This window comes from Falsiruegeria litorea R37, from assembly GCF_900172225.1.
GTDB lineage: Bacteria > Pseudomonadota > Alphaproteobacteria > Rhodobacterales > Rhodobacteraceae > Falsiruegeria > Falsiruegeria litorea.
In genome coordinates this window covers 2,045,472-2,102,942 of record NZ_FWFO01000001.1, presented here as the reverse complement: position 1 = coordinate 2,102,942, position 57,471 = coordinate 2,045,472, and the positions used below count along the sequence as shown (strand labels likewise).

General features: G+C 58.4%; 54 protein-coding genes, 1 tRNA gene and 1 other RNA gene (2 of these 56 running past the window's edge). 28 read left to right on the top strand and 28 right to left on the bottom strand.

The annotated features are described in order from the left end of the window. The 7 genes from pstC to TRL7639_RS10235 form a co-directional block, all read right to left on the bottom strand. A protein-coding gene (gene pstC / locus TRL7639_RS10265; RefSeq protein ID WP_085796370.1) for a phosphate ABC transporter permease subunit PstC crosses the window boundary here: on the bottom strand, positions 1-982 show its 5' portion. It extends 491 nt beyond the left edge of the window; only the first 982 of its 1,473 coding nucleotides appear in the window; it begins with the start codon at positions 980-982; the stop codon falls past the left edge of the window. Positions 983-1,069: 87 nt separating this feature from the next. Beyond that, a complete protein-coding gene (locus TRL7639_RS10260) occupies positions 1,070-2,110 on the bottom strand; it encodes a substrate-binding domain-containing protein (RefSeq protein ID WP_085795580.1) in 1,041 nt (346 codons plus the stop codon). A gap of 155 nt (positions 2,111-2,265) precedes the next feature. Next, the gene (locus TRL7639_RS10255) at positions 2,266-3,105 is read right to left on the bottom strand and encodes an isocitrate lyase/PEP mutase family protein (RefSeq protein WP_085795579.1); all 840 of its coding nucleotides are present in this window, start codon (positions 3,103-3,105) and stop codon (positions 2,266-2,268) included. A 66-nt stretch (positions 3,106-3,171) separates the two neighbouring features. Further along, positions 3,172-4,218: a sensor histidine kinase gene (locus TRL7639_RS10250; protein WP_085796369.1), complete on the bottom strand. Its 1,047-nt coding sequence runs from the start codon at positions 4,216-4,218 to the stop codon at positions 3,172-3,174. An 85-nt stretch (positions 4,219-4,303) separates the two neighbouring features. Then, complete coding sequence (locus TRL7639_RS10245) at positions 4,304-4,828, bottom strand: gamma carbonic anhydrase family protein (RefSeq protein ID WP_085795578.1); 525 nt, start codon at positions 4,826-4,828, stop codon at positions 4,304-4,306. Then, entirely contained in the window at positions 4,825-5,466 is a 642-nt protein-coding gene (gene gmk, locus TRL7639_RS10240) for a guanylate kinase (protein WP_085796368.1), read from the bottom strand. Before gmk ends, TRL7639_RS10245 begins: the two co-directional genes overlap by 4 nt. Before the next feature lie 19 nt (positions 5,467-5,485). After that, positions 5,486-6,376 carry a YicC/YloC family endoribonuclease gene (locus tag TRL7639_RS10235; protein ID WP_085795577.1) on the bottom strand — a complete coding sequence of 297 codons (891 nt, stop codon included), beginning with the start codon at positions 6,374-6,376 and terminating at the stop codon, positions 5,486-5,488. 272 nt (positions 6,377-6,648) lie between these two features. On the opposite strand from TRL7639_RS10235, the gene TRL7639_RS10230 reads away from it, so the two are divergent. Beyond that, positions 6,649-7,326 (top strand): PAS domain-containing protein, encoded by a 678-nt coding sequence (locus TRL7639_RS10230; protein ID WP_085795576.1) that lies wholly within the window; start codon positions 6,649-6,651, stop codon positions 7,324-7,326. A gap of 492 nt (positions 7,327-7,818) precedes the next feature. Here the strand turns inward: TRL7639_RS10230 and TRL7639_RS10225 are convergent, their stop codons facing one another. Then, positions 7,819-9,189 (bottom strand): class II 3-deoxy-7-phosphoheptulonate synthase, encoded by a 1,371-nt coding sequence (locus TRL7639_RS10225; protein ID WP_085795575.1) that lies wholly within the window; start codon positions 9,187-9,189, stop codon positions 7,819-7,821. 171 nt (positions 9,190-9,360) lie between these two features. Here TRL7639_RS10225 and TRL7639_RS10220 point away from each other — a divergent pair, with 171 nt between their 5' ends. After that, the gene (locus tag TRL7639_RS10220) at positions 9,361-10,365 is read left to right on the top strand and encodes a GlxA family transcriptional regulator (RefSeq protein ID WP_085795574.1); all 1,005 of its coding nucleotides are present in this window, start codon (positions 9,361-9,363) and stop codon (positions 10,363-10,365) included. Next, positions 10,293-10,874, top strand: a complete 582-nt coding sequence (locus tag TRL7639_RS10215) for a GNAT family N-acetyltransferase (protein WP_268875834.1) — start codon at positions 10,293-10,295, stop codon at positions 10,872-10,874. Before TRL7639_RS10220 ends, TRL7639_RS10215 begins: the two co-directional genes overlap by 73 nt. Here the strand turns inward: TRL7639_RS10215 and TRL7639_RS10210 are convergent. Both TRL7639_RS10210 and TRL7639_RS10205 read right to left on the bottom strand, forming a co-directional pair. Further along, positions 10,861-11,274 (bottom strand): hypothetical protein, encoded by a 414-nt coding sequence (locus TRL7639_RS10210; protein ID WP_085795572.1) that lies wholly within the window; start codon positions 11,272-11,274, stop codon positions 10,861-10,863. The genes TRL7639_RS10215 and TRL7639_RS10210 overlap by 14 nt on opposite strands. A 31-nt stretch (positions 11,275-11,305) precedes the next feature. After that, a complete protein-coding gene (locus TRL7639_RS10205) occupies positions 11,306-12,403 on the bottom strand; it encodes a PQQ-dependent sugar dehydrogenase (protein WP_085796367.1) in 1,098 nt (365 codons plus the stop codon). A gap of 169 nt (positions 12,404-12,572) precedes the next feature. On the opposite strand from TRL7639_RS10205, the gene TRL7639_RS10200 reads away from it, so the two are divergent. The 5 genes from TRL7639_RS10200 (at position 12,573) to TRL7639_RS10180 (ending at position 17,826) form a co-directional block, all read left to right on the top strand. After that, entirely contained in the window at positions 12,573-13,769 is a 1,197-nt protein-coding gene (locus TRL7639_RS10200; protein WP_085795571.1) for an ABC transporter substrate-binding protein, read from the top strand. 137 nt (positions 13,770-13,906) lie between these two features. Then, positions 13,907-14,695, top strand: coding sequence for an ABC transporter ATP-binding protein (locus TRL7639_RS10195; protein ID WP_085796366.1), 789 nt, complete (start codon positions 13,907-13,909; stop codon positions 14,693-14,695). A gap of 102 nt (positions 14,696-14,797) precedes the next feature. Beyond that, positions 14,798-15,511, top strand: a complete 714-nt coding sequence (locus tag TRL7639_RS10190) for an ABC transporter ATP-binding protein (RefSeq protein WP_085795570.1) — start codon at positions 14,798-14,800, stop codon at positions 15,509-15,511. A 3-nt stretch (positions 15,512-15,514) separates the two neighbouring features. Then, on the top strand, positions 15,515-16,525 hold the full coding sequence (locus TRL7639_RS10185; protein WP_085795569.1) for a branched-chain amino acid ABC transporter permease: 1,011 nt from the start codon (positions 15,515-15,517) through the stop codon (positions 16,523-16,525). Then, positions 16,522-17,826: a branched-chain amino acid ABC transporter permease gene (locus TRL7639_RS10180; RefSeq protein ID WP_085795568.1), complete on the top strand. Its 1,305-nt coding sequence runs from the start codon at positions 16,522-16,524 to the stop codon at positions 17,824-17,826. Before TRL7639_RS10185 ends, TRL7639_RS10180 begins: the two co-directional genes overlap by 4 nt. A 316-nt stretch (positions 17,827-18,142) precedes the next feature. On the opposite strand, the gene TRL7639_RS10175 is transcribed toward TRL7639_RS10180, so the two are convergent. Beyond that, entirely contained in the window at positions 18,143-19,684 is a 1,542-nt protein-coding gene (locus tag TRL7639_RS10175; protein ID WP_085795567.1) for a helicase HerA-like domain-containing protein, read from the bottom strand. A 447-nt stretch (positions 19,685-20,131) separates the two neighbouring features. Between TRL7639_RS10175 and TRL7639_RS10170 the strand changes: the two genes are divergently transcribed. Next, a complete protein-coding gene (locus TRL7639_RS10170) occupies positions 20,132-20,755 on the top strand; it encodes an invasion associated locus B family protein (RefSeq protein WP_085796365.1) in 624 nt (207 codons plus the stop codon). Between the two features lie 51 nt (positions 20,756-20,806). Here the strand turns inward: TRL7639_RS10170 and TRL7639_RS10165 are convergent, their stop codons facing one another. From TRL7639_RS10165 to TRL7639_RS10150, 4 genes are read right to left on the bottom strand one after another with little or no spacing between them, the layout of a single operon-like run. Further along, a complete protein-coding gene (locus TRL7639_RS10165; protein WP_085795566.1) occupies positions 20,807-22,015 on the bottom strand; it encodes a beta-ketoacyl-[acyl-carrier-protein] synthase family protein in 1,209 nt (402 codons plus the stop codon). A gap of 21 nt (positions 22,016-22,036) precedes the next feature. Beyond that, the gene (locus TRL7639_RS10160; protein WP_085795565.1) at positions 22,037-22,294 is read right to left on the bottom strand and encodes an acyl carrier protein; all 258 of its coding nucleotides are present in this window, start codon (positions 22,292-22,294) and stop codon (positions 22,037-22,039) included. A gap of 34 nt (positions 22,295-22,328) precedes the next feature. Continuing rightward, positions 22,329-23,420, bottom strand: coding sequence for a UDP-3-O-(3-hydroxymyristoyl)glucosamine N-acyltransferase (gene lpxD / locus TRL7639_RS10155; protein WP_085795564.1), 1,092 nt, complete (start codon positions 23,418-23,420; stop codon positions 22,329-22,331). A 37-nt stretch (positions 23,421-23,457) separates the two neighbouring features. Continuing rightward, on the bottom strand, positions 23,458-25,056 hold the full coding sequence (locus TRL7639_RS10150; protein ID WP_085795563.1) for a L,D-transpeptidase family protein: 1,599 nt from the start codon (positions 25,054-25,056) through the stop codon (positions 23,458-23,460). Between the two features lie 358 nt (positions 25,057-25,414). Between TRL7639_RS10150 and mepK the strand changes: the two genes are divergently transcribed. From mepK to TRL7639_RS10095, 11 genes are all read left to right on the top strand, one after another. Then, positions 25,415-25,984, top strand: a complete 570-nt coding sequence (gene mepK, locus TRL7639_RS10145; protein WP_085795562.1) for a peptidoglycan L,D-endopeptidase MepK — start codon at positions 25,415-25,417, stop codon at positions 25,982-25,984. Between the two features lie 201 nt (positions 25,985-26,185). Beyond that, on the top strand, positions 26,186-26,863 hold the full coding sequence (locus tag TRL7639_RS10140; protein WP_165759791.1) for a TetR/AcrR family transcriptional regulator: 678 nt from the start codon (positions 26,186-26,188) through the stop codon (positions 26,861-26,863). Next, positions 26,860-27,888, top strand: a complete 1,029-nt coding sequence (locus TRL7639_RS10135) for an alcohol dehydrogenase catalytic domain-containing protein (RefSeq protein ID WP_085795560.1) — start codon at positions 26,860-26,862, stop codon at positions 27,886-27,888. The genes TRL7639_RS10140 and TRL7639_RS10135 overlap by 4 nt, the downstream gene beginning before the upstream one ends. A gap of 81 nt (positions 27,889-27,969) precedes the next feature. Next, on the top strand, positions 27,970-28,845 hold the full coding sequence (locus TRL7639_RS10130; RefSeq protein WP_085795559.1) for a branched-chain amino acid ABC transporter permease: 876 nt from the start codon (positions 27,970-27,972) through the stop codon (positions 28,843-28,845). Positions 28,846-28,849: 4 nt separating this feature from the next. Then, the gene (locus TRL7639_RS10125; RefSeq protein WP_085795558.1) at positions 28,850-29,947 is read left to right on the top strand and encodes a branched-chain amino acid ABC transporter permease; all 1,098 of its coding nucleotides are present in this window, start codon (positions 28,850-28,852) and stop codon (positions 29,945-29,947) included. Next, the gene (locus tag TRL7639_RS10120) at positions 29,944-30,708 is read left to right on the top strand and encodes an ABC transporter ATP-binding protein (RefSeq protein WP_085795557.1); all 765 of its coding nucleotides are present in this window, start codon (positions 29,944-29,946) and stop codon (positions 30,706-30,708) included. The genes TRL7639_RS10125 and TRL7639_RS10120 overlap by 4 nt, the downstream gene beginning before the upstream one ends. Beyond that, positions 30,705-31,478 (top strand): ABC transporter ATP-binding protein, encoded by a 774-nt coding sequence (locus TRL7639_RS10115; protein WP_085795556.1) that lies wholly within the window; start codon positions 30,705-30,707, stop codon positions 31,476-31,478. The genes TRL7639_RS10120 and TRL7639_RS10115 overlap by 4 nt, the downstream gene beginning before the upstream one ends. A 5-nt stretch (positions 31,479-31,483) precedes the next feature. Beyond that, complete coding sequence (locus TRL7639_RS10110) at positions 31,484-33,367, top strand: AMP-dependent synthetase/ligase (RefSeq protein ID WP_085796364.1); 1,884 nt, start codon at positions 31,484-31,486, stop codon at positions 33,365-33,367. Between the two features lie 31 nt (positions 33,368-33,398). Next, positions 33,399-34,559: an ABC transporter substrate-binding protein gene (locus TRL7639_RS10105; RefSeq protein WP_085795555.1), complete on the top strand. Its 1,161-nt coding sequence runs from the start codon at positions 33,399-33,401 to the stop codon at positions 34,557-34,559. 71 nt (positions 34,560-34,630) lie between these two features. Further along, complete coding sequence (locus TRL7639_RS10100) at positions 34,631-36,724, top strand: molybdopterin oxidoreductase family protein (RefSeq protein WP_085795554.1); 2,094 nt, start codon at positions 34,631-34,633, stop codon at positions 36,722-36,724. A gap of 241 nt (positions 36,725-36,965) precedes the next feature. Then, entirely contained in the window at positions 36,966-37,442 is a 477-nt protein-coding gene (locus TRL7639_RS10095; RefSeq protein ID WP_133057636.1) for a hypothetical protein, read from the top strand. Positions 37,443-37,478: 36 nt separating this feature from the next. Here TRL7639_RS10095 and TRL7639_RS10090 read toward each other — a convergent pair. From TRL7639_RS10090 to TRL7639_RS10030, 13 genes are all read right to left on the bottom strand, one after another. Then, a tRNA-Ser gene (locus tag TRL7639_RS10090) sits at positions 37,479-37,568 on the bottom strand. A 53-nt stretch (positions 37,569-37,621) separates the two neighbouring features. Further along, positions 37,622-38,359, bottom strand: a complete 738-nt coding sequence (locus TRL7639_RS10085) for an alanyl-tRNA editing protein (RefSeq protein ID WP_370808945.1) — start codon at positions 38,357-38,359, stop codon at positions 37,622-37,624. Continuing rightward, positions 38,337-40,754 (bottom strand): DUF3772 domain-containing protein, encoded by a 2,418-nt coding sequence (locus TRL7639_RS10080; RefSeq protein ID WP_110647121.1) that lies wholly within the window; start codon positions 40,752-40,754, stop codon positions 38,337-38,339. The genes TRL7639_RS10085 and TRL7639_RS10080 overlap by 23 nt, the downstream gene beginning before the upstream one ends. Before the next feature lies 1 nt (position 40,755). Further along, the gene (locus tag TRL7639_RS10075) at positions 40,756-41,790 is read right to left on the bottom strand and encodes a cysteine synthase A (protein WP_085795552.1); all 1,035 of its coding nucleotides are present in this window, start codon (positions 41,788-41,790) and stop codon (positions 40,756-40,758) included. 83 nt (positions 41,791-41,873) lie between these two features. Continuing rightward, positions 41,874-42,995, bottom strand: coding sequence for an NUDIX domain-containing protein (locus TRL7639_RS10070; protein WP_085795551.1), 1,122 nt, complete (start codon positions 42,993-42,995; stop codon positions 41,874-41,876). 25 nt (positions 42,996-43,020) lie between these two features. After that, the gene (locus tag TRL7639_RS10065; RefSeq protein WP_085795550.1) at positions 43,021-43,461 is read right to left on the bottom strand and encodes a TrgA family protein; all 441 of its coding nucleotides are present in this window, start codon (positions 43,459-43,461) and stop codon (positions 43,021-43,023) included. 26 nt (positions 43,462-43,487) lie between these two features. Next, a complete protein-coding gene (locus TRL7639_RS10060) occupies positions 43,488-44,696 on the bottom strand; it encodes a class I SAM-dependent methyltransferase (RefSeq protein WP_085795549.1) in 1,209 nt (402 codons plus the stop codon). A gap of 200 nt (positions 44,697-44,896) precedes the next feature. Beyond that, the gene (locus TRL7639_RS10055) at positions 44,897-46,126 is read right to left on the bottom strand and encodes an aminotransferase class V-fold PLP-dependent enzyme (protein WP_085796361.1); all 1,230 of its coding nucleotides are present in this window, start codon (positions 46,124-46,126) and stop codon (positions 44,897-44,899) included. A 266-nt stretch (positions 46,127-46,392) separates the two neighbouring features. Beyond that, on the bottom strand, positions 46,393-47,973 hold the full coding sequence (locus tag TRL7639_RS10050; protein ID WP_085795548.1) for a BCCT family transporter: 1,581 nt from the start codon (positions 47,971-47,973) through the stop codon (positions 46,393-46,395). A 252-nt stretch (positions 47,974-48,225) separates the two neighbouring features. Then, the gene (gene acuI, locus TRL7639_RS10045) at positions 48,226-49,221 is read right to left on the bottom strand and encodes an acryloyl-CoA reductase (RefSeq protein ID WP_085795547.1); all 996 of its coding nucleotides are present in this window, start codon (positions 49,219-49,221) and stop codon (positions 48,226-48,228) included. 88 nt (positions 49,222-49,309) lie between these two features. After that, positions 49,310-50,404 carry a dimethylsulfoniopropionate demethylase gene (locus tag TRL7639_RS10040; RefSeq protein WP_085795546.1) on the bottom strand — a complete coding sequence of 365 codons (1,095 nt, stop codon included), beginning with the start codon at positions 50,402-50,404 and terminating at the stop codon, positions 49,310-49,312. 66 nt (positions 50,405-50,470) lie between these two features. After that, complete coding sequence (locus tag TRL7639_RS10035) at positions 50,471-51,175, bottom strand: DUF1326 domain-containing protein (protein ID WP_085795545.1); 705 nt, start codon at positions 51,173-51,175, stop codon at positions 50,471-50,473. Positions 51,176-51,178: 3 nt separating this feature from the next. Then, complete coding sequence (locus TRL7639_RS10030; protein ID WP_235820297.1) at positions 51,179-51,970, bottom strand: DUF2182 domain-containing protein; 792 nt, start codon at positions 51,968-51,970, stop codon at positions 51,179-51,181. 77 nt (positions 51,971-52,047) lie between these two features. Here TRL7639_RS10030 and TRL7639_RS10025 point away from each other — a divergent pair, with 77 nt between their 5' ends. The 8 genes from TRL7639_RS10025 to TRL7639_RS09990 form a co-directional block, all read left to right on the top strand. Further along, the gene (locus TRL7639_RS10025) at positions 52,048-52,785 is read left to right on the top strand and encodes a FadR/GntR family transcriptional regulator (RefSeq protein ID WP_085795544.1); all 738 of its coding nucleotides are present in this window, start codon (positions 52,048-52,050) and stop codon (positions 52,783-52,785) included. A 64-nt stretch (positions 52,786-52,849) separates the two neighbouring features. Continuing rightward, positions 52,850-53,497 carry a TenA family protein gene (locus TRL7639_RS10020; protein ID WP_085795543.1) on the top strand — a complete coding sequence of 216 codons (648 nt, stop codon included), beginning with the start codon at positions 52,850-52,852 and terminating at the stop codon, positions 53,495-53,497. Between the two features lie 52 nt (positions 53,498-53,549). Further along, positions 53,550-53,912, top strand: a complete 363-nt coding sequence (locus tag TRL7639_RS10015) for a DUF4345 family protein (RefSeq protein ID WP_085795542.1) — start codon at positions 53,550-53,552, stop codon at positions 53,910-53,912. Between the two features lie 37 nt (positions 53,913-53,949). Then, positions 53,950-54,326: a transfer-messenger RNA gene (gene ssrA, locus TRL7639_RS10010) on the top strand. Between the two features lie 103 nt (positions 54,327-54,429). Then, positions 54,430-54,861, top strand: coding sequence for an ester cyclase (locus tag TRL7639_RS10005; RefSeq protein ID WP_085795541.1), 432 nt, complete (start codon positions 54,430-54,432; stop codon positions 54,859-54,861). A gap of 155 nt (positions 54,862-55,016) precedes the next feature. Beyond that, positions 55,017-55,832, top strand: a complete 816-nt coding sequence (locus TRL7639_RS10000; RefSeq protein WP_085795540.1) for a chromate resistance protein ChrB domain-containing protein — start codon at positions 55,017-55,019, stop codon at positions 55,830-55,832. Then, positions 55,829-57,076, top strand: coding sequence for a chromate efflux transporter (chrA, locus tag TRL7639_RS09995; RefSeq protein ID WP_085795539.1), 1,248 nt, complete (start codon positions 55,829-55,831; stop codon positions 57,074-57,076). Before TRL7639_RS10000 ends, chrA begins: the two co-directional genes overlap by 4 nt. A 77-nt stretch (positions 57,077-57,153) precedes the next feature. Continuing rightward, positions 57,154-57,471, top strand: partial view of an SspB family protein gene (locus TRL7639_RS09990; RefSeq protein WP_085795538.1) — the 5' portion only. The gene runs 153 nt beyond the window's last position; the window shows 318 of its 471 coding nt (coding positions 1-318); it begins with the start codon at positions 57,154-57,156; the stop codon falls past the right edge of the window.

Genomic DNA, 57,471 nt, shown 5'->3' with positions numbered 1-57,471 from the left:
AGACCGACACCAGCATCGGCCCGATGGTCAGCAGAGCAAAGAGGCCGTAGACGATTGTCGGGATACCGGCCAGGATCTCCAGCATCGGCTTGGCAATGCCGCGCAAGCGCGGGCTGGCGTATTCCGACAGGTAGACAGCGGCAAACAGGCCGATGGGCACAGCAACCAAGAGCGCGATGATTGAGATATAGATCGTGCCCCACAGAAGCGGCAGGATACCCAGAGCCGAAGAACCGCCACGACCCGAAAAGCTTGGCGCCCATTCGAGCAGAGTGAAAAAGTCGATCGCCGGATAGAGCTTGAAGAATTCAACCGTGTTGAAGATCAGCGATAGGACAATGCCGATGGTGGTCAGGATCGCGACCGATGCAGCGGCGACCAGCAATGCAAGAATGCCCTGCTCGACCACGTTGCGGGCGCGGTAGTCTTTGTTGGTTTGCATGATGGCGACGACCATGGCCGCCAAGGACACACCAATCACCAGCAGCGTCATGATCAACTGCCCGGTGTTGCTCATCGCGCGATAGGCTTGTGCCGCGTTCAGGATCGGCTGCGTCAGGGTTGCCGTGATGACCTGGCCCGCATCTTTCAGACGCGCGGTCATATCCTCGACATTGGCCAGTGTGTTTTGCGCCGCGACCTCATCCAGGGCACCAATTGCCACTGCATTGTCGAGCCCCCGCGCGGTGCGGGTCACCTCGGCCATCACCAAGCCGATGTTCGAGCCCTCTTTGATCTCGCTTGCGGGGATCAAATCCGAGATGCTGCTCTGGATCACCATCGGCTGTGCGATCAGCCAGATCGCCATCAGGCCAAAGGCTGGCACGACAACCTTCATCAGCACGTTCCAGCCATAGTAGTTCGGCAAGGAATGCAACACGCGGCTGTCGCCCGAGGCAGACGCCAAGGCGCGCTGCCGCCCAAAGACAAAGCCGACGACCGCGATCGCCAGCACAATTATACAAAGCCAGAAAACGGGCATCTGTCCCCCTGAAGTCTTTTGCGCAAGACCTGACATGACAAGGGGGCGACGGAAATCGCCGCCCCCCTCTTTTTCAATTGAATTGGCTTAGCTGCCGCCGTTCATCACGGCTTCGTTCGAAACAGCTTCCTGAGTGTCGGCCAGTGCAGGGTCCGAAACCAGGCCGTATTCGGCCAGCGGGCCGTCGCCGCCTGCGATTTCGTCCGAGATGAAGAACTCAGCATATTCTTTCAGGCCGGGGATCACGCCGATGTGCGCTTTCTTCACGTAGAAGAACAGCGGACGCGACACCGGATATTCACCGGTCGAGATGGTCTCGGTCGAGGGCGCGACACCGGCCATGGTTGCCACTTTCAGCTTGTCGGTGTTGTTCTCATAGAACGCCAGGCCAAACACGCCGATGCCGTTTGCGTTGGCGTCGATCGAGGCCAGGGTCTCGGTGTAGTCACCGTCGATGTCCACGGCGCGACCGTCCGACATCACTGCCAGGCAGGCGTCTTCGGCGTCGTCTTCGGACATGCCAGCCGCCATCATGGCTTCGAATGCGCCGGTGGCTTCACAGCCAGCTGCGACAACTTTTTCTTCGAAAACTTCACGGGTGCCGTGCTTGGTGCCGGGGATGAAGGCCAGGATGTCTTCGGCGGGCAGATCGGCGTTGAAATCCGACCATTTCTTGTGCGGGTTGTCGACCAGCTTGCCGTCAACCATCACCTTGGGGGCCAGAGCGTTGAAGATGTCCGACTGGGTGAAAGCGGTGTACTCGGGGCCGTTCAGCTGCGAGGCAAACACGATGCCGTCATAACCGATGCGAACTTCGATGATGTCGGTCACGCCGTTTTCGGCACAGGCTTTGATCTCTTTTTCGCGGATTTTGCGCGATGCGTTTGCAACGTCGGTGTGCTCGGTGCCAACACCCTGGCAGAAACGCTTCAGGCCAGCCGAAGAGCCGCCCGATTCAACAACGGGTGTCGGGAAGTCAAAGTTTTCGCCAAAAGCTTCGGCCACGATCGAGGCGTAGGGCAGAACGGTTGACGAACCGGCAACTTGAACCTGGTCACGTGCGGCAGCGGTGGTTGCCGAAACAGCGGCGATGGTCAGGGCAGAAGCCGTCATTTTTACAAAGGACATCTCAGTCTCCTTGAGAGAGTATGTGGTTTGATCACCCCCATGATGATCTTGCGGCGAGTCCTAGGCCGCTTTGTTGAGGCTTTTGTGACAGGTATGTAACAGCTGTATGACAATGAACGGTTTGTGACAGTTTTTTTCTGCAATGCAGAAATGCGTCAGGCGCGGTCATCCTGCTGAGCAGACGACATCAAGGCGGCGATATCCTTGCCGGGCATGGCGGCGTCCGCATAAGAAAACGTCCCGTTTTCAATAACTTCTCGTCCCGCCCGCTCAATTGCGCCCAATGCAGCGCGGGCAAAAGAGCCGCCAACGCTCACCCGTCGCACACCCGCCTCGGCCAGTTGTGCAATTGTAAACATTGGGGGTCTCAGCCCCATGACAACGTTAACCGGCTTGTCGACTTCGTTACAAACGGATCGGATCGCATCCAGATTCGGCAATCCAGGGGCATAAAGGACATCTGCACCGGCCTCGGCGAAGGCCTGCAAACGCTGAATGGTGTCACCCAGATCTTTATGGTTCCACAAATGGTTTTCGGCCCGCGCCGTAAGAAGGAATGGCAAATCCCGGGCCGCCTCGGCTGCAGCACGCACCCTCTCAACCGCCAGTTCGAAATCAAAGATTGGAGAGTTCGCATCCCCGGTTGCATCTTCTATGGACCCGCCAACAAGACCCGCTGCCGCCGCCAAGCGTATGGTTTCGGCGCAGGCCTCAGGGTCTCGGCCAAATCCATCTTCCAGATCGGCGGTCACCGGCAGGTCTGTCGCTTTGACGATCTCGCGCGCGTTTTCCAGGATTTCAACGCGGCTCAACCCGCAGACGCCGTCCTGACGCCCCCTGGCAAAGGCATATCCCGCACTTGTAGTGGCAAGCGCAGAAAATCCGATAGCCGACAGCAGCCGTGCCGTTCCGCCATCCCAGGCATTGGCCACGACAAATGCGCCGGGCCCGTCATGCAGGTCGCAAAACCGCTGATATCTTTCTTGGATGTCCATCGTATTGCCCTCACTCAAGCTCGATTTCCAAAAGAGTGAGGCAATGAGAACAAATAGGCAACAACGTTATCGAGGCAAAATGACGGTGAACGTTGTCCCCTGCCCCAATTCGCTTTCCACGCGCATCCGTCCCCGGTGGCGGTTGATGATGTGTTTGACGATGGCGAGTCCCAATCCGGTTCCACCCAATTCCCGCGAACGATGGCTGTCGGCGCGATAAAACCGCTCTGTCAGGCGCGGCAAGTGCACGGGATCAATACCCGGTCCGTGGTCGATCACCTGAATCCGCGCCGAAGGTCCACGAACGGCCACGTCACGCTCTCTCTCTGTCAGTTTGATGTCGACGCGCCGACCACTGCCGCCGTATTTGATCGCGTTTTCGATCAAGTTGGTGAAGACCTGACGCATTTGGTCCGCGTCGCCCATTACGGCAACAGGTGTCTCAGGTGCATCCAGGTTCAACACAACACCAGCGTCATTGGCCAAGGGCCGCAAGGAATGAATGGTCGAGGTGATCTGAGCCGTCAGGTCCAGTTCTTCTTTGGGGCGCACGCGCTCTTCGCTTTCAACCCGGTTGAGCGACAGCAGATCGCCCACCAGACGGTTCATGCGGCTGGCCTCACCATCCATGATCTCTAGAAAACGGTCGCGCGCGGCGGTGTCATCACGGGCGGGTCCACGCAAGGTCTCGATAAACCCCATCAGCGCGGTGAGTGGCGTGCGCAGTTCGTGGCTGACATTGGCGACAAAATCGCGGCGCATCTGATTTGCCTGTTCCAAATGGGTGACGTCCGTGAAACTGACGACCACGGCACCGCCCTGCACCGCCCCGATTCCGCGCACATAACGACAGTGAACAACAAAGGTCGTGTCTTGGGCACCGTCATTGGACAGAAATCGCGTTTCAGCCGGGTCTTTGGTGGACAGGCTTTTTTCGATCGCCTCGATGATCTGCGGCTGACGCAGCAGCGTCGCAAAGTGCCGCCCGACGATATTCTGCCCAAACATGGCGCGCGCCACACCATTCGCGCCAATCAAACGTTCGGATTGGTCCACCAGTACAGCCGGCAGAGGGATCGCTTCTACAAAGTCAGGGATCAATTCATCGGACATGACAAAACTCATAACGTATTTAGGTCTTGCGGCACATTTTGCAGTTCAACTGTAACAACTATGCAGCAATTGCGCTGATACCCCCTCAACCTACAGGCTTCATGGTGTCGCGGAACCGCCGCATGTTCTCCTGATAGTGCAATGCGCTCAGGGTGATGCGCTGTGCGTTCGTCTCATCAATCTCGCGAACCACCTTGCCCGGCGCGCCCATGACCAGAGAATTGTCCGGGATTTCCTTGTTCTCGGTGATGAGCGCCCCGGCCCCGATCAGACAATTCTTGCCGATCTTGGCCCCGTTCAGGATGGTCGCGCCCATGCCGATCAGGGTGTTGTCGCCAATCGTGCAGCCATGCAGCATAACCTTGTGCCCGATGGTGCAGTTTTTGCCTATGGTCAGCGGGTATCCGGCGTCGATGTGCATGACGCAGTTTTCCTGCACGTTGGACCCTTCGCCCACGCGGATTTCCTCGTGATCGGCGCGAATGGTGCAGCCGAACCAAACGCTTGATCCGGCCTCGAGAACGACTTTGCCGATCAGGTTGGCGTCGGGGGCAACCCAGGTGTCTTCGTGGATTTCGGGCGCGTTATCTCCCAGGGCATAGATGGTCATGACTGCTCCTCGAATTCGGTTTGCAGGGTGCGCACGTGCCGCTGCAGCGCGGGCTGTTGGATGCGGCGCATGCGCTCTGCTTCGATAATGGTTTTCAGTTTGGCTTCGGTGTCGTCCAGATCGTCATTGATCAGGACATAGTCGTAATAGCCCCAGTGGCTGATCTCGTCCCAGCTTTTAAGCATCCGTTTGCTGATCACGTCGTCGCTGTCCTGCGCCCGGGTTTCCAGACGGCGGCGCAGCTCGCGGATCGACGGCGGCAGGATGAAAATCGACAACGCGTGTTTACCCAGATCCGAGTTGCGGATCTGGATTTCGCCCTGCCAATCGACATCGAACAGCACGTCCTGCCCTGACACGATGGTGTCGCGCACCGGACCCGCCGGCGAGCCATAGAAATTGCCGAACACATGGGCGTGCTCCAGCATCTCGCCATCCATGACCTGCTGTTTGAATTCGTCCTCGGTCTGAAAGAAGTATTCGCGGCCATGCTCTTCGCCGGGGCGCGGTTGCCGGGTGGTGGCCGAGACCGAGAATTTCAGGGTCTCGTCCCAGGCCATCAGACGGCGGGCCAAAGTGGATTTTCCCGCGCCCGAGGGCGAGGACAGAATGATCAAAAGGCCCCGGCGGTCTTGCATGGTTTGCTCTTTCGTTTCGTTATTCGACATTTTGAACCTGTTCGCGCATCTGGTCGATCACGGCTTTCAGCTCCAGCCCCACGGCGGTCAGCTCGGTGTTTTGCGATTTCGAACACAGCGTGTTGGCTTCGCGGTTGAATTCTTGCATCAGGAAATCCAGCTTACGGCCCACGGCCCCGTCCTGCGCCAGCAGATCACGCGCGGCGGCGACATGGGCTTTGAGGCGGTCGATCTCTTCGGTGACGTCCGATTTTACGGCGATCAGGGCCAGTTCCTGTGCAACACGGTCGGCATCAGCCCCGTCGGTGTTGTCCAGCACCCGAGCCAGATTGGTCTTGAGAGCCTCGGCCACCTGCGCCGTACGCGCCTCGGCCAGGTCCGCGGCCTGGGCAGTCAAGGTTTCGACCGTGTCCAGCTGAGCGGACAGGATAGCGTGCAGCGCCTGGCCTTCGGTGCTGCGCATTTGCAGAAATGCCGCGATCAGATCGGCAAACTCGGTCTTCATTTGCGCAACAAGCGGTGCAGGGTCATCATCGCCGGCGCTGACCTCGAGCATGCCGCGCAAAGCAAGCAGATCGGATGCTTTGGAGGGGGCCAGTGTCACGCCGCGTTGCATAGCACGATCTTCGATCTCGGACAGAGCGGCCAAAGCGGCATCCAAGGTTGCCGAGTTCAATTGCAATCCGCCTGTGTCCTCAGCACGGCTGACCCGCAGCGACACCGTCACGCTTCCACGCGCGACCGATTTGGGCAGACTGGCGCGCAGCGCGGCCTCGAGCCCTTCGAGCCAATCGGGAACCCGGATGCGCAGATCCAACCCCTTGGAATTCACGCTGCGTAGCTCCCAGGCCCAGCTGTGCGGGCCGCTTTCTCCGCGTGCGGATGCAAAGCCTGTCATCGATCTGATCATCTGTGTCCTACCTTGGATCGGTCCCATTGGGTGGTGGCACCTAATGCCATAGCGGGTGTCAGGGCAAGCCCCGCCAAGGCGGCGCGGTGGGTCCAACGCCGCAAAATATGGGCGACGCCGCGCCTGTTAAGAACAACTTTAGCAATGTTAACCATTCGTTAAAGATTTGCTCCAAAATTGACTCAACCCATGCCAAATTAACTTCTGGGTAACCTGTTGTGCTTCGGTCAAGATTTTGGACATCGGCGCGCAACATGAAAAGGAACTAAGGCATGCGGCGTTTTTTGGGTGACACGTTGAGTGACAAATTGGAGAAGGTGGTTTCGATGGACCGGTTTCGCAGTGGACGCAGCCTGTCTCCTCTCCGTCAGGCGGAAGCTTATTGGTCCGCCTTGCGTACCGATGAGGATGTTCCCTTGCGGTCGGCCATCGACCCGCGCGGTTTGGAAAACATCCTTCCATATGCATTCATTCTGGAACGCATTGCGCCGGGTATCGCCCGTTTTCGCCTGGCCGGTCAGCACCTGACAGAACTTACGGGAATGGAAGTGCGCGGCATGCCCCTGACCGCTATGTTCACCGGCGCGGCCCGCGCCGAAGTTGGTGCCGTTCTTGAACATATGTTCGACACCCCTGCCGTGGCCGAACTGGACCTGATCGCCGAACGTCGCTTTGCACTTAGCCCGCTAGAGGCACGGATGGTCCTTCTGCCGCTCAAAAGCGATTTTGGCGACACCAGCCGGGCATTGGGTGTTGTTGTCGCCGAAGGGGAACTGAGCAAGCGGACCTCGCACAGCTTTGATGTCGCGCGCTCGCGGTTGCGCAACCTGTGTGGCGAGCAGACAATCCCCCCCGTCGTCGAGCAGGAAACACAGGGCTTTGCCGAGGAAGAATCCGAATTCCAGGCCGCGCCACACCTGCGTTTAGTTGCCTCTCGCGATGAGATGTGAGGGTAAAGTGGGCAATACGCCCATTGAGTGACGTTATGCATCGCCAAACTGGAAAGCTGATATCAAGCACTCCGTGGACTGGATGAAACCCTGACCGGTGATAGTGGAAACGATACATGAGCGGGAAATGAGAACGACACGGATCTCTTGATCGGTCGTAAAGGGGGATGACCAGTTCCATTTGGAGGCTGGCAACATGGTGACGGTGCAAGCTCACTGCGCGTCGATAAGGTCGAGGATCTGAACCCTGATGGCGCGACCAACCTGTCTCTTGGGGTCTTCAGCACCGACGATACAGGCGAAGAGTTCAGGTATGATCTCGAACGGGATGTTGCCGACAAGAGCCGTCTAAGCGATCAGATGAGCGCACTCTACGCTTACAGCGGAACTTAAGGTTTCGCGCCCTAAAGCGCATAAGCTTACGCTATGTTTTTGCCAACGAAAAAGGGCGGAGCCTAGGCCCCGCCCTGCATGTCATTCGCTCTGCTGGATTTAGCCTGCAGCGCGGGCTTCGCGATCCAGACGGAGTTTCGACAGCTCTTCGGCCACCAGGAACGCCAATTCCAGCGACTGGCTGGCGTTCAGGCGCGGATCGCAAGCCGTGTGATAGCGGTCGCTCAAATCCTCGTCTGTCACGGCGCGGACGCCACCGGTGCATTCGGTTACGTCCTGGCCGGTCATCTCGAAATGCACGCCACCGGGTATGGTGCCTTCGGCGGAATGCACACCAAAGAAGTCGCGCACCTCGCGCAGAACCGAGTCGAACGGGCGCGTTTTGTAACCGGTCGAAGATTTGATCGTGTTGCCGTGCATCGGATCACAGACCCAGGTCACATTGGCCCCTTCCTCTTTCACGGCTTTGATCAGACGCGGCAGATGCTCGCCCACGTTGCCTGCCCCAAAGCGTGCGATCAGGGTCAAACGCCCCTCTTCGTTTTCGGGGTTCAGCTTGGCCATCAGCACCTTGAGGTCTTCGGCTGTGGTGGTCGGGCCGCATTTCAGACCGATGGGGTTCAGAACACCACTGCAGAATTCGACGTGTGCACCGTCTGGCTGACGGGTGCGGTCGCCGATCCAGATCATGTGGCCAGAACCTGCCAGCCAATTGCCGGATGTCGAATCAAGACGGGTCAATGCCTCTTCATATTCCAGCAGCAGGCTTTCATGGCTGGTGTAGAACTCAACCGTCGAGAACTCGTGCATGGTGTCCGAATTGATGCCGGCAGCTGCCATGAAATCGATGCTGTCCTGGATGCGGTTGGCGATCTCGGAATACTTTTGCACTTCCTGATCATCGGTAAAGCCCAGGGTCCAGGAATGCACACGCTTCATGTCGGCAAAACCACCGGTCGAAAAAGCCCGGAGCAGGTTCAGCGTTGCGGCAGCCTGTGTATAGGCCTGCAGCATCTTCTTGGGATCGGGAATGCGCGCCTCGGGCGTGAAGGCCAGCTCGTTGATGATGTCACCACGGTAGCTGGGCAGCTCGACGCCATCCACCACCTCGGTCGGGGCCGAACGCGGTTTGGCGAATTGGCCCGCCATGCGGCCCACTTTGACCACCGGCACTTTGGCGCCATAGGTTAGCACCATCGCCATCTGCAGCATCACTTTGAACGTGTCGCGAATCCCGTCCGCGCTGAATTGCTCAAAGCTTTCGGCGCAATCGCCGCCCTGCAGCAGAAAAGCCTCGCCGCGCGCGGCAGCACCCAGTTGTTGCTTGAGGGTCCGGGCCTCTCCTGCAAACACCAGCGGCGGATAGTTCGAAAGCTGTGACTCGACTGCGGCCAGGGCCGCGGCATCGGTATAGTCGGGCATCTGAACCCGCGGTTTGGTGCGCCAGTTCTGTTTTTGCCACTCACTCATAGCTCTAATCTCCGCTAAGGTATTCTCAGGGGGCCTCTATACAAAATGCGGGGATGAGAGGCCATATGCGATTTGCGGCTCTTGACGAGAGAATTAAGCTCTGAGCATGGTGCTTAATGCGTCGCAATACACATCCACCCACCGACGCCCGCGAATAAGGAATGCTGAGCCATGCAAGAGCAACGCCAAGTTGTCGAAGTGGACACCGATCAGACCAAGCCAAAACGGTTCGTCTTTGTCCTTTTGGACAAGTTTTCGATGCTGTCCTTCGCCTCGGCGCTCGACAGTCTTAGGATCGCAAACCGAATGTCGAACAAAGAGCTATACAGCTGGATCTTGTTGGGCGAAGGCGGTGATGTGGTCAGCTGTTCTGCGGGGACCACGTTCAAGCTGGACGATGATCTGATCGAGTTGGCGCGCGACGACGTTATTCTGCTGTGCGGCGGCGTCGATGTGCAAATCTCCACGACCAAGAAGGTGTTGAACTGGCTGCGCCGCGAGGCCCGCAAGGGGCTCAAGATCGCGGGGCTGTGCACCGGGGCCTATACGATGGCAAAGGCCGGTCTGTTGGATGGCAAGAAAGCAACGATCCATTGGGAGAACGCCGACAGCTTTGCCGAAGAGTTCGACGAGGTCGAGCTGACGAAATCGGTCTTCCTGCTTGAGGGCAACCGGATGACCACTGCGGGTGGCACCTCGTCCATCGACTTGATGCTCAAGGTGATTGCCGAAAATCACGGCGAAGAGCTGGCAAATGCCGTTGCGGATCAGATGATCTATTCCTCGATCCGGACCGACCAGGACACGCAACGCCTGTCGACGCCAACGCGAATCGGTGTGCGTCACCCAAAGCTGAGCCAGGTCATCCAGATGATGGAAAAGAACATCGAGGAACCGATCAGCCCCTCGATCCTGGCCAAGGATGTGGGCATGTCCACCCGGCAGCTGGAACGCCTGTTCCGCCGCTACCTGAACCGCTCTCCCAAGCGCTATTACATGGAACTGCGCCTGCAAAAGGCACGCAACCTGCTAATGCAGACTGATATGAGCGTGATCAATGTGGCACTGGCTTGCGGCTTTGCCTCGCCTTCGCATTTTTCGAAATGCTACCGCGCGCACTACAACACCACGCCCTACCGCGAACGCGGGGCGCAGGCCTCGCGCCTGTCGGTGTGATCGAAACACCCAGACTGTTACTAAGGCCTGCGCGGGCTGAAGATTTGGGAGATATCCACAAGGTGTTTTCCGATCCCCAAGCCATGCGCTATTGGGATCGGCCGCCATATGAGGACATCACCGTCACGGCAAAGCTGTTGTCGGGCCTGATGAACCAAGACCCCGAAACCAGTTTCGACCTGGTAGTCGAGCTGGATGGTGTCTGTATCGGTAAGGCTGGTATGTGGCGAACGCCCGAGATCGGCTACATCCTACACCCAGATCATTGGGGCAAAGGGTTGGCGTTCGAGGCCTTGTCGGCCTTTCTGCCGCGCGCATTTGAGCGATTTGATCGCGAGCTTGTCTTCAAGGCCGAATGTGACCCACGCAATCTTGCCTCTGGTGCGCTACTTAGAAAGCTCGGGTTTCGCAGGACGCGCCAGGAAAAAGCCAACTTTGGTTATGGTGACGTCGAGTGGTGCGATACTGATTATTATGAGTTTATACGGCCCGAACTCAGAATTTGCTGAAGATCTTTTCCGAGTTGGTGTTCAGATTGAACTTGAGCACGATCAGGTCATCGTCCGTCTGATGCAGGAACGCGTAGAAATAGACATAGCTGGTGCGGTCGTTCCAATAGGTCCGCATTTCCTGGCTGAAACCATTGCCCAGATCGACCTTTTTGATCAGGGCCGTCCCGGTGAAATCAAATGGCATCGCATTCAACAACTGGCCATTGACCCCTCGCATCTGTTCCGGCGTGTATTCATCCTTGCCCCCCATGTTGGAGATCAGCGGGATAAAGTCGCGGCTCATGATCTTGTCGTCGATAAAGCGCACATAGGCGTCATAGCTGTCGAACCGGCTGTCTTCGGCCCAGGCGAACACGGGACACAGAAGCAGGGCCAGCACAAAGGAAATTCGTTTCATATCAATACCCCCTCGACAATGATGGGTTATGTTAGCGTGCGGGCGTCATCCGGTAAACGGCGCCCTGCCCGACCGAGATGTACCAGATCGCGCCATCCGGGGCCTCGACAATGTCGCGAACGCGCTCGGTCTGAGGCCCTTTGATCTGTTCGACCTCGCGCACGTTGCCACCGTCCAGGCGCGAGATGTAGTCGAATTTCAGTGAACCCACAAAAAGATCGCCGCGCCATGCGGGCCAGAGCTTGCCGGAATAAACCATCAGTCCCGATGGCGCGATCGACGGATCCCAATAATGTTTGGGCTGCTCCATGCCGGGTTTTGACGTCCCTTCGCCGATCTTGCCGCCGGAATAGTGGACACCATAGGAAATCACCGGCCAGCCATAGTTTGCGCCTTTGCGCACAAGGTTGACCTCATCCCCGCCTTTTGCGCCGTGTTCGGATGTCCATAGCTGTCCCCTCGCGTCCAAACCGGCCCCTTGCGGATTGCGGTGGCCATAGGACCAGATCTCGGGGCGGATGCCCGCCTGGCCCACAAACGGATTGTCGCGCGGCACGGTCCCATTACGGTTGACCCGCACAATGGTTCCATTGTGGTTCGATCTGTCTTGCGCCGATGGCCGATCACCCCGATCCCCGATGGTGACAAACAGCGTCCCATCGCGCCCCTCGACCACGCGGCTGCCAAAGTGTCGCCCGCCCGAGCCGCCTGTTGCGGCCTCAAAGATCGTGCGTACATTGGTCAGCCTGCGACCGTTGGCATCCAGCTTGGCCACCGCCAGAGCGGTGCCCGCGCCGCCCCGCTGCCGTTTGGAATAGGTCAGAAATATCTCGCGCGTGCGTGCGAAATCGCGCGCGATGGTGACGTCCAGCAACCCACCCTGTCCGCGCGCGAAAACCTTGGGCACGCCCGAGAGTTTGGTGGTTTGTCCGTCCTGCACCAACAGCAGATCACCGTCACGCTCGGTGACAAGAAAGCCGCCCGTTGGCAGAACCCCGATGGCCCAAGGTGTGTCCAGCCCGCCAATCATCTGGGTCAGCTGCACGGCACCCGCCCGCGTGTTCAACGTCTGTGCCAGCAAGGGCTGTGCCAAACCCATGATCAGCAGAATCGCGCCCCTTATCCACATACCCGGCACCTCCGTTTTGGCGAACTCACCTCTCAATTTGGTGCAAAAAATACCCAAACCAAACAGGATCGCCACGCAAAAACGCGTTATCGTTAGGACTTTTCTTTTTTGCAGAGCTTGCCTAGGGTCGATCACAGAACGATCACGTTCCAACTAGGGAGTTAACCATATGAAAAAGCTGCTCACCGCAACTGCGGCAACGGCGCTGATGGCAACCACTGCAATGGCAGGCGGTCACGCCAAAGAAGTCAAACTGGGTATCATCTTCGGCTTTACCGGCCCGATTGAATCGCTGACCCCGCCGATGGCGGCGGCTGCCGAACTGGCGATGAAAGAAGCCACCGACAGCGGCCTGCTGCTGGACGCGGCCAAGGTCACCCCGATCCGGGCTGACTCGACCTGCATCGACTCGGGCGCAGCGACCGCGGCAGCCGAGCGTCTGATCACATCCGATGGCGTGAACGGCATCGTGGGCGGCGACTGCTCGGGCGTCACCGGTGCGATCCTGTCGAACGTTGCCCTGCCCAACGGCATGGTCATGATCTCGCCGTCGGCCACATCGCCTGCACTGTCGACCGCCGAAGACAACGGCCTGTTCTTCCGCACCGCGCCGTCGGATGCCCGTCAGGGCGTCGTGATGACCGAAGTTCTGATGGAACAGGGCGTCAAAGAGGTCGCGCTGACCTACACCAACAACGACTACGGCAAGGGTCTGGCAGACAGCTTCCAAGGCGCATTTGAAGCCGCGGGCGGCACCGTGACCATCTCGGCCGCACACGAAGACGGCAAAGCCGACTATTCGGCCGAAGTTGGCGCACTGGCAGCCGCGGGTGGCGAAAAGCTGGTGATCGCGGGCTACGTCGACCAGGGTGGTTCGGGCGTGATGCGCGCCGCACTCGACTCGGGCGCGTTTGACAGCTTCCACTTCCCCGATGGCATGTATGGCGCCAAGCTGGAAGAGAACTTTGGCTCAGAGATCGATGGCTCGACCGGTCAGCTGCCGGGCACCGACAGCCCTGGCGCAGGCACCATGGTCGAAATGGGCGAGGCCAACGGTTTTGACGGCACATCGTCGTTTGTGGGTGAATCCTATGACGCCGCAGCCCTGATCATGCTGGCCATGCAGGCTGCAAACTCCAGCGCACCGGGCGATTATGCCGGCAAGGTAATGGATGTTGCCAACGCACCGGGCGAAAAGATCTATCCGGGTGAGCTGGCCAAGGCGCTGCAGATCCTGAAGGACGGCGGCGAAGTCGACTATGTCGGCGCGACAGCTGTTGAGCTGATCGGCGGCGGCGAGTCGGCGGGCAACTATCGCCAGTACGAAATCAAGGACGGCAAAATCACCACTGTCAAATTCCGCTGATGCGGCAATGACTTGATAGAATTGACCAGCCCGGACCTTGTGTCCGGGCTGTTTCAATGACAGAAGGCCGCACCTCAAAATCGGATGAGGCCAACAAAAAAGGGGTCCGCGCCAAAAAACAGCGGACGGGGGAAAACATGATCGTCGTCGAAGACGTGCATAAGCACTTTGGCGGATTCCGGGCGGTGGATGGTGCATCGCTTGAAATCGCCGAGGGTTCCATCACTGGGCTGATCGGCCCGAACGGAGCCGGAAAGACCACACTGTTCAACGTAATCGCAGGTGTCCTGCCGCCCACAAGCGGCAAGGTGACCATGGCGGGTGAGGACATCACCGGCCTGCCGCCGCATGAGCTGTTTCACAAGGGGCTGCTGCGGACGTTTCAGATCGCGCATGAGTTCAGCTCGATGTCGTGCCGCGAGAACCTGATGATGGTTCCGGGCGCGCAATCGGGCGAGCAGCTGTGGAACACCTGGTTCGGCCGCAAACGCATCGCAAATGAAGAGCGCGCATTGCGCGCCAAGGCCGATGAGGTGCTGGAGTTCCTGACCATCGAACATCTGGCTGACCACAAGGCGGGTCAGGTTTCGGGCGGTCAGAAGAAGCTGCTGGAACTGGGCCGGACCATGATGGTCGACGCCAAGATCGTCTTTCTCGACGAGGTTGGGGCCGGCGTGAACCGCACGCTCCTGATGACCATCGGCGACACCATCCTGCGCCTGAACAAGGAACGCGGATACACTTTCGTCGTCATCGAACACGACATGGATTTCATCGGCAAGATCTGTGGCCCCGTTATCTGTATGGCCGAGGGCAAGGTTCTGGCCGAGGGCTCGCTGGGCGAAATCAAGGCCAACGAGCAGGTGATCGAGGCCTATCTGGGCACCGGTCTGAAGAACAAGGATCAGTTGGAGCAGGCGCAATGATAGGGACTGTGAACGACTGGCCTGGTGCCAAGGGGCAAGGCTGGGGGCGCTGCCCCCAGACCCCCGGGAGATTTCTGGCAAGAGGAAAAGGGGGCTTGGATCATGTCTGAACCCTTTCTGATTGGCGACACGATGACCGGCGGCTACGGCAAGGGGCCGGACATCCTGCATGAGTGCACCATCGCGGTGAACCCCGGCGAGATCGCTGTCATCGTCGGCCCCAACGGGGCTGGTAAGTCGACGGCAATGAAGGCCGTCTTTGGCATGCTCGACGTCCGTCAGGGCGCGGTGCGTCTGGATGGCGAAGACATCACCAAGCTCAGCCCGCAGGACCGCGTGGTCAAGGGCATGGGCTTTGTGCCGCAGACCTCAAACATCTTCACTTCGATGACGGTCGAAGAGAACCTTGAGATGGGCGCCTTCATCCGCACCGACGATATCCGGGACACGATGGAGCAGGTCTATACCCTGTTCCCGATCCTGCGCGACAAGCGCCATCAGGCAGCCGGAGAGCTGTCGGGCGGTCAGCGTCAGCAGGTGGCCGTGGGGCGCGCGCTGATGACCCAACCCAAAGTTCTGATGCTGGACGAACCCACCGCGGGTGTCTCGCCCATCGTCATGGACGAATTGTTCGACCGCATCATCGAGGTCAGCCGCACTGGCATTCCGATCCTGATGGTCGAACAGAACGCCCGCCAGGCGCTGGAAATCGCTGACAAGGGATACGTCCTGGTCCAGGGCCGCAACGCCTATACCGGCACCGGGAAAGAGCTGCTGGCCGATCCCGAAGTCCGCAAATCATTCCTGGGGGGCTAACTGATGGATTTCCTCAACGCCCTCGTGGCGCTTTCCAACTTTGTGCTGGTCCCAGCGATCGCCTATGGCAGCCAATTGGCCCTGGGTGCGCTTGGGGTCACGCTGATCTATGGCATCTTGCGGTTCTCGAACTTTGCCCATGGGGACACCATGGCGTTTGGCGCGATGATCACCGTTCTGGTGACCTGGTGGATGCAAAGCATCGGGATCAGCTTTGGTCCGCTGCCGACCGCCCTGCTCGCCCTGCCGTTTGGCATCTTGGGCACCATGTTGTTGGTGCTGTTCACTGACCGCGTGGTGTACAAGTTCTATCGTGAGCAAAAGGCCAAACCGGTGATCCTGGTGATCGTGTCGATGGGCGTCATGTTCATCATGAACGGTCTGGTGCGCTTCGTCATCGGCCCCGGAGATCAACGCTTTGCCGACGGCGAACGCTTCATCATCTCGGCGCGGGATTTCAAAACCATGACCGGGCTGAAGGAAGGGTTGGCGATCAAGACCACACAAGGGATCACCGTTGTGGTCGCGATAATCTGCGTGATCGCGCTGTTCTGGTTCCTCAACCGCACCCGCACGGGTAAATCGATGCGGGCCTATTCGGACAACGAGGATCTGGCGCTTTTGTCGGGCATCAACCCCGAGCGTGTGGTCATGTACACATGGCTGATCGTGGCTGCTTTGGCAGCGACGGCCGGTGTGCTCTATGGTCTCGACAAATCATTCAAGCCGTTTGTCTATTTCCAGCTGCTGCTGCCCATCTTTGCTTCGGCCATCGTCGGTGGTCTGGGCAACCCGCTGGGGGCGATTGCGGGTGGCTTTGTCATCGCCTTTTCAGAAGTGACGATCACCTATGCCTGGAAGAAGGTGGCGAAATACATGCTGCCTGAAAGCCTGGAACCCTCGGGCCTCGCCCAACTGCTCAGCACAGATTACAAGTTCGCGGTCAGTTTCGTGATCCTGCTTATCGTGCTGCTCTTCAAGCCAACCGGTCTGTTCAAGGGGAAAGCGGTATGAACGAGACGCTTAAAAATACCGGCCTCTTTGCGATTGTCGGCGGTCTGATCATCGCGACGGGTTTCATGCAAAGCTGGAACTCGGCGATCCTGATCATCAACATGGGTCTGATCTCGGCCATCATGGCCATTGGTGTGAACCTGCAATGGGGCTTTGCCGGCCTCTTCAACGTGGGTGTCATGGGTTTTGTGGCGCTAGGCGGTCTGGCCGTGGTGCTGATCGCTGGGGATTACAGCCCCGAGGCCTGGAGTGCCGGCGGTTTCGGCATCGTTCTGGCCCTTTTGCTTGGGGCGGCCACGGTGACGGCGGCAGTCATGATCTCAAAGAAGATGGCCAAAGGTCGCGCCCGGACACTTGCCATGCTGGCGGTTCTGATCGGCGGCTTTGTCGTCTATCGCGCGGTCTTTGATCCGAATGTCGCAGCGGTCGAGGCGATCAATCCTGCCGCTGCGGGCAACATCGGCGGCCTTGGCTTGCCGGTTCTGCTGGCTTGGCCTGCGGGCGGTCTGTTGGCGGCAGGCGCCGCTTGGCTGATTGGCAAGACGGCCCTTGGTCTGCGTTCGGACTATCTGGCGATTGCGACGCTGGGGATCGCCGAGATCATCATCGCCGTGCTCAAGAACGAGGATTGGTTGGCGCGCGGCGTGAAAAACGTCATCGGTCTGCCCCGCCCGGTTCCTTATGAGATCGATCTGCAGAATGATCCCGCCTTTGTGGAACGGGCTGCAGGCATGGGGCTGGACCCGGTGATGGCATCGACGCTCTACGTCAAGCTTGGATACTCGGTTCTGTTCATGATGGTCCTGCTGGTTCTGCTCTGGATGGCGCAGATGGCGCTCAAAAGTCCCTGGGGTCGCATGATGCGCGCGATCCGCGACAATGAGGTCGCGGCCGAGGCCATGGGTAAGGACGTCACCCGCCGTCACCTGCAGATCTTTGTTTTGGGCTCTGCAGTCTGCGGCATTGCAGGTGCGATGATGACCACGCTGGACGGTCAGTTGACGCCGGGCACATACAACCCGCTGCGGTTCACCTTCCTTGTCTGGGTCATGGTGATCGTTGGCGGGTCTGGTAACAACTTTGGCGCCGTCTTGGGCGCGATGCTGATCTGGTTCCTTTGGGTGCAGGTCGAACCGCTTGGCATCTGGGTGATGGAGTTGGTGACTTCCGGAATGGCCGAGGACAGCGCCTTGCGCGACCACCTTCTGGACAGTGCCGCGCACATGCGATTGCTGACCATGGGGGTCATTCTTCTTTTGGTGCTCAGGTTCAGCCCACGTGGATTGATCCCCGAGAAATGATCGGATTGAAGTGAACAAGAAACGCCGCCCTTAGAGGCGGCGTTTCGCATTTTGGATTTGCAGAAATGCTCTTTTGATCTCAGAAACACTCCCGTGCCCGAGCAGACCTGATTGCGTCAGCCCCGCCAACGGCCTTGGGCCGAGCGCCGGGCTATGCCCGGCGCGGTCTCGCTTGGGCCAATTGTTTCGCCACAAACACCGACCGCCGAGCGAAGCGAGGCCCGGCCCAACGGGAGGATGTTTTTCGTCAGAAAAATTGACGACGGGCGGGAGGGCTCCCGTTTCTTGCAATCCGCTCGTGTTGTCGGATCACGGGTCATCGACCCTTAAAGAAACTCCCAAGAATGCCACGCACGATGCGGCGGCCGGTTGTACCTTTTAGCTCTTTGATCACGGCCTCCCCCATAGCGCTGGCGAAGGTGTCTTTCTTGCGGGTGTAGCGTGAGGATGACCGGCTGACGCGTGATCCAGAATACCGACGGGCGGCAGAGTATTCGCGTTGCATCATCGGTTGATCTTCTTCCTCGGCCTCGGCGGCTTCGGCCGCTTTCGCGGCCTGCTCGGCGCGTTTGGACAGAATTTCGAACGCCGAGTTTCGATCCAGGAGGGTGTCATACTTTCCCCCAAGATCCGAAGCCGCCAGATGCGCCTTGCGATCGGCCTTGGTGATCGGCCCCAATTGCGAAGATGGTGGCCGGATCAGAGTGCGCTCGACGATCCCCGGCACGCCCTTCTTCTGCAACATCGAGGTCACGGCCTCGCCCACGCCAACCTCGCGAATGGCTTCTTCGGTGTCGAACGTGGGGTTTTCGCGATAGGTTTCTGCCGCAAGCCGCAGGTTCTTGCGGTCCTTGGCGGTGAAGGCCCGCAAGGCGTGTTGGATTCGGTTGCCGAGCTGGCCCAGGATATCTTCGGGCACATCAGCTGGGTTTTGCGTGATGAAATAAACGCCGACGCCCTTGGACCGGATCAGACGCGCCACCTGTTCAACCTTATCGACGAGCACTTTGGGCGCATCATCAAACAGCAGATGCGCCTCGTCAAAGAAGAACACCAGCTTGGGTTTGTCTGGATCACCCACTTCGGGCAGTTCCTCGAACAGCTCGCTGAGCAGCCAGAGCAGGAAAGTCGCATAAAGACCTGGCGCCGCCATCAGCTTGTCCGAGGCCAGAATGTTCACCATCCCGCGCCCTTGGTCATCTGTGCGCATCAGATCCTTCAGTTCCAGCGCGGGTTCACCAAACAGCTTGGACGCGCCCTGGTTTTCGATCACCAGAAGACGGCGCTGGATTGCCCCGATCGAGGCGGTTGAAACGTTACCATACCGAAGCGACAGCTGCGCGCGGTTTTCTCCAATCCAGACCAACAGCGCCTGCAGATCCTTGAGGTCCAACAACGGCAAGCCGTCTTCATCTGCCAGCCGGAAGGCAATATTCAGGATACCTTCTTGCGCCTCGCTCAACTCAAGCAAACGTGACAGAAGCAGCGGCCCCATCTCGGTCACAGTGGTGCGCACCGGATGGCCCTGTTCCCCAAACAGATCCCAAAAGGTCACCGGACTGGCGCGATAGGCAAAATCAGTAAAGCCGATGGTCGCTGCCCGCTGGGTAAACGGATTGTGAAGCTTGTGCTCGGGCGTACCGGACTTGGCCAACCCCGACAAATCGCCTTTGACGTCGGCCAGAAACACCGGCACACCGGCCTCCGAGAAGCCCTCGGCCAGGATCTGCAACGTCACGGTTTTCCCGGTCCCAGTGGCCCCGGCAATCAACCCGTGCCGATTGGCGTACTTCAACGACAGCCCCTGCGGGTCGCCATAATTTTCGCCACCGCCACCCAAAAAAACCTTGCCGTCCATTAAGTTATGCCTCGTTTTACATCGTTTCGCTGCAAGCATACAAAGTTAACCTTTGCCTGCCATAGTTCTTTCTTGTCTGGGGCTCGTAACTTTCTTTGGGGTCTTGGACACCTTCCTCCCTGTTAGACTGGCCGTGCCTTCGGGCACGGCATTTTTTGATGGCCTGGCCGGGAATCCGCCTGCATTGCGGGTCTGCTCAAAAAAATCTGGTCTTAACTGTTGACCGATGCGGTCCCAATTCGTAACGTCTGGCCAATAACTAAGTCGGCCAGTCCGACGGGGAGCAAAATGTGAAAAGGAGACCCTTATGTGGTCTCCTTTTTTCATGTTTGCGCAGCTTTGCGCAGGTTCGGCATTCAATGCAAAATATCCGTTCGTTTGGCACTGACAGCCAAAGCAAGGCGTGATAGATCGTCCCCAAGGCAGTACTGAATGTATGAGGCGATCATGTTCAAATCCATTTTCGGCCTGAGCTCTGTTACCGCGCTGTTGATTGCAACCGCTGCGACCGCTCAGGACACCACAACAGAAGAAACCAAACCTGAAACAGAGCAGACCGGGGCCGTTGAAGGGTCAGAGGCCCTGGATCTAGGTCAGCCCGTGTCCGACGGACCCAAACTGGGCGAACGTTATTCCAAGGAAAAGTTCGGCGATTGGGATCTGGCCTGCATCAAGACCGACGAAGAACAAGACCCTTGTTCGCTGTTGCAAGTGATGACTGACCCACAAAACAACCCGATGGCTGAGATTTCACTGTTCCGACTGGCCGGCAATCAGGCCGCGGTGGCAGGGGCAACCATTGTGGTTCCTCTGGAAACGCTCCTTCCGGCGCAGTTGACTGTTGCGATCGATGGTGCACCCGGCAAACGCTACAACTACTCGTTCTGCAACCCGATCGGGTGTGTGGCTCAGATCGGCCTGACGCAGACAGACATCGATGCGATGAAAAAAGGCGCCAAGGCGACCGTGTCTCTGGTACCTGCACCGGCACCAGATCAGACCATCAGCCTGGACCTGTCTTTGACTGGGTTTACGGCCGGCTTCGACGTTGTGGATGTTGTCACCAACTGATTGCCGAAGAGATCAAGTCGCGAACGCCGCCCCAATGGGCGGCGTTTTTTGTTAGACCTTGCGCAACGCCAGAACTGCATTCAAACCGCCAAATGCAAAAGCATTGGACAAGGCCACTTCAACCTTGGCCTCGCGCGCCTCGTTCGGGACAACGTCCAGAGCACATTCCGGATCGGGCTCTTCGTAACCGATGGTGGGCGCAACCACCCCGTCGCGCAGCGCCATGATGCAGGCCAAAAGCTCGACCGCGCCTGTCCCGCCAATCAAGTGACCATGCATGGACTTGGTCGAGCTGATCATCAGGTTGTCGGCATGTTTGCCAAAGACATCCGCCACAGCGGCGCATTCGGTTTTGTCGTTGGCCGCGGTCCCGGTGCCATGGGCATTGACATAGGCCACGTCCGCGGGATTCAGACGCGCATCCGCCAAAGCGCCAGAGATTGCACGTGCTGCGCCCTGTTTTGATGGCATCACGATGTCAGATGCATCCGACGACATGGCCGACCCGATCACTTCGCACAGAATCTCCGCACCACGCGCCTTGGCGTGCTCGTATTCTTCAAAGACAAAGATCCCGGCCCCTTCACCCTGCACCATGCCGTTGCGGTTGGCACTGAACGGGCGGCAGGCATCCTTGGACATCACCCGCAGCCCTTCCCAGGCTTTGACCCCACCGAAACACAGCATCGATTCCGAGCCACCCGTGACCATGACCGGCGCCATGCCACTGCGGACCATGGCCAGGGCCTGCGCCATAGCATGGTTTGACGAGGCACAGGCTGTGGAGACGGTGAAAGACGGGCCTTTGAGGTTATATTCCATCGACAGATGGCTTGCGGCGGCATTGTTCATCAGCTTGGGCACCACAAACGGATGCACCCGGTTCTTGCCGTCTTCATAAACCGAGCGATAGTTGTCGTCCCATGTGCTCACGCCACCGCCAGCAGTTCCAAGAACAACACCCGAGCGGGCGGCCAGTTCGCCATTGAAGGTCAAACCCGATTGGGTAATCGCCTCTTTAGCAGCGGCCAGCGTGAACTGAGTAAACCTGTCATACAAGGACATTTGCTGGCGGTTAAAGCGGCCTTCGGCCTCGAAGCCGCGCACCTGCCCGCCGATCTTGATGGCAAGGCGCTCGACGTCGCGAAATACCAACTCGCCAATGCCACAGCGCCCTTCGCGCATGGCTTCAAGCGTTTCCGGCACCGAATGGCCCAGAGAATTGATGGTTCCGGCCCCGGTGATGACAACGCGTTTCATCTTGTTTTTCCCGCTTGTCCGCTATGCTTTCTCGGACATGAGCTTTTCGATGCCGGCCACGATGGCTGCCACGTTCGAAATGTCAAAATCACTTTGGGATGGTTCGTTGGCATTGAAGGGGATCGAAATGTCGAATTCTTCTTCGATGGCAAAAATGCTTTCGACCAGGCCGAGGCTGTCGATGCCCAGATCTTCCAAAGTGCTGTCGGGGGTTACATCGGACGGGTCCAGAACGGCCTGTTCTGCGATGATCGCGATAACACGGTCGTTGATGCTCATAATCAGTCCTCTGACTAGAATGTCTGAGGCTGATTTAATCACTCGAGGTCAATTTGGAAACCGCCTTTTTCAGCGCATCGACATCACGTAGGATGCGCGGCAAACGGCGTTGCGCTTTGTAAATGTCTGTATGTGTTTCCATTTTTACCGCCGGATAGCCCATCATGACGCGCCCCGCTGGCACATTTGACAGGATTTTTGTCGCACCCGCGGCCACGACACCATCGCCGACAAACAGGTTGTCGGCTACGCCAACTTGCCCACCCAGAACCGTGTTGTTGCCGATATTGACCGAACCGGACAGCCCGACCTGACCACACAAAAGGCAATCGCGGCCAATGCGCGAGTTGTGGCCCACATGCACAAGATTATCGAGCTTGGTTCCAGAACCGATGACCGTGTTGCGTATGGTGCCATTGTCGATGGTCGAGTTGGCGCCGATTTCGACATCATCGCCGATTTCTACGGCACCCAGCGAATGAATGCGCAGCCAGCTTTGGGCTTTTGCGTCGCCTGTATCGCCCATGGATTTCCGCGCATTTTCGACGCCAGACACCTCGGGCGTGACAAAACTGAACCCATCCGAGCCGATGCGTGCTCCGGGTTGGGCGCGAAAACGGTCGCCGATTGTGGCACGTGCGCCGATGCTGACCATTTCGCGCAAGTGGGCATTCGCACCCAGACGCGCGTCCATACCGACAAAACAATGCGGGCCGATAACCGACCCATCGCCGATCATTGCATTGGCTCCGATGACACTGAGCGGACCGATTGAGACATTTTCACCAATTTGCGCCGATGGGTCCACAACAGCAGAGGGGTGAATCCCCTGCCGCTCACCTTGGCCTGCGTCCATCATCACGGTTACCCCGGCCATCGCCATCCGGGGCCGCGCGGCAAAGATTGCGGCCTTCAACCCCAAGGCTTTCCAATCTGCGCCCGACCAAACAATCGCAGCCTGCGCGCTTCCTGTGCCAAGCTCGTCGGCGTATTTGGGAGACATTGCAAGCGCCAGATCATCCGCCGTCGCATCGCCGGGCTCGGATGCGCGGGCAACCGTCAACTCAAGGTCCCCTGCCGCCTCGGCGCCAAGGGATTGGGCGATCTGTTGGATGGTAAAGCGCATGGTGGGACCCCGTCTTCTTCGCTTTGGTCCCCGATGCTTACCCCCGAACGGCGGACAGGGCCACCCCTGCGTTGCTCAGCGCGTTCCAGATCTTGGCATCGCGGCCATAGATGTCGCGGCGGTACTCTGCTTGGCCCTTGGGCGAGATCACAGCCGTCCGATAAATGATGTGAACCGGCACCTGCTGTTCTAGTTCCACCTTGGTTTCCTTGCCACTGTCCAGCACCCGGTGAAAGAAGTCCTTGGGCGCCTCGCTTTGCTTGGCCAGCAGCGCATAAGCGAACTCGAACGGTTGCGCCAGACGGATGCAGCCGTGGGAATAGGCGCGTACCTCGCGCGCGAACAGGTGCTTTTGCGGCGTGTCGTGCAGGTAGATGTTGTATTTGTTCGGGAACATGAACTTCACCAAACCAAGCGCGTTTCTTTTGCCCGGAGGCTGTCGCATGGCAAAGGGAAAGCTGCGAGCCGAGTACTGCGAGAAGTCGTGACCCCGGCCCACGCGGCGGCCGCGGCTGTCGGTGATTTCCAAGTGCCCCACGGCATTCGGATTGGCGCGCAGCTTGGGCAGATATTCCTTGGTAATGATCGAGCGAGGAACATACCAGCTTGGGTTGATGACCATATGCTCCATCACGTCCGAGAACTCGGGTGTGCGACGGTCACTTGTGTTCTTGCCGATGACCGAGCGGGTTTGGAAGGTCACGTAACCATCATCTACAATCTTGGCGGAAAAGTCGGTCTGGTTGACCAGGATGTGACGCTCGCCACGGTCCCGCATCAGCCAACGCTCCCTCTCGAGCGCCACGATAACCGACTTCAGGCGGTCGCCAACGCTCTTGTTGATCTCGGTAATGGTGCCCTTGCCGGCCACGCCGTCAGCCTCAAGCCCATGAGCGGCCTGGAACGCCTGAACGGCATTCTGCATTGCGATGTCATAAGTGCGGCTGGCGCTGCGCGACATGTAGCCCATGTCGATCAACCGGTTTCGCAGGCTGACAACAACATCGCCACTGTCGCCCGGCTCCATCTTTCGTACGGGTACGGTTGGGCCCCACCCACCTTCAGCCAAAAGGTGCTCAAGGAGCAGCTTTTCTTTCAGCAGCGCGCGGTATTGGGGTGAGGTCGGTGGCAAAGCGCGCATATAAGCGGCGGGAGCTGTGCCCTTGAATTCAGCCAGATAGGCATCGCCATCACGACGCTCGACCTTGCGAACCATGCCATCGTCGATGTTCGAGGGGCGCAAAACGCCTGTCTGAACGTCGCGGGCATAGGTGACAAAAGCGCGGCTAAGGGCAACTTCGACCATGCCCAGATCCCGCGTGGTTTCCGCATCGCGCATCTTGTCCATCAGTTGATCCAGGCGATAGCGATCCACCGGCAACCCATGTACATCTGCCGTAGATAGGGCCTGCACCAAAGCGGCACGGCGTGCGCGGAACTCTTCCCCCTCGCCGGTCCAAATCGGTTGATAGTTGTTCTCTCGATAGAACTTGGCGACCGCATCGCTCTTGGAGGCGGCCTCGGCAACGGCTTGTTTGAAGGCGGTGACCTGGGCCGACACGGGCGCGCCTAACAGCGCAATCAATCCGGCGGTCCCCAGCAAGTGTAATACGGTTCTGGCAGACGAACGCAGCATGGGATGGTCCTTGGGGTCTTGATAATGGTCAAATCAACGGGTGATAGGCGATTTTCAAAAGTTACATCACAGAAGTCCATTCACATTTGGTTCACAGTACAAATTGCGAACACACCTGATGCAAGCATGCATCGCCCCCGATTTTTCGGTTTTGACCGCTCGCAAATGCGGCAAAGATAAGGCATTTGCTCATGTTTGCGCAAAAACTCGCCGAAAATTCCCCGTATTTAAAACTTGCGGCATTCAATTCTTGGCTCGCGAATCTGTCTGTGTCATACAGTTGCCATCTGGGGATGGAAGTAAACACAGTGCACGTAACATCGTGCGCAGGCAGGATACGTACGGGACGACACAGGAAATGGCAGATTCCAGCTCTTCGGGCTTGACCCGGCGCGCCCTATTGGGTGCGTTCGCAGCAACAACACTTACCGCGGCACCCACCTTCTCCAAGGCAGCAGGATTCCTGCGCGGCGGCGGTGATATTCGACGCATCAGAATGTACTCGGGTCGAACGGGTGAACGCATCGACATGATCTACTGGATCGATGGCGATTACATCCGGGATGCGGTTAAAGAAGTGAACCACTTCATGCGTGACTGGCGGACCGATCAAGTCAAGACCATGGACTTGCGCACGATCGACATCATGGCGGCCGCGCACAATCTGATGGACGTCAACGAACCCTACATGCTGTTGTCAGGCTATCGCAGCCCGCAGACGAACGCCATGCTGCGCCGCCGGTCGCGCGGCGTTGCCAAAAACTCTCTGCACATGCAAGGCAAGGCCGCCGACCTTCGTTTGTCGTCGCGCTCGGTTGGCCAAATCGCTCGTGCCGCCGCCTCCTGCCGGGCCGGTGGTGTGGGTCGCTATTCGCGATCTAACTTTGTCCATATGGATTGCGGCGTCGTGCGCAGCTGGGGCGGCTAAGGTCCGGTACACATTTCGCAACTTTGGTTTTCGAACCCCTGGGGCAGCTGCCCTGGGGGTTTTTGTTTTGTGCGCTAAGCGCTGAAATTTTATTTTATTACAATTGGTTAAATGTTTGTGCCCTGACGTCATCTCAACCACTCAATTGACTACATACCAAGTAGTATGTTCCCTTTGCTCCAAATTCGGAAGGGACATGTAATGTCACAAACAGCCGCTGAAACGCGATCAGAGCGCTACGAAGAACTGCTCCGCGCCGCTGCCGAGTGTTTCCAAAGCCGCGGATTTTCGGCCACTTCGATCGACACCGTCGCACGCCACCTTGGGGCGACAAAGGGGCGGGTCTATCATTACTTTCCGTCCAAGATGGATCTGTTCAATGCCGTGCGCGAGCGTGCCATGGATCTGGTCTTTGCAGCTTCAGAACCGGGATACAGCCTGCAAGGCAGCCCGGCTGAGCGTCTTTACGTGATGTCCGAAGGCCATGCGCGCTCGATGATCGACGACCTGCCGTATATGCATGTCCTGATGGATGGGCTTCAGATGCTTCGCTATTCCACCACGACCCAGTTTCAGCGGGAAGCCATGGAAGCGCATCTGACGCGGCGTGATCTGTATGAACAACGGTTTCGCGAGGTTGTGGTTCAAGGCGTGGCAGATGGTCAATTCCACATCGGCCCCCAGCTTTCGATCACAATCCAGAGTTTCATGAGCACCCTGAACGGCCCCGTGTTTTGGTACCGCCCGCGCGGGGAGGACACGACCGAGAGCCGTCAGGCCATCGTTGACGACGTGGTACGCTTTGCGATGTCAGGCCTTGGGCTGAGCGCAGACAGTATCACGCAGCATTCAAACCAATCACAAAAGGTTTTCGCATGACACAGATTCCCGAAACCATGTTCGCTGTCTTGCAGACCGGCGATGGGTACTCAGGCCAAGCAACCGGCCCGGCCATAACCGATGCATCAGATTATCTGGAAAACGGTGAAATCGCCGTCCCCACCCCCGGCCCCGGACAAGTACTGGTCAAGCTGCGGGTGGCCTCGGTCAACCCGTCGGATATGCATTTCATCAAGGGTGAATACGGTCAGCCGCGGGTCAAAGGACACCCGGCAGGGTTCGAGGGATGTGGCGATGTCGTGGCCACAGGCAAAGGTGCCGAAGGCCTGACAGGTCAGCGTGTGGCCTTTGTTGCCGCGGGTTCAGGTGCCTGGGCGGACTACGTTGTGACGCAGGCACAAATGTGCATCCCCCTTCGCCCCGACATCTCGGACGAGGATGGCGCGGCGCAGATCGTCAATCCGTTGACCGCTATGGCGATGGTTGACATTGCAAAGTCCGAGGGCGACGCCTTTGTGATTTCTGCAGCCACCAGCCAGTTGGGCAAACTGATGTGTACGCTGGGGCGGGATCTGGGTTTGAAACCCATCGCGCTTGTGCGCCGAGCCGAAGCCGTCGAGCCGCTCAAGGAGCTGGGGGCGGCCGAGGTTCTGGTGACCAGCGACCCGGACATTTTAAAGAATTTCGCCAAGATCAGTGCCGAACTGAAGCCGCGCGTATTCCTGGACGCTGTCAGCAATCAGCAATCCGAGCAGATCTTTGCGGCTATGCCCAACCGCGCCCGTTGGATCAGCTACGGCAAATTGGACGCTGAACTGCCCAGCCTGTCCCGCATGGGGCAGCTCGTTTTCATGGGCAAGAAGATCGAGGGATTCTGGCTCACCAATTGGATGATGACCACGCCACCTGCCGATCAGATGCGTGTCGTGGCCGAAGTTCAGGCACGATTTGCAGATGGCCGCTGGAAAACCGACGTCTCAGCGCACCTACCCCTTCGTGACGTTGTGTCAGGTTTGGCGGATGCGCTCAAAAAGACTGACGGAAAGGTCATGATCACGCCATAGTAACGATGACCGCCCCCTGATGATGAGGAGGATCAAGGGGGGCAGTTGCATAAGCCGGACAACCGGCGCAGGGAGGAAAATTTGGACAATTTGCAGCTGCTGATCAGCGGGCTGGCGAATGGCTGTGTGTACGGCCTGATCGCGCTTGGCTTTGTGCTGATCTACAAGGCAACCGAAGCCGTGAACTTCGCGCAGGGCGATTTCATGATGCTGGGAGCCTTCATAACCATCGGGCTAACAAACACAGAATATATGGGGCTGCCGTTCTGGCTGGCCTTGCCGATCTCATTGGGGTTGATGGCCGTTCTTGGGTATCTGCTGGATCGCTTCTTGATCCGCAAGATGTTTGGAGAAAGTCAAACCTCGGTCGTGATTTTGACCATCGCGCTTGGCTTTGTCATCCGCTTTGTCGCAGGCCTGATCTGGGGGCACGAGCCGCAGACACTGCAAAACCCACTTGCAGGCAAAGAAATCGCCCTGGGCGGTCTGGTGCTGGGGATGGAGGACGTGGCCGTCATCGTGGTCACTGTGCTGCTGACCTGGTCGCTCTATGTCTTTTTCTCGAAAACCAAGATGGGGCTGGCCATGCAAGGTGCCTCGCAGAACCAGCTGGCGGCGTATTACATGGGTGTGCCAGTCAAGCAGGTTCAGGGGTTGATCTGGGCTTTGGGTGGCGTTGTGGCCTGTGTCGCGGGCATTCTGTTCGCGGCCAAGGGATCGGTTGATCCCAGCACCGGCCTCATCGGGATCAAGGCCTTTGCGGCGGCGGTCATCGGTGGCTTCGGCTCGCTGCCCGGTGCTCTTGCAGGTGGCCTGATCGTTGGCGTGATCGAACCCTTTGCCAGCCGTTACATCGCTGCCGGATACAGCCAGATCGCGCCTTACGCGCTGCTGCTTGCGGTATTGGTCTTCCGTCCGCACGGGCTGTTCAGCCAAGTGCGCACCAAGAAGGTATAAGCTCATGCGGATTGTATTCAAAACCAATTACATGCAGGATATCCGCCCCTGGAAGGACGGATATCAGCTGAGCCTTTACATGCTGCTTTTGGCGGTGGCGATTGCCGCGCCTTGGGTGCTGGATGACTTTTACTTAGGCGAACTCACCAACGTGTTGATCTGGGCCATCGCCGGTCTGGGGCTGATGGTTCTGACCGGGCATACCGGCCAGGCCAGCCTGGGCCACGCCGCGTTCTTGGCCATCGGGTGTTATGCCAACATCATCCTGGTCGAGGCGGGCGTGCCCTTCATGATCGCCTTTCCGGTGGCCGGTCTGATCACGGGCATCATCGGCGCGACCATCGCGGTCCCTGCCCTGCGGCTCCATGGCATCTATCTGGCGATCTTTACGCTGGCGATGTCGATCCTGATGGACGACATCATCGTTCTGGCCGAGCCGATCACCGGCGGTGTTGCGGGCAAATATGCGCCACCGATCGGCGTCTTTGGCTTTATGGTGGATCGTTGGGGCACTCCGAATGAATTTTACTGGCTGACGCTTGGCGTCGTGGTTCTGGTTACGCTTGGCTACATCAATCTGCTGCGCGCGCCCCTGGGCCGGTCGTTCATCGCCGTGCGTGACAGCGAGGTGTCGGCACAGGCCATGGGCGTGGACATCTCGCGCACCAAGACGATCTCGTTTGGCCTTAGCTGCATGGTCACTGGATGGGCGGGCGCCTTGATGGGGCTTTATGCTGGTGCCTTCAACAACGAGACGTTCAGCGTCGTGATCTCGATCCAGCTGTTGATGATGATCGTGATTGGTGGCCTTGGCTCGATCCACGGTGCCTTCTTTGGCGCCATCGTCATCGGCTTCCTGCCGCAGTTCCTGTCGATCTCGAAAGAGTACGTCGGTGCTGTCTTTGGCGGGTCCACGGTGGCCATTCCCGGTCTCGAGTTCGGCATCTTTGGCATGATCCTGATCGCCTTCATCCTGTTCGAACCGATGGGCATCTATGGCCGTTGGCTCAAGATCCGCACCTGGTTCGAACTTTTCCCCTTCTACCGCAAGGACATGTTCAAGCGGCAGAAATCCTACCTCAAGACGGAGCGCCTGAGATGAGCTTGCTTGAGCTTGAAAACGTCACATTGAAGTTTGGCGGGCTGACGGCGGTGGATAATCTGTCGTTCAGCGTCGAAGAGGGCGAGGTTTTCGCCATCGTAGGTCCCAACGGAGCGGGCAAATCGACCGTGTTCAACCTGATTTCGCGGTTCTATGACCCCTATGCGGGCAAGATCCGGTTTGATGGACACGACCTGTTGCAGGTCAAACCATCGGGTGTTGCTGCTTACGGCGTGGCGCGGACGTTCCAGAACATCGAATTGTTCGAACACGCGACAGTGCTGCAAAACCTGCTGGTCGGGCGGCATCGTCATCGCACCACCAACGTGCTGTCCGAGGTGTTCTTTTCATCTTCGGCCAAACGGCAAGAGATGGAGAACCGAGAAAAGGTCGAAGAGGTGATCGATTTCCTCGACTTGCAAGCCTATCGCGACAAGATGATCGCGGGCCTTCCCTACGGCGTCCGCAAGGTGGTCGAGGTGGCGCGTGCGCTCTCGACTGATCCCAAGCTGTTGCTACTCGACGAGCCGGCCTCGGGCCTCTCGGTCGAGGAAACGGCAGACATGCGGTGGTGGATCGACGACATCCGCCGCCAGATGGGCATCACCGTGTTGATGGTCGAACATGACATGGGGCTTGTGTCGGGCGTGTCCGACCGGGTTCTGGCCATGGCTGATGGCGCAAAACTGGCGCTTGGCACCCCAGCCGAGGTGCAATCGCACCCGGCCGTGATCGAAGCATATCTGGGGAAGGCCTCATGAGCGAACCCATCCTTAAAATCCGCAATATCGAGAGCTTCTACGGACCCATCATGGCGATCCGGGGCGTATCCCTGGACGTGCACGAGGGGCGCGTTGTTTCGATCCTGGGCGCCAATGGCGCGGGCAAGACAACGCTCATGAAAACCGTGTCCGGCGTGATGGATCCAGAAAAGGGCACCATCACCTTTGCCGGGCAAGAGATTCAAGGGTCGGAACCGCACAAGGTTGTGCAGCAAGGCATCGTTCACGTACCCGAGGGGCGCGAGGTGTTTCCGCTGCTCACGGTGGACGAAAACCTGAGCCTGGGCGCCTATACCAGCACGGACAAGGGCCAGATCGAACATGATCGCGAGCTGGTGTTCAGCTACTTCCCGATCCTGAAAGAACGGCGCAACCAGGAAGCGGGCACGCTTTCGGGCGGGCAACAGCAAATGCTGGCGATCGGTCGCGGGTTGATGGCCAACCCACGCATCATGCTCTTGGACGAACCCAGCCTCGGGCTATCTCCACTCTTGGTGCAGGAAATCTTTGCCATCCTCAAACGGCTCAATGAAGAGCAGAACATGACCATGATGCTGGTGGAACAGAACGCCAGTGCGGCGCTGAACCTGGCGCATGACGGTTACGTGATGGAAGTCGGCCGTATCGTGATGGACGGCACCGCCGAGCAATTGATGGCGTCCGAGGACATCCAGAACTTTTATCTGGGTGTGCAAGAAGAAGGCGAGCGGGAAAACCGCCGCTGGAAACGCAAGAAAACGTGGAGGTGAGCCAGATGGATGCAACCACCCTACCCGCCCAGACCGTGATCAACGGCGTTTCGTTCAACGCCACGCCGGGCCAGCGCCCGGTGATGGTGGACGGCACCCAGACGATCGTATCCCTGTTCCAGAAGCGCTGCGCCGAATTGGGCAACCGTACTGCGCATCGTGAAAAGGATCATGGGATCTGGAAAAGTTATTCATGGGCCGATTATTGGACCCATGCCAAATGGATCGGCATGGCGTTGCGCAAGCTGGGTCTGCAACGGGGCGAGGTCGTATCGATCCTGTCCGAGGATCGCAAGGAATGGGCCTATTCCGATCTGGGCATCCAATGTGTCGGCGGCATTGCGTCCGGTGTCTATACCACCGACAGTGCCAGTCAGCTTGCGTATCTGATCAACGACAGCGATAGCCGCTTTCTGATCGTCGAAAACGAAGAGCAGCTGGACAAATATTTCCAGATCGAGGCCGAGGTTCCTGGTCTTCTGAATGTCATCATCCTCGAAGATGAGGGGCTGCACGACCTGAACCATGACCGCTGCATCATGATCGATGACCTCTACAAAATCGGCCAGCAGGCCGAAAAAGAGGAACCCGGCGTGTTTGAAGCCGAGATCGACAAGGCACAGCCGCAGGACATCGGCCTGTTGATTTATACCTCGGGCACGACTGGCATGCCCAAAGGGGCAATGCTGAGCCAGGAAAACGTGATGGCGGGCCTTGAGGCCGGCGCGCACCGCCTGCCGGTTCTGGAAACCGACGAGCAGCTGTGTTTTCTGCCGCTCTGTCACATCCTTGAACGCAACGTGTCGATCTATTTCCCAATCTCCAGCAAGGCGACCGTGAACTTTGCCGAAAGCCCCGAGACGGTTTTCGCCAACTTGCAAGAGGTTTCGCCGGCAACCTTCGTGGCCGTGCCGCGCGTTTGGGAAAAGATCTATTCCCAGGTGCTGATCCTGGCGCAAGAGGCCACACCGGCGGGCCGCGCGGCCTTTGGCATGGCGCTGAAGGCCGGGTTCGAGCGGGCCGAATATCTGCTGGGCAACAAACCAGTGCCCGCGGGTGTCGCGGCCAAGTTCTGGCTGTGGGATCGGCTGGTTCTGCGCAACCTGCGCCGGATGCTGGGCATGGACAACATGCGCCGCGGCGGTACAGGCGCGGCCCCGATCTCGCCTGAGCTGCTGAAATGGTACTGGGCCATTGGCGTGCCTTTGCTCGAGGGCTGGGGGATGACGGAAACATCCGGTCTGGGCTCGATCAATACGTTCGAAGAGAACAAGGTCGGCTCGATCGGCAAGGCCGTGCCCGGCTATGAAATCCGCATTGCCGACGATGGAGAGATCCAGACCAAGGGCCTCAACAACTTTAAAGGCTACTGGCGCAACAATGAAAAGACGGCCGAGACCTTCACCGACGATGGCTGGCTGCGCACCGGGGACATTGGAGAGCTTGACGACGACGGCTATCTGAAGATCACCGGACGCCTCAAGGACATCATCATCACTGCGGGCGGCAAGAACATCACCCCGGCCGAAATCGAAAGCCGGTTGAAATTCAGCCACTTTATCTCGGATGCGGTGATCATTGGCGACCGGCGTAAGTACCTGACGGCACTGATAATGATTGATCAAGAGAACGTCGAGAAATACGCTCAGGACAGAAAGGTCCCGTTCTCGAACTTTGCGTCGCTCTGTGCTGCGCAAGAGGTCAAGGATTTGATCGCCGAAGAGGTCAAGGCGGTGAACAAGGAGTTTGCGCGGGTCGAACAGATCAAGGATTTCCGCCTGATCGACGTGCTTCTGACGGCCGAGGATGAGGAGCTTACGGCCACCATGAAGCTCAAGCGCAGCTATGTAGAAAAGGCGCACGCCCATCTGATCGACGACATGTACTGAGATAATAACAAGTTCCAAAGGGAGGAAACTTATGAAGACACTCATCAAACGGCTGATCACAGCCACGGCGCTGACCGCCGCTGCAACTCTGGCACATGCCGAAACCCAAGGCGTGAGCGACACAGAGATTCGCATCGGTTCGGTCAATGACCTGTCCGGCGTGTTTGCTGCCGTAGGCGTGCCCGCGACCAAAGGTGCAAACGTCTATTTTGACAAGGTCAACGCCGCTGGCGGTGTACACGGGCGCAAGATCACGTTCATTGTCGAAGACAACGGCTATCAAATGCCGCGCGCAATGCAGGGCTACAACAAGCTTTTGAACCGCGACAAAGTCTTTGCGATGCTGCAAAGCCTTGGCACACCAATGAACCTGGCTGGCTTTAAGCTTCTGGATCCCAAGGGCATCCCAAACGTTGCGCCTCTGTCTGCTGCACGTCAGATGCTGCAGGACCCGGTTCGCAACAAATTCGTATCCTTTGCCGACTATTTCGAACAGGCCCGCATCGGTGTGAAGTTTTTGGCAGAAAAGTATGATGCCAAAAACGTCTGCACAATGTATCTGCCCACCGACTTCGGCAAAGAGATCCTGGAAGGTTCGCATGCCGGTGCGAAAGAGGCAGGAATCGCATTTGCGTCCGAGACAACGCACAAGCCGGACGAATCCGACTTTGTTGGCTCGCTCAGCAAGCTCAAGGCAGACGGCTGTGACATCGTTTCGATGGCGCTTACCGTCCGTCAAAGCATCACTGTTGCAGGCACCGCCAAGAAAATGGGCCTGAGTGACATGAAGTTCATGAACACTTCGGCCGGCTTCCTGACCGTGGTTGCCAAGGTTCCGGGCGGTGTGACCGAGGGTCTTTATGCAGCGGCCAGCTGGCAGGATCTTTGGGCACGTGCCAACGACGAAGCCCCCAAGGCCTTCATCGAAGAGTACAAAGCCGCGACCGGTGAAGACCCGGTTGGCTTTGCTATGCTCGGCTACGCGGGTGCCCAGATGATGGTCAAAGCGCTTGAGGCAGCTGGACCTGATCTGACACACGACAGTTTCATCGCAGCTATGGAAAGCCTCCAGTACGAGGATGAACTGGTCGGCAACTACATCGACTACAGCGCCGATGATCACCAGGGCGCCGACACCGTCTATGTTTCAGTCGTCGAGAATGGCAACTGGAAGAAAGTTCACGAAGAATAAGCACTTCGTTTGGGGGCGTTCGGGAAACCGAGCGCCCTTTTTCTGCCTATCGACACCAGAGCGAGGCCCCCATGACCCAGCCGCAAATCCAGCACCGCACCTGCAATATCTGCGAGGCCATGTGTGGGTTGATCATCACCCACGACGACACACAGGTCCTGTCGATCAAACCGGACCCGGATGATCCGTTGTCGCGCGGCCACATCTGCCCCAAGGCTGTCGCTTTGCAGGATTTCCGCACTGACCCTGACCGGATCACCAAACCTTTGCGCAAAGTAAACGGTGAGTTTGTCGAGATCGGCTGGGACGAGGCGCTGGAATATGCCGCTGAACGTATCCGCGCGGTGCAGTCGGCCCATGACCGGGACGCTGTCGGCGTCTATCTGGGCAATCCCAACGCACATAAATTTGGCAACCTTCTGAACCTGCCCAGCCTGGTCAAAGCCATCGGCACGTCAAACCGCTACAGCTCGGCCACGGCAGACCAGATCCCGCATCACGTCGCCTCGATTCACATGCTGGGTCATCCGATGCTGATCCCGGTGCCGGACATCGACCGCACCGATTACATGCTGATCATTGGTGGCAATCCGGTGGTGTCCAACGGGTCAATGATGACCGCGCCCGGCTTTGGCCGCCGCATTGAAGAGGTCAAAGCCCGCGGCGGTCAGGTCGTTGTCATCGACCCGCGCCGGACCGAGACGGCTGACAAGGCCTCGGCTCATCACTTTATCCGCCCTGAAACAGACGCCTTTCTGATGTTGGCGATGGTGCATGTGATCCTGGATCGTGGGCTGGTCGATTTGGGGCATCTGGCGGATCGGATCGACGGGTTGGATGCGCTGAAAGAGGCCATCAAACCCCTCACCCCTGCCCTTGCCGCGGACCACACCGGCATCGCACAAGAGGTGATTGAACAAATGGCGACGGATTTCGCAAACGCCAAATCCGCCGTCTGCTACGCCCGCATGGGCGCCTCGACCCAAAGCTTTGGTGGCCTCTGCCAATGGGCCAGCAACGTGCTCAACATCATCACCGGCAACTTTGACGTCGAAGGCGGCGCGATGTTTACCACGCCCGCGCTGGATTATGTCGGCATGACCAGCCGCAAGGGCAAGCACCGCACCTACCCCGAACGCCGCTCACGCGTGTCCGGGCAACCGCTTTACAACGGTGAGTTCCCCGTCTCGGTCATGGCCGAAGAGATGGAGACACCAGGCCCCGGTCAGATCAAGGCCCTGGTAACCGTCGCAGGCAATCCCGTTCTTACTGCGCCGAACGGGCGACGGATTGAGGCGGCGCTTGAGGGGCTCGATTTCATGATGTCCATCGATATCCACCTCAACGACACCACGCGGCATGCAGATCTGATCCTGCCGGGCACCGTGGCGCTGGAAGAGGTGATGTATGACATCGTCTTTCACACCTTTGCCGTGCGCAATACCGCGGCCTATGCCCCTGCGATGTTTGCCCCGCCCGAAGGGAACCCGCAGGAGTGGGAGGTCATCGCACGTTTGACCGCCAAGTTGACCGGCGCCAATCAGATTGGCCCTTCGCCAGACCAGGTCCTGTCAATGCTGCTAACCCAAGGCTTTCATGCGGATCAGGTCACGATCCCCACGATGCAATCCGCCCAAGGCTCCATCGACCTTGGCCCCATGGTGCCCAACCTGGCGGATCGTTTGGAAACCCCCGAAGGGCGGTTGGATCTGGCACCTGACGTCTTTCTGGACGACCTTCCCCGATTGCTGGACAGCACTGCGTTGGAAGACGAGGATTTCCCCTATCTGATGATCGGCCGCAGGCAGGTACGCAGCCACAACAGCTGGACTCAGAACAGCCCGCGCCTGGTCAAGGGCCGCAACCGCTGTACCGTGCAGATCAACCCCGTGGACGCCGATCGCTTGGGCATTGCCGATGAAAGCGAGGTTCAGGTCAGCGGTCGCGTAGGCTCGGTCACACTGCCCGCAGAAATCACCGACACCATGGCCCCCGGTGTGGTGTCGATCCCCCAGGGGTGGGGCCAGCGCAACGGTCAATTGTCAGCCGCAACCAAGGTGCAGACTGTGTCAATCAACGATCTGACCGACGATCAGCGCATCGACCCGATCAGCGGCAACGCGGCGTTTAATGGCGTGCCTGTGGCCCTGGCTGCGGTCGGGTAATTTTGCAAACGGAGCGGAGAATTCCTGAAACAAATGAGTGTCGGAAATTTGTATTCATCAGGTGTCTTTCTTCCAGGGCAAGCGTTAGGGCGTCGCGGTATTTTGGTAGCAATCGTGGACGGGTACCCACCGGAGGCAGGAAAAGGTTATAAAAAAATATCCTTATCAAGGTGGAGATGTCTTAGTTCTACCACTATGCACCTGTAGAAAGTCGAGTTCTCATTAAAGTAAGGTAACGATTATGTTCAAAGGTAAGCACTGTGCGCGTGTAGCCTTCTTGTCGGCGATGGTTTTGAGTTATTCACCGTTTCCTGCATACGCCACGGAAGAATTGCGCAAAGAACTGGAAACAGCCATCGCCCAGTGCAATTTCGACGCAAGAACAAAAATCCTTGAACTCGCGGATGTAGTGCAAGACGACTCAATGGACGACTTGTTTGGTGGGTCTGCAATGCAATGTGTAAACAAATGGAAGTCTGTAGAGGCCGTTTTCTACGATCCGGGCATTGGTGCATACGTTCTTGCCAAAGACGCGGAAGCGATACTGGCTGCAAAACGTAGGCTGGAACTCCAACAAAAGAACAAAGCTCGTGAAAAAGAGCTGGCTCGTCGCACAGTTGAAGCTTGTTTTGAACTTGAACAGCGTGATCCAACGTCTGCTTATCTAAACCCAATCTGTCATGACTTTTTTCGCGTCAAATTGCCCAATTGGGACTAGGCGAAGCCAAAGACGAAATTTTGTATCTAGGGGGTATGGCGGAGAGACAGGGATTCGAACCCTGGAGACGGTTTCCCGCCTACACACTTTCCAGGCGTGCGCCTTCGACCACTCGGCCACCTCTCCGTGTTGGCGTTATTTGGATGATCCGCCGGGGATTTGCAAGAGGGGAATTGCCCTTATTGGTCATCTAAATGCAAGTAGACCCGACGGTTCTGGCGCCCCTTCTTTTCGACCTTGCCCAGACGAATTTTGCCGATCTCGCCGGTACGCGCCACATGGGTGCCCCCGCAGGGCTGCAGATCGACCTGTGCGTCGCCCTGCCCGATCCGAACCAGTCGGATTTTGCCTGATCCGCGCGGAGGCTGCACCGACATCGTTTTGACCAAACCTGGGTTGGCGTACAGCTCGGCGTCCGTGATCCAGTCTTCGGTCACGGGTAAATCCCGGTCGATCAACTCCTGAAGCTGCGTTTGCAGGGCTTCCTTGTCCTCAGGCGCGTCGGGCATGTTGAAATCCAACCGACCTTTGGCAGCGCTGATCGATCCGCCGGACACTTCCAGGGGGATCACGACGGACAGAAGGTGCAGCGCCGTGTGAACGCGCATGTGACCAAAGCGGAGGTCCCAGTCCAGATTTTGGGTGACTTGTGTTCCAACAGGCGGCAGCCCCGCCTCCTCGGCCGGCACCAGGGCGATTTGATCGCCATCTGCCTTGATGGTTGTCACCACATCCATCTGGCCACCGTCCCAGATTAGGCGGCCAGCATCACCGGGTTGTCCACCGCCGGTTGGGTAAAACAGGCTCTGGTCCAGAATCACGCCTCCCTGATCGGTATGGGCCAGAACTGTCGCGGGGGCTTGGCACAAATAGGCATCTTGCCGGTACAAGAGGTCAGCGGGCATCAGCGTCTGCATCTCCGTCACTATCGGGGTCCAGATCGGACTCGGTCATTTCAACAGGACCTTGCGGTGGGGCTGGTTTCGGTACCGACGGACCAGCGGGTTGATCGCGCAAGGCCTCGGGATTGCGCAGCCAGATGTCGCGCTGTGCAAACGGGATCTCGATCCCCTCTTCGGTGAACCGCTTGGCGATTTCGTGATTCATGTCGGACTTCACCGACAGAACCCAGTTCACATCCCGCAGGATGGCCCGGATCTCAAAATCGAGTGAATCTGCGCCGAACCCCTGGAACACGACGCTTGGCGCAGGATTGGCCAAAACCATTGGGTGCCCGTTCGCAATCTCGCGCAAAATCCCCTCTACCATTCTTGTGTCGGTGCCATAGGCCACGCCAACGGGTACAATCACGCGACCCACGGTGTTGCCGCGCGTATAGTTCGTGACCGACCCGCTGATCAGGTCCGAGTTCGGGACGATGACATCGGTACGATCGAATGTCTCGATCCGGGTCGAGCGAACCGAAATGTCGCGCACGTATCCCATCTGCCCGTTTACGTCGATCCAGTCACCTTTGGAAATCGGACGCTCGACCAACAGAATGATGCCAGAAACAAAGTTCGACACAATCGTCTGCAGGCCAAAACCAATGCCGACAGACAGGGCACCAGCCACAATCGCAAGTGACGACAGATCAAAGCCGGCACCGGTGATGGCGATCAGGGCTGCCAGGAAGATCCCGACATAGCCGGTGCCCGACACAATTGCGTTCTGCCCTCCGGGATCAAGAGAGGTCTTGGGCAGAAGCGACGTACGCAGCCCCCCTTGCACCAACCGCGTCAAGCCATAGCCAATCCCAAAGATCACCGCGAAGGTCAGGAAATTCGTGGGCGAGATTGTCACCCCGCCAATGTCGATCCCTTGCAGCAACCGCGCCCATTGCTCGGTCAGGTCCGCCTTGCGCGCGCCCCAGTAGAGCGCGATGATCGGCAACGCGATGATGGCGAGAATGAAACCGACAATTACCGAGAACAGGGAATCCCGGCCTGCGTCCCCTTTGCCTGACAACCAGCCATAAAGGTTGCCCAGGAACTGCTGAATGATCACCAGCACCGCAATCAAGGCGATGGTTCTCACCGCGGGAAACACAATCGCTTCGGCCGCATTGATGTAGCCCGCCGCGGCCAAAACCGGAGAAAAGATGCCCAGCAAGTACAGACAACGTCGGAACAGATCCACAAGCTTTCCGAACCCTGCACCCTTTTGGCTGTCCTCGGCTGTTTCGTCCTGCTCCTGATTGCGCACACGTTGAAGCTGAAACAACAAGAAAGCTGTAACCAAAATCACCGGGAAGGAAATTACCGCGCGGCTGGCGTCCGAGATGTTTTCGATCTGCTCTTGAAGAAGAACAAGATCGTACAGCACCAACATGATGGCCAAGAGATCAATATAGACCCGAAGAACCGCGATTTGCGCCGCCGAGAGAAACTTGAAGCTCTCGCGTTCGCCCAGCAGGAACAGGTGTCGCCCGATCCAGTTGAAGTACAAGACCGTCGCCGCCCATCCTGGTACTTGTTCCCACAAAAGCAGGCCGCGAATGCCAAGGGCACCAGTCAGATAGACCGCTGACCACAGGCACATGACCCCAAGCCATGGAAGCAAAATCCGAAACAGGGATATGACAAAGGTCCAAACACCGGTGCCACGCCCCCCAAGTGAACGCAGATAGTCCCCCGCAAGCTGCGACCAAGCCTTGCCCCGCCACAACAGTACCGCGCCGATCGCCAACAGCACCGCGATTGCGGGCGCGTTGTTTTGCACCTGTTCGCGTACGGTGTCTGCGCGAACATTGACAAAGGTTTCATTAACCAATGCCCGGCTGGATTCCTGAACATCGTGCCATGCAAGCGCCCAATACGTTGGGTTTAGCGGTGTTGGTCCCCGTTCCAAAAGCGTTTTGGTTTTGCGCGCTCGGATCACACGGTCAATTTCATCGATCAGGCCATTTGCGCGGCTGAACGCCTCTTGCGCGATGATGCGCGGGACCTGAACTGCGTTTAGCTGATCTTCAAGATGCTTACGCAGCTGCGCCAGATCGGGCGCCTCGGTCTTGCCGTCGCCAGGCTCCGGACCAAGGGCTGCGATCTGCCCTTCAAGCGTGCGGATACGCTCTGAGTTCTGATTGCGCACCCGGTCAAAGATTTCGCGATAACCGTTGATGTCTGACCGCAGCTGCTCAAAGGCAGCATTGGACGCCTTGTTGGCGTCCACCGCCTTTTCGGCCCGGTCAGCTGTGCTGAGCCAGCCCTTGTAGTAATCGCGGCTTTCTTCGCTCAGTTGTGCCTGCGCAACGCTGGCGCACAGCAGAAGAACGGCGAACGCCGCCCAAAGGATGCGGCGCAGACCAGACACCTTAGACGTCCTCGAACACGCCCGGGATCGAACTTGGGGCGCGGGTCATCCATTCGGGTACGGGCAGATCCTTTTCCCGCAGGAAGTCGGGGTTGAACAGTTTCGACTGATAGCGTGTGCCAAAGTCGCACAGGATCGTCACGATGGTATGGCCCGGGCCAAGCTCTTTGGCCAGACGCACGGCACCGGCGATGTTGATCGCGGTCGAACCGCCCATGACCAGACCCTCGTCCCGCAGCAGGTCAAAGATATAAGGCAGCGCCTCGGCATCGGGGATCTGATACGCGTGGTCGGGTTTGAATCCTTCCAGGTTCTTGGTGATACGCACCTGCCCGATGCCCTCGGCGATCGAGCCGCCCTCCATCGCCAATTCGCCAGTGGTGTAATAGCTGAACAAAGCCGCGCCCATGGGATCGGCCAGACCGATCTTGACGCCCTTGGGTTGCAGCACTTCGGACACACCCACCAAGGTGCCACCCGAACCCACGGCGGCGACAAACCCGTCGACCTTGCCCCCCGTCTGTTCCCAGATCTCAGGCCCGGTGGTTTCGATGTGCGCCTGACGATTGGCCACGTTGTCAAACTGGTTGGCCCAGATCGCACCGTTGGGTTCGGTCTTGTTCAGCTCATGCGCCAGACGTTCAGAGTAGCGCACAAAGTTGTTGGGGTTGCGATAAGGGGCTGCGGGCACCTGCACCAGCTGGGCACCGGCCAGACGCAGCATGTCTTTCTTCTCTTCCGACTGGGTCTCGGGGATGACGATGACAGTCTTGAACCCCATCGAAGCCCCCACCAGCGCCAGGCCGATGCCGGTGTTGCCTGCCGTACCTTCAACAATGGTGCCGCCGGGCTTGAGCTCGCCCCGCGCGATTGCATCCTTGATGATGTAGAGGGCAGCGCGGTCCTTGACCGATTGGCCGGGGTTCATGAACTCGGCCTTGCCCAGGATCTCGCATCCTGTCTCTTCGCTGACACGGCGCAGCCGGATCAAAGGAGTTTTGCCAACGGCGTCGGCCAGATCGCGTGCAATGCGCATGGTGCCCCCAAATTCTGAATATGTACAACAGGTTTATCGCCCCGTTCGGGCGACCTCAAGCCGTCATAGCCTGCGCACGTCGATCAAATGTCCTTGCGCAGGCGGTCGTGATTGCGACCCAACCAATTTGCGATCGAGATGAGCGGAACGTTTTTCAGCTTGCCCTGATCCAACCGGTCCATGAATTCGGTGTAAGGTATGATATGGCTGCGAATGTCCTCCCCCTCGGTCGCCAAGCCGCCGGTTGATGCAGGCGCGCTAAGATCTGCGATCCCCACAAAAAGATGCAGGAATTCGGCCGACGAACCGCTGCTGGAATACCCGTCTCCTGCGGAAAACAGCTCTGTCACCTCGACATTGGCTTCTTCGCGGGTTTCACGGCGGGCAGCGTCTTCGGGTGATTCTCCGGGGTCGACCATGCCGGCCACTGCCTCGATCAGCCAGGGGTTGGGATCGCCGATGAAAAAGGCAGGTGCGCGGAACTGCTCGATCACAAGCACGCAATCGCGCACCGGGTCATAGGGCAGGATCACCGAGGCATGACCGTTGATAAGCGCGCTGCGGCTCAGCTCTGGCCCCATGGAGCCGTCGAACCGGCGGTGCTGTAACGTGGCTTCTTCCATGGTGAAATACCCCAGGTAAGGCCGCTTGTGAGAACGCACGACCACATCCTTGGAGATGTCCCAATCTTTGCTCACCTCACGGCGGCGCGCGGCCAGACGCCCTTGCGCCCGCATGCGGATCGCCGGAAACCGAGGCACAATGTCCGAGGCAGGCAGACTGCCATAATGCGACATGACCTCTTCGGCGGCCAGAACCGTCAACTCGCCCCAATCAGCCGCCCAGTCGTCCAAGGACCACGGCGTCGATGGTTCCCACAGGCCTGGCGCTGGAATGAACACTTCGGCCTCGACCATCTCACCGCTGGCGGTGCGCAGGGGCAGTCTGTGCAGATCGTAGTCAAAACCGCCTTCGTAGTAGATCAGCCGATCAATGTCCTCGGGCGTCAGCCCCTGAACCAAAAGGCCATGGGTCACGCGGCCCTCGCCCTTGTCGACCATGGGAAAGATCTGATCTTTCACTGCATAGGCGCCATAACCGTGCAGCTCGGCTTGGGTCAGGTTGATGTGATCAGCTGGGCGATCCAGCACCAGTTCCAACAGCGGCACGTACCGAAGGGTGCCGTAGAAAAACAGATCAGACACGAAATGAACCTTTTGTTACAGGGCGTTAGCGCCACTGCCGCCAAGCGTATTCGGTCGCAAGACCGGCCAGCACGCCGCCGACAAGCAAGGTCCATATAATGCTGGGCACCATGATGGTCAGCCCATAATCGAAGCCGATCGTGAAAATCGCCCCCAAAGCTTCGAAAGGACCATCAAACCGATTGCGCATGGCCTGACGAAACATTTCATAAGCGCCTTGCACGAACAGGCCCCAGAACAACAGCGACAAGACCCCTGTGACCCCGTTGTTGATCGCAGGCGTGATGCCGCGCCCTGCCCGTTTACCCATGACGACCCAGCCGCAGAGCACTCCAAGACCCACGTTCACCCAGGTGAAGTAACCGAAATCCATCCCCTCGGGCATCAGCGGCATCACCAGCCCCGAGACGAGGAAGGCAATGAGAGCCAAGCTCAGGGCGGCGACAAGGCGGGCGGCATTGGGCATTTCGGGGGGCTTTCCTTGGTCTTATGTTAGTCCGGACGGGCAATGGTGATCTGGGTCACATCGCAGTTGCCCATGTAAAACGCCGCGCCGCAAGAGGTCAGGTAGAAATTCCACATCCTGCGAAACCTGTCGTCAAAGCCCAACTCGGTGATCTGATCCCACTTGGCGTTGAACGTGTCGTACCATCGGCGCAGCGTCAGATCATAGCTTTGGCCGAACTCCTTGGACTTTACGAAATCCAGCCCGGCCAGGTTGATCTGCTCGCGCAGGATTTTGGGCGCTGGCAGCATGCCGCCGGGAAAGATGTGCTTCTGGATGAAATCAACGCCGTTCTTGTAGACCTCCCAGCGGGCATCGTTGACCGTGATGATCTGCAAGGTTGCCTGCGCACCAGGTTTCAGGCGATCTCGCACCGTGTCAAAATATGTAGGCCAGTACTTTTGCCCCACCGCTTCGAACATCTCGATACTGGCGATACCATCATAGATGCCGGTTTCGTCGCGATAGTCTTGCAACTTGAAATTGACCTGGTCGGAAAGCCCAGCCTTTTCTATACGTTCCATGGCGAAGTTGAACTGCTCTTGGCTGATGGTCAGCCCCGTAACCTTGAGCCCGCGTTCCTTGGCCGCATATTCGGCAAAGCCACCCCAGCCACAGCCAATTTCCAACACATGATCGCCGGGCTTCACGCCCATTTCATCGACAAGGCTTGCGTATTTGGCGGTTTGCGCATTCTCCAGACTTTCCTGCCCGGTTTCATACAGCGCACTGGAATAGGTCATCGTATCATCCAGCCAGAGAGCGTAGAAATCGTTCCCCAAATCATAGTGATACGAGATGTTCTTCTTGGCTTGTTGTTTGTGATTTCGGTGCAACCAGAACCGTAGACGCTCATAAGCGCGGATCAATCCCCGGCCAGGGAAATGGTCATAAACGGTCTCGGACCCCTGATGCACAAGATCCATGAAGGCGCGCAGATCAGGTGAGGTCCACCATTCCTCTAGGTAGGCGTCCGAAAACCCCAAGTCCCCTTCGCGGATCAATCTTGCAAAAAGATCAGGGTGATGAACGTCGATCTGTGCAACAGGCCCGGGTTTTGTCCCCTCTGTCCGGAACCGTCTTCCGTCTGGCAAGATAATGTCCAGACGTCCAGCTTCCATCTTGCGCAGCATCCTGTGGACTTGCGCGAAATATCTTGGCAGATCTTTCTGCCCTTCGGTTGATGTCAGAACCATCTTCCCTCCCCATGGTGGCTCTGGGTTAAAGGCTAGGGCGAGATGGGGTTTCTGGCAAGTTTTGAATGATTTAGCCGCGTTTTGAGACCAAAACAGCCTGTTTTCCAAGCATTGACGGGACGTTTGACTGTCGAAATGAACAACGGCGCCTCACGAGGATGGCGCCGTTCTCTGATTTTCAACTGCATCCGACGTGCTGATCAGAGCACGTGATCCAGGGCTGCGATCAGCTTGTCGACCTCGTCCTGCGAGGTGTAGTGAGTAAAGCTCAATCGCAGAACCCCCTGTTTTTCGGGATCAATCCCCATCGCCTGCAAGGCGCGCACCGCATAGAAATCGCCGCCGCCCGCCATGATACCATGTTTGGCGAGCTCGGCCGCCACCGGTTCTGCGGCTCGGTTCAGGCCCAGGGCAACCGTGGGCGCGCGCAGCTCGGCGTCAGCCGGACCGATCAACTGGACAGAATTGCGGTCTTTGACCGCATCCAACAGGGGCTGCAGCAACGCCACCTCATGCGCGCGCATCAGATCATGGGCAAAGGCGCCCTTTTCGGCCAACCCCTCAGATGGGCCACCGTGATGGGCACTCAGGTCATCGATGTAATCGGCCATACCGGCGCAGGCCGCCACTTGGGCATGGTCCGGTCCGGCGGGCGTGAAGCGTTTGTAAAGCACGTCGGCGTTGAAATAATGCGCCTGGTTCGGCAGCAGCTCACCCAATGCACGACGGATCACCATGCAGCCCTGATGGGGCCCATAAGTTTTGTAGGCCGAGAACAGATAGATGTCCGGCCCCAGCTCACCCACGTTGGCGAACCCGTGTGGAGCATAAGACACGCCATCGACACAGACAAAGGCACCGGCCGCATGAGCGATGGCCGTGATCTCGGTCACCGGGTTGATCTCGCCGACAACGTTCGAACAATGCGGAAAGCAGACCAGTCGCACTTTGTCGTCCAGCAGGTTTTCCAGATCGCTTGGGTTCAGGTGCCCCGTTTCCAGGTCGATGGCCCATTCCCGCACCTCGATGCCCTCGTCCGCCAAACGCCGCCAGGGGCCGCTGTTGGCCTCGTGATCCTGATTGGTGACGATGATGGCTTCGCCCGGCTTCATCCATTGGCGGAAGGCCTGCGCCAAAACATAAGTATTCTGCGTGGTCGACGGGCCAAAGCTCAGCTCGTCCGCATCCACCCCCAGGATGGCGGCCATACGCGCGCGCGCCTCATCCATTTCCTCGCCCGCAAGGCGGCTGGCGTCATACGGGGCATAGGGCTGCACCTTGCGCTGCGTGTAGTAGCGGGTCAGTCGGTTTATGACCTGCTGACAGGTGTACGAGCCACCTGCATTTTCGAAAAACGCCTGCCCCTGCAAAACCGGTTCCGAAAAAGCCGGAAACTGCGCGCGTACAAAATCAATATCCAGGGTTGTCATCGCCAAAATGTCCTTATCCAGCTCCACATCTCGACCGGTCGCCCCATCCATGTTTCGGGGGTTCCGGAACAGGGCAGGTCTTCCAGCCGAGCCGTGTCGCCGCCATTCCTCGTGCAGAGATAATGCGACATCGCGGCAGCCCATCAAGCCGATTCCAACTTGATGGACAGGTCGAGGTAAACTTTTTGCGCCAAAGCGGTCAAGACACATAACAATAGGCCCCAGGGATTGCTCCCTGGGGCCCTGATCCGCCAAGTTGCGGTTGATTATCGCTTTTCGCGCGACAGACCGATGAAAATCGAAACGCACATCAGCACCAGGATGATGGCGAATGGGAAACCGGTCGCAATCGCTGCCGCCTGAAGCGCGCCCAGACCGCCACCCAAAAGAAGAACGATCGCGATCGCCCCTTCCAGGATGCACCAGAACACGCGTTGTGCCGTGGGTGCGTTGGTCTTGCCGCCTGCGGTGATGGTGTCGATCACCAGCGAGCCGGAATCGGACGAGGTCACGAAGAAGACCACCACCAGGATGATCCCAACCAGCGACAGAAGGCTGGACATCGGAAAGGCTTCGAACATCACGAACATCTTCAACTCCAGCCCGGCCTCTTGCAGTGCGTCGGCACCACCGGCCATGACCTGCTCCAGTCCGGCGTTGCCGAACACGCTCATCCACAGGGCCCCCACGAGGGTTGGGATCAACAGCACGCAAGTCACGAATTCACGCACGGTACGGCCGCGCGAAATACGCGCGATGAACATGCCCACGAACGGTGACCAGGAAATCCACCAGGCCCAGTAGAATGTGGTCCAGCCTTGCATGAAGTTGGTGTCTTCGCGGCCAATCCAGTTCGACAGCGCAGGCAGCTGAACGGCGTAGTCGACAAGATTGGTGAAGAACCCTGACAGGATCGCAATGGTCGGCCCAACAATCAGAACCAGCACCAGCAGTGCGGCGGCAAGCATCATGTTGGCCTCGGACAGGCGCTTGACGCCCTTGTCCAGCCCCGCAACCACCGACACCAGCGCAAAAGCAGTGATGATGATGATCAGAAGAACCTTCATGCCGTCAGTCACCGGCACCCCGAACAGATAGTTCAGACCCGCCAGCGCTTGTGTTGCGCCCAGACCCAGAGACGTTGCCAGACCAAAGATGGTGGCAAACACCGCCAGGACGTCAATGATGTGACCCAGAGGACCCCAGGTTGCTTCGCCAAAGATCGGATAGAACACCGACCGCATTGTCAGCGGAAGTCCTTTGTTGAAGCTGAAGAAGGCCAGCGCCAGGGCCACCACTGCGTAGATCGCCCAAGGGTGCAAACCCCAGTGGAAGATGGTGGCGGCCATGGCCAGGTCACGCGCGCCCTGCGGGTTATCGGCTGCTGCCCCAAGCGGTGCCCAGTCGGTGCGCAGGCCATCCTCGCCCGTGGCGACGCCACCCAGGCTGGCGCCATAATGCGAGATCGGCTCGGCCACGCCCCAGAACACCAGACCGATGCCCATGCCAGCGGCAAACAGCATCGAAATCCAGCCCGCATAGCTGTAGTCGGGTTTGGCGTCGGCCCCACCCAAACGGATCGAGCCATAGGGCGTCACGATCAGCAGCAGCGAAAACACCACAAAGATGTTGCAGGCGATCATGAAGACCCAGTCGAACCGCGAGGTCAGTGCAACCCGTAGCCAGCCAAAGAACTCACCGGCCTGTTCGCGAAAGACCAGCGAGAAAAATACAAATGCAACGATGGTCAGCCCGGATATGGCAAACACCGGGTTGTGGATGTCCAGGCCCAAGACCTGAACATTGTCTTGACCGACCTCATAGTCGGTCTCCTTCTTTTCGGACATATATGCTCACTCCCATGATTGAGTGTGGCCGTGATCCGGGAATACCGGCCCGATGGGCGCAGTAAAAGGGACGCCATGGCATCTGAAAACGACATCCTTGTTGGTTTTTTCACGACACCAATTCAGTGATCGGAATGCGAAGTCGGAAACGCAACATCAAGCGTCGCAAGGGTTTTTGATTATGGGGTCAATAAAAACCCCGCAGATTACGCTGCGGGGTCTTGTGTCAAAAGCGACATTCCAGATGTAGGTTCAGGCGTTCACATCCACCACGACGCGTCCCTTGACCTGACCTTGAAGGATATCTGCGCCAAGTTGCGGCAGGTCGCTGAGCGTTGCGGGTTGGATCATTGCCTCAAGCTTGTCCATCGGCAGATCGGTTGCCACCCGCTGCCAGGCGCGCAGGCGGTTGTCATAGGGCTGCATCACACTGTCGATGCCCAAAAGGTTCACACCGCGCAACAGGAACGGAATGACGGTTGCAGGCAAGCCTGCGCCACCGGCCAGACCAACCGAGGCGACCGAGCCGCCATATTTCATCTGTCCCAGAACCCGCGCCAGCATGGCGCCGCCAACCGCATCCACGCAGCCTGCCCAGCTTTCGCTTTCCAACGGGCGTTTGGTGGTCTCATTGATCTCTTCGCGGGCCACGATCTGTGTGGCGCCCAAGGATTTCAGATAGTCCGCCGTTTCAGGACGCCCGGTGACACCAGCCACCTCATAGCCCAGGTTGGCCAGAATCGCTGTCGCGACCGAGCCGACGCCCCCCGCAGCACCAGTGACCAGAACAGGGCCGTGGTTCGGGGTCATGCCGTGATCTTCCAGCGCCATGACGGCCAGCATCGCTGTGAAACCCGCCGTACCAACAGCCATCGCCTGTCGTGCATCCAGCCCCTCGGGCAGCGGCACCAGCCAATCGGCCCGTACGTTGGCCTTTTGACTATAACCGCCCCAATGCGCCTCACCCACGCGCCAACCGGTCAGAACCACCTTGTCGCCCGGCTTGTAACGGTCATCGCTTGATGCCTCGACCGTGCCGGCAAAGTCGATGCCGGGAATATGCGGATACTTGCGAACCAGACCACCACCGCTCGAACTCAGGCACAGACCATCCTTGTAGTTGACGGTGGAATATTCCACCGCAACGGTCACCTCACCCTCGGGCAGAGCATCCAGACCGATTTGCTGGACCGCAGCGCTTGCCTTGCCGCTCTCTTCGTCTTTTTCAACAACCAATGCATTGAACATATCGTTTCTCCCCTGGTTACAGCGCCTTACGCGCCCACCTTCATCTTTTCCAAAATACGCCCGCCGGAGGCATCCGACGGGCAAAAACTCACCGCCAGAACTTTTCCTGAACCACAGCCCCACGCATCCCGTGTTCTGTCTCGATCTCCATCCGGGTTCCAGCATCCCAATGCGAGCGATCCACCATACCGATGGCCACGTTCACACCAAACTCGGGGCTGAACACCGCCGAGGCCACCTGCCCGACTTGACGACCATCCACCAGCAACGGCCAGGAGCCGGTGCAGGCCCCGATCTCACCTTCGATCACGATGGGCCGGATCTGACGTGGCGGGCCATTCTTGGCCTGCTCAGCCAGCGCGGCCTTGCCGATGTAATCCTCGGGCGAGTTGCAGAACCGGCCAAGCCCGCATTCATAAGGCGTATTCTCGCGCCGCATGTCCGAGCCAAAGCTGAGCAACCCACTTTCGACCCGCTCGATGTTGTTGGGGCACCCTGCCCGCACGTTCAGATCCTCGCCAGCGGCAAAGAGCGCATCCCACAAAGGCATGCCGTTTTCCGTGCCCTCAACGTAAATCTCGAACCCGCCCTGCTTGGACCAGCCCGAGCGCGCCACGACAAATTCCTGCCCCTCGAACGGCAGACGCTTGTAGCGGAAGAACTTGATGTCACGCACCACGTCTCCAAAGACCCGCGCCATCAGATCATCGGCTTTGGGGCCTTGAACAGCTAGTGGCGAGACATCGGGCTCATCCACTTCGACATCCAGACCAAGCGCGATGGCGATGCCAAGCGCATATTGCCACAAATCCCCATCCGCGACCGAAAGCCAATAGTGGTCGTCGGCCAGCTTGATCGATACCGGATCGTTCAGCATGCCGCCGTTGTGATCAACGGATGGGACATAATAGCACTGATCGTCGGCCATCTTGTCCATGTCGCGCGGGCTGATCATCTTCATCAACCGCAACGCATCCGGTCCCTTGATCTGCACCTGGCGTTCAACGGCCACATCCCAGACCTGAACATGCTGCTTCAGATGCGCGGCATCAGCATCGACGCTTTCGAAGAACGTCGGCAGCAGCATATGATTATAGACAGTGTAGCCCTTGACCCCAGCCGCCTCGACCCCAGGTGAAAACGGCGTTTTGCGCACGCGGCGCGATGGCATGATGATGGCCATGCCTTGTCTCCTCAAACAGTTGATAATCCGCCACCATTGCTTTCCCTAAGGTGGCAAGGTGCTTTCTCAGCGGGCGCCGCTCCAGTTGATCGGGCAGATCTCGGCCGATTTGCCGCCAAAATCCCAAACGCGGCCATAGTCGCGCACCTTGGATTTGGTACCGCGGGCGACGATGATATCGGGCCCCATCCAGTATTTGGAGTTGCTCACCATGACCGGGTGTTCAGGATCCAACCCACCCAGCATCTCGATCTCACCCTGGATCTTGCGTCCGATGGTAATGCGGCGCTTTGCACCGTCGCGTTCGATGACAACCGGTGCGCGCTCGGCTCCGATGATCTCGCTCACCAACATGGTGAACAGACCGGTGGTGCCCCCCGCCTTGCCCGAAAAGATCTCAAGCAGACCGTTATAGGCTTTGCCGCTGGCGTTTTCGTCCACATAGGCCGCAACCTTCCACTGGCCTTCTCCCATGCGACCGGGGATGTCGACCAACAGACCCACGTTCAGGCCCGACAGATCCTCGCCCTCGTAATGCCCTTCGTCGATGATGATCCCCATCCAGGCGTGGCAATGTCCCTCGGTCGGAGGGTGCGCACCCAGCGAGACCACGCAAGGACAGAACACATCGCAGGAACAGTTCAAGATCAGCTCGCCTTTGATCGCCCAATCGGTGGGCGTCTTATCGCGGCGGCTGGGATTGGCCATGCGGCTGTCGATCCGTTGGCTGACCGGCAGGCGGTCGGCATTGGGCTTACGTTTCACTGCCATCGGTTATCCTCCAATTACATATACATAGACCAGCAAGGCCAGACCCGAGACGATCAGCAGAACGCCCAGGGGTTTGGTCACACGGTGGCCGATTTGCGGTAGTTTTTCCAGAACCATGAAAAAGGTGGCGAGGCCCATCCACAGCAGGCTCATGACACCGCCGACAAAGCCAAGCGCCATGAACCCCCAGCAGCAGACAGCACAGAATGCGCCCAGACCCAGGCCCATGCGCAGACCGCCGCCAAAGCCGGTGCGCCAGTTACCGATGAAATACATCATCGGCGCGTGACAGACGCCATGGCAGACTTCTTTGGCGCGGGTGAACTGAAACGCGCCAACCGCGATCAAAAGCCCGGCTGACAGCCAAGGAGATTTTGCGATGCCCAGCATGTCCACCGCACCGCCAAACAGCAGCGCCAGTTGCACGCCGGTGATGGCGGCGGCAAACCCAAGCCAGATCAAGAAGTATCCCAAAAGGACACCAAACCACCCTGCCCGCGTGCCATTGGCTGAACGCATCAGGTCCTCATAGCTGCGCAGTGTCGGCACCAAGGTAGGCAGCATCATCGCCGCCATCATGATGCCCCACATCCAGAACAAGGGGCCAAATTCTGCCATGGGCATATACATGTCCATGCGCGGATCCATCTGGCGCATCATCTGGCCCATGGGCCCCGGACGGCCGATCAGATCCAGGTCCATGTCCATCGCCATGGTATACAGGAACCACCACGCCCACAGGATGGTGGCGTAGAAGCCAAGCCAAAAAAGTGATCTGACGGACAGACGGCTCACTTGATCCTCCCCGAGTCATCCCTTACGACTCAAATGTCAGACTTTTAAATGTCAGACAAATAAAAAATGGTGATGTCGTGAAAATTGATCCCAACAGCTCGGCTGATCTTTCGGTCCAGATCGCACAAGCGATCAAAGATGCCATCATCAGTGGCGAGTTGATCGTGGATGAGAGGCTGCCGTCCGAGACTGAGCTGTGCGACCAGTTTCAAGTCTCTCGCTCGACCGTGCGCGAGGCCCTGAAACGTCTCGCAGCGCAGTCCCTGATCCGCACCCAACGCGGGGCGTCGGGGGGCGCATTCGTCAACCGGCTGAGCTTTGAGGACGCCTATCCGCAGCAAGTCACCACATCCACCCTGCTGCTCAGCATGAACGCGGTCAGCTTTGACACCGCCTGCGAGGCGCGCTTTGCTCTGGAACGTGCCTGCGCGCCGCTCTCTGCCCAACGTCGCACGCCCGATCATCTGGCAACCATGCGCGCCGAGATCGTGCGCCAAAGCCAACCGGGCCTGACGGACGAGGCATTCTGCGCCTCGGACGTGGCCTTTCACCGGGCGTTGGTGGACGGGGCCAGCAACCCGGTGCTGTCCTATCAACTGGCCGGCGCGGTCGAGGCGATGCAGCCGCTGATGAACATGATCACCTTCACCGCCCGCTCTCGCGAAGAGATCGTGGCCCTTCACACGCGTATTGCCGACGCGATCGAGGGAAACGATGTCACAGCCGCAGACACGGCCCTGCAAGAGCTCACCGCCTATACCCTGACGCTCAAGGACAACGTCATGGCGGCGCGTGCGGCACGCGACAAAAGCTGATCTTGTGCCAATGGCCTGATCCGTCCTAGACGCAAGTTCAAAGACCAAGAACAGAGAGACCCCAATGCGCCCCACCGAACACCTGCGCCAACTGGCTGCCGACGATTGGCACGCGGCCACCACGCATGCATTCACCACCGAATTGGCCGCTGGCACCTTGCCACTGGACAAGATGCGCTGGTATCTGGCGCAAGACTATCAGTTCATCGACGGCTTTGTGCGCCTGCTTGCGAGCGCCATCGCCCATGCACCCTCTCTGGCCGACAGCGTACCTGCCGCGCAGTTCCTGGCCGTGATCACCGGACCCGAGAACACCTATTTCCTGCGATCCTTTGAAGCATTGGAGATGACCGCCCAGCAACAGAACGCAGCCCCTGCCCCCGCCACCCGTGATTTTCAGGCACTGATGGCCGAGGCCGCCGCATCGGGTCGGTATGAGCTGATGCTGGCCGTGTTGGTGGTTGCCGAATGGACTTACCTCAGCTGGGCCACGCCGGTGAATCCGCCACAGGACGATTTGCCGTTTTGGTTCGCCGAGTGGGTCACGCTTCATGCGGGCGATGGGTTCGAGGGTGTCGTGGAATACCTGCGCACCCAGCTGGATCAGGTCTGGCCCACTTTGGACGCAGAGGCCCAAGCCGAGGTCGCGGCACTTTTCATCCGCGCTGTGGCACTGGAACGCGCCTTCTTCGACGCGTCTTACGCCGCCTGAGCTTGTCGCATCCAAGCAGGGCTCTACCTGCCAAATCAAAGGAGAGCCCTGCATGATCCCCATCCTGAACACAGCCGCCGCCCTGCTTACGATCGGCTTTGGCCTTTTTGGCTTTCTGGCCCCCAGCTTCACCCTGGGCGCGCTGGACCTGACCACCACCAACAGCAACATGGGGCTCAGCGAAATGCGCGCCTCGGTGGGGGGGCTCTTTGTGGTGACAGCCGCTGCCGCGCTCTGGCTCGGCACCCCGATGGCCTTTACCATGGTGGGTTTTGTCTATGCCGGTGCGGCCTTGGGGCGGTTCGTCTCGCTCGCGCTGGACAATCCGCCTTTTGTCAAAGCTCTGACGTTTGGCGGTATCGAAGCTGCCTTGGCCGCCTTTCTGATCCTCGCCAACATGAGCCGCAACGCGTAACTCCCTGCTTCTTCTGGTTAAAAATACAAAAAATCCAACGATTGCATCCCGCGTGCCGCTTGCCTATATAGGGGATGTCCTTCGGGACTATGGACATAAACGCGCTCGTAATAAACGGATCGGACCCGGGGGCGGTACCCGGCGGCTCCACCAACCACTTCTTTCGGCAGCATCCTTCGTTTGGGGATCACTTTCGAAATCGTGGGGCCGAAATAGGATCGACGGACGTCTAAAGGGGTTAGCTTTGTCTCGGCTGTCTGCCACCGTTACCGGCGAAAACAGTACAATTGCAAACGACAATCGTGCTCCGGTTGCTCTGGCTGCGTAAGCAGTCCGGGTTGAACCGACTTTAAGCCCTAGCGCCTAGCCGCGTTAGGCGGGGTTCGCAGGTACCTGGCAACAGAAACCTGCACTTTATCTCTAAATTGCTGATCAAACCTGCACATAATCGCAGTGTTATTCACCATTTGTTCACCACATAGTCTCAGTTTGGGCCTCGCAACGATGGAGGTGAAAGATGACAAAATCCGAGTTGTTGAAGGAATGGTATGACCGGGTTTGGGTCCACGGGGATTTGGAAGCGATTGATCAGTTCTTTGATCCCGACACGATGGCCGAGGGGATCATCCCCGAAATGCAGGTGGGCGTGGATGATTTCCGCGACCTGGTGACGGCCTTTCGCTTTCACGTCGGCGATATCGACGTGAAGCTGCCTAAGACTGTCGAAAACGGCGATTGGGTTGCGGCCATGCTACATGTTCACACCTCGCGCGCGGACAACGGCGCCCCGATTGAGGTTACAGGCCAAGTGATGGCGCGGTTCAAGGATGACAAGGTGGTCGAGGCCTACAATCAGTTCGACTTCATCTCGCTGTTTGAACAGTTGGGCCAACTGCCCGAGGATACGCTGCCGATCTGCATGACCGGCCAACAGCTTTCCTGGGCATAAGCTCAGGTCCCCGTTCTGGCCGATATCGGCCAGGCCATTGACCCCATGCGCCACTTTCCGTTACCCATGGCGCAAGGGGTCAACGTGCGAACGCCCCGTCAGGCCCAGGCCCAAGTTTCGCATTCTTTGCTGTACCAAAGCGGAAGGATGCCGACATGCCTGCCTTTAACTCTGTCCCTGCCAACATTCTCATGCGTCGGATCGGAACACCCGACTGCCCGGTGATCCTGGATGTGCGTATCGACGCGGACTTTGACGACGACCCTTGTCTCATCCCAACCTCGATACGCCGCCCCCATGATCAGGTGCAAACCCTGAGCGGGGGCTTGCGCGACAAAGAGGTCATCATTGTCTGCCAGAAGGGGCTGAAACTCAGCCACGGCGCTGCAGCGGCCCTGCGGTGTGAAGGGGTGCAAGCCCAGGTTCTGGAAGGCGGGATGTTTGCCTGGCGCGACGCTGGATTGCCACGACTGGACCCTTCGGTTCTGCCGGACGCCACAGACCAAGGCCCAAGCACCTGGGTAACTCGGCACCGGCCAAAGGTGGATCGTATCGCCTGTGCCTGGCTGATCCGCCGGTTTGTCGATCCAACCGCCCGGTTCCTCTTTGTGCCTTCGTCCGAGGTTGCAGCCGTTGCCGAACGCTTTGGGGCAACCGCCTTTGACACCATTGATGCCCCCTGGACCCATGTGGATGAGTTTTGCACCTTTGATGCGATGGTTCGCGGGTTCGGGCTCCACACACCTGCACTGGAGCAGATGGCGACCGTTGTCCGCGCCGCCGACACGGACCGGCACGATCTGGCCCCGCAGGCGGCTGGCCTGCTCGCGATCTCGGTCGGCCTGTCGCGGGCACATAAATCCGATCTGGCCCAGCTTGAGGCCGGGATGATCCTATATGATGCTCTTTATCGTTGGGCCCGAGATGGCCAGAGCGAACAACACAGCTGGTCCGAAGGGCACGGCGCATGACCCCCAGCTATTCTGAAATGACCCGTGTCTTTGGCCGCATCGGGCTGTTGTCCTTTGGGGGGCCCGCCGCACAGATCGCTCTGATGCACAGGGAACTGGTCGAGGTTCGCCCCTGGCTGGACGAGGAAACCTATCTGCGCGCCCTGTCGCTGTGCATGCTGTTGCCCGGGCCCGAGGCGATGCAGCTGGCCACATATTCGGGCTGGCGGTTGCGCGGTGTGGGCGGCGGTTTGCTGGCTGGCGGGCTGTTTGTCCTGCCGGGTGCCTGTGTCATTGCGCTTTTGGTTGGGCTTTACGCCCAGTTCGGGGATCTTCCACTGGTCCAATCGATGTTTCTGGGCATCAAGGCCGCAGTGATCGTCATTGTCCTGCAGGCTTTGCGCAACCTGTCCCGCAAGGCGCTCAAGGGGCGCAGCTCTTGGGTGTTGGCGGGGCTTGGCTTTCTTGCGATCTTTGCCCTGAACCTGCCCTTCCCCCTGATCATTGCATCCGCAGCGCTTTGGGGCTTTGCAACCGCGCAAACCGGCACAACGCCGCCACTTCCCAAAGTGGACATAGGCGCGACACTGAAAACCGCACTGCTTTGGGGCGGATTGTGGCTGTTGCCCTTGCTGGTGCTGTCGATGTCCGAACAGACCTTGTTGGCTGACATTGGCTGGTTCTTTGCAAAACTGGCGGTGGTGACCTTTGGCGGGGCTTACGCGGTTCTGGCCTATATGACCCAAACCATCGTGGATCAGTTCGGCTGGATCGGCACCGACCAGATGATCGACGCGCTTGGTCTGGCCGAGACCACGCCCGGCCCGCTGATCCTGGTAACACAGTTTGTTGCCATGCTGACCGGTCAATTGCAGGGCGGCGCGCCGCTCGCCATCGCCGCCGGGATTGTCGCGCTTTGGGCGACTTTTGTGCCCTGTTTTCTGTGGATTTTCCTAGCCGCACCTTATCTGGATCACATCGCCGCCCGCCCACGCCTGGCTGCTGCGCTTCAGGCAATCACGGCAACAGTTGTGGGTATCATTCTAAACCTGTCGGTCTGGTTTGCCCTGCATGTGCTCTTTGCCGATGTATCTCAACGTTCGGTTGGTGTCTTTTCTATGCCGGTGCCCAATTGGCCCTCATTTGATCCGACGGCGGGCATCTTCTGTATGATCGCCGCGATCTGGATGCTGGGCTTGAAACGTGGATTGGGTGAGACTTTGCTCATGATGGCGGGTTTGGGTGCAGCGGCTCATTTGGTTTGAACATTTTGTAGGCCAGCTGCTCTTTTGTTTCCCTCCGAATCTACTATGGTGAGGGGAAGACTTTTTGAGGGAATGACATGTCTCGGGACATCGACTATGGGAACCTCATGCACACGGCGATGCGCGGTCTGATCAAGACTGTTTTGAAAGACGTCGCCCAGCATGGCCTGCCTGGTGCACACCACTTTTTCATCACTTTCGACACCTCGCATCCAGATGCGGAATTAGCTGATTGGCTGTCTGATCGCTATCCGGGCGAGATGACGGTCGTAATGCAGCATTGGTTCGAGAACCTGGATGTAGGGGACGAGGGGTTTGCGATCACGCTGAACTTTGGTGATGCGCCAGAGCCGCTTTATATCCCCTATGACGCAATCAAGACCTTTGTGGACCCA

Bases quoted from the DNA above. Each gene is read 5' to 3' on its own strand.
- TRL7639_RS10085 (WP_370808945.1), bottom strand. From the start codon at position 38,359: ATGCAGACGCTGATGCCCGCTGACCTCTTGTACCGGCAAGATGCCTAT.
- TRL7639_RS10210 (WP_085795572.1), bottom strand. From the start codon at position 11,274: ATGAAACGAATTTCCTTTGTGCTGGCCCTGCTTCTGTGTCCCGTGTTC.
- TRL7639_RS10260 (WP_085795580.1), bottom strand. From the start codon at position 2,110: ATGTCCTTTGTAAAAATGACGGCTTCTGCCCTGACCATCGCCGCTGTT.
- TRL7639_RS10255 (WP_085795579.1), bottom strand. From the start codon at position 3,105: ATGGACATCCAAGAAAGATATCAGCGGTTTTGCGACCTGCATGACGGG.
- TRL7639_RS10165 (WP_085795566.1), bottom strand. From the start codon at position 22,015: ATGAAACGCGTTGTCATCACCGGGGCCGGAACCATCAATTCTCTGGGC.
- TRL7639_RS10005 (WP_085795541.1), top strand. From the start codon at position 54,430: ATGACAAAATCCGAGTTGTTGAAGGAATGGTATGACCGGGTTTGGGTC.
- TRL7639_RS10125 (WP_085795558.1), top strand. From the start codon at position 28,850: ATGCGGATTGTATTCAAAACCAATTACATGCAGGATATCCGCCCCTGG.
- lpxD (WP_085795564.1), bottom strand. From the start codon at position 23,420: ATGCGCTTTACCATCCAACAGATCGCCCAATCCCTTGGCGCCGAGGCG.
- TRL7639_RS10105 (WP_085795555.1), top strand. From the start codon at position 33,399: ATGAAGACACTCATCAAACGGCTGATCACAGCCACGGCGCTGACCGCC.
- TRL7639_RS10115 (WP_085795556.1), top strand. From the start codon at position 30,705: ATGAGCGAACCCATCCTTAAAATCCGCAATATCGAGAGCTTCTACGGA.
- TRL7639_RS10135 (WP_085795560.1), top strand. From the start codon at position 26,860: ATGACACAGATTCCCGAAACCATGTTCGCTGTCTTGCAGACCGGCGAT.
- chrA (WP_085795539.1), top strand. From the start codon at position 55,829: ATGACCCCCAGCTATTCTGAAATGACCCGTGTCTTTGGCCGCATCGGG.
- TRL7639_RS10245 (WP_085795578.1), bottom strand. From the start codon at position 4,828: ATGACCATCTATGCCCTGGGAGATAACGCGCCCGAAATCCACGAAGAC.
- TRL7639_RS10180 (WP_085795568.1), top strand. From the start codon at position 16,522: ATGAACGAGACGCTTAAAAATACCGGCCTCTTTGCGATTGTCGGCGGT.
- TRL7639_RS10205 (WP_085796367.1), bottom strand. From the start codon at position 12,403: ATGTGGATAAGGGGCGCGATTCTGCTGATCATGGGTTTGGCACAGCCC.
- TRL7639_RS10050 (WP_085795548.1), bottom strand. From the start codon at position 47,973: ATGTCCGAAAAGAAGGAGACCGACTATGAGGTCGGTCAAGACAATGTT.
- TRL7639_RS10060 (WP_085795549.1), bottom strand. From the start codon at position 44,696: ATGGTTCTGACATCAACCGAAGGGCAGAAAGATCTGCCAAGATATTTC.
- TRL7639_RS10225 (WP_085795575.1), bottom strand. From the start codon at position 9,189: ATGAGTGAGTGGCAAAAACAGAACTGGCGCACCAAACCGCGGGTTCAG.
- TRL7639_RS10235 (WP_085795577.1), bottom strand. From the start codon at position 6,376: ATGATCAGATCGATGACAGGCTTTGCATCCGCACGCGGAGAAAGCGGC.
- TRL7639_RS10000 (WP_085795540.1), top strand. From the start codon at position 55,017: ATGCCTGCCTTTAACTCTGTCCCTGCCAACATTCTCATGCGTCGGATC.
- TRL7639_RS10140 (WP_165759791.1), top strand. From the start codon at position 26,186: ATGTCACAAACAGCCGCTGAAACGCGATCAGAGCGCTACGAAGAACTG.
- TRL7639_RS10110 (WP_085796364.1), top strand. From the start codon at position 31,484: ATGGATGCAACCACCCTACCCGCCCAGACCGTGATCAACGGCGTTTCG.
- TRL7639_RS10215 (WP_268875834.1), top strand. From the start codon at position 10,293: ATGCTACCGCGCGCACTACAACACCACGCCCTACCGCGAACGCGGGGC.
- TRL7639_RS10020 (WP_085795543.1), top strand. From the start codon at position 52,850: ATGCGCCCCACCGAACACCTGCGCCAACTGGCTGCCGACGATTGGCAC.
- acuI (WP_085795547.1), bottom strand. From the start codon at position 49,221: ATGTTCAATGCATTGGTTGTTGAAAAAGACGAAGAGAGCGGCAAGGCA.
- TRL7639_RS10185 (WP_085795569.1), top strand. From the start codon at position 15,515: ATGGATTTCCTCAACGCCCTCGTGGCGCTTTCCAACTTTGTGCTGGTC.
- TRL7639_RS10160 (WP_085795565.1), bottom strand. From the start codon at position 22,294: ATGAGCATCAACGACCGTGTTATCGCGATCATCGCAGAACAGGCCGTT.
- TRL7639_RS10035 (WP_085795545.1), bottom strand. From the start codon at position 51,175: ATGGCAGTGAAACGTAAGCCCAATGCCGACCGCCTGCCGGTCAGCCAA.
- TRL7639_RS10230 (WP_085795576.1), top strand. From the start codon at position 6,649: ATGCGGCGTTTTTTGGGTGACACGTTGAGTGACAAATTGGAGAAGGTG.
- mepK (WP_085795562.1), top strand. From the start codon at position 25,415: ATGGCAGATTCCAGCTCTTCGGGCTTGACCCGGCGCGCCCTATTGGGT.
- TRL7639_RS10175 (WP_085795567.1), bottom strand. From the start codon at position 19,684: ATGGACGGCAAGGTTTTTTTGGGTGGCGGTGGCGAAAATTATGGCGAC.
- TRL7639_RS10220 (WP_085795574.1), top strand. From the start codon at position 9,361: ATGCAAGAGCAACGCCAAGTTGTCGAAGTGGACACCGATCAGACCAAG.
- TRL7639_RS10170 (WP_085796365.1), top strand. From the start codon at position 20,132: ATGTTCAAATCCATTTTCGGCCTGAGCTCTGTTACCGCGCTGTTGATT.
- TRL7639_RS10065 (WP_085795550.1), bottom strand. From the start codon at position 43,461: ATGCCCAATGCCGCCCGCCTTGTCGCCGCCCTGAGCTTGGCTCTCATT.
- TRL7639_RS10150 (WP_085795563.1), bottom strand. From the start codon at position 25,056: ATGCTGCGTTCGTCTGCCAGAACCGTATTACACTTGCTGGGGACCGCC.
- TRL7639_RS10190 (WP_085795570.1), top strand. From the start codon at position 14,798: ATGTCTGAACCCTTTCTGATTGGCGACACGATGACCGGCGGCTACGGC.
- TRL7639_RS10075 (WP_085795552.1), bottom strand. From the start codon at position 41,790: ATGCGCATTGCACGCGATCTGGCCGACGCCGTTGGCAAAACTCCTTTG.
- TRL7639_RS10250 (WP_085796369.1), bottom strand. From the start codon at position 4,218: ATGTCCGATGAATTGATCCCTGACTTTGTAGAAGCGATCCCTCTGCCG.
- TRL7639_RS10015 (WP_085795542.1), top strand. From the start codon at position 53,550: ATGATCCCCATCCTGAACACAGCCGCCGCCCTGCTTACGATCGGCTTT.
- TRL7639_RS10100 (WP_085795554.1), top strand. From the start codon at position 34,631: ATGACCCAGCCGCAAATCCAGCACCGCACCTGCAATATCTGCGAGGCC.
- TRL7639_RS10095 (WP_133057636.1), top strand. From the start codon at position 36,966: ATGTTCAAAGGTAAGCACTGTGCGCGTGTAGCCTTCTTGTCGGCGATG.
- TRL7639_RS10195 (WP_085796366.1), top strand. From the start codon at position 13,907: ATGATCGTCGTCGAAGACGTGCATAAGCACTTTGGCGGATTCCGGGCG.
- gmk (WP_085796368.1), bottom strand. From the start codon at position 5,466: ATGCAAGACCGCCGGGGCCTTTTGATCATTCTGTCCTCGCCCTCGGGC.
- TRL7639_RS10040 (WP_085795546.1), bottom strand. From the start codon at position 50,404: ATGGCCATCATCATGCCATCGCGCCGCGTGCGCAAAACGCCGTTTTCA.
- TRL7639_RS10055 (WP_085796361.1), bottom strand. From the start codon at position 46,126: ATGACAACCCTGGATATTGATTTTGTACGCGCGCAGTTTCCGGCTTTT.
- TRL7639_RS10200 (WP_085795571.1), top strand. From the start codon at position 12,573: ATGAAAAAGCTGCTCACCGCAACTGCGGCAACGGCGCTGATGGCAACC.
- TRL7639_RS10120 (WP_085795557.1), top strand. From the start codon at position 29,944: ATGAGCTTGCTTGAGCTTGAAAACGTCACATTGAAGTTTGGCGGGCTG.